The sequence below is a fragment of the Halalkalibacterium ligniniphilum genome (assembly GCF_000334155.1).
Taxonomy (GTDB): Bacteria; Bacillota; Bacilli; order Bacillales; family Bacillaceae_D; genus Halalkalibacterium; species Halalkalibacterium ligniniphilum.
In genome coordinates this window covers 57,672-115,342 of sequence record NZ_ANNK01000091.1, presented here as the reverse complement: position 1 = coordinate 115,342, position 57,671 = coordinate 57,672, and the positions used below count along the sequence as shown (strand labels likewise).

Below are 57,671 nucleotides of genomic sequence, written 5' to 3'. Positions count from 1 at the left end.
AAATCGTTCATGTAGGGTAATAGAAATGGCGTATATTGAAACGCGATGAATTTTCCCCCTGGCTTGAGGATGAAATAAATTTGGTCAAGTAAATCGACCCGTTCACCTTTTTTGAAATTGAGAAGAGGCAAGCCTGAGAACACACAGTCAATCTGATTCGCCATGTGACTTAAGCAAGTCCCCAATTCAAAAGCATCGTCAAAAAGAGTGATGTCACCACTATATTTGCTTAATGATTGCCGTAAATCATCGTTTTGTTCAAACACGAGCAAAGGTTTGTGAAATTGGGCTGCTGCCACAATGGCTCCAGTAAGTACACCTGTGCCACCGCCTAACTCAACTACCTTTGAATCTTTCTTTAAATCAGCTTGATTCAGCATACATTGAACAAGATATTTTGAGCTTGGAATGATACTACCAACCGATTTTGGGGAGTCTAAAAAGCTTTTCAAGAACATTTTTTTTTCATTTAACATCTCTCAACCTCTTAACCTATTTTTTTATTTAAGAGGATTATTTCATACTAGTTTGTTTAAAGTGTGGAGTTTTCTTTCTTTCCCTTATTTATTTTCACTCCATTTACTTACAATTGGATAATTGATGACAAAGCGCTAGTATTTTATATTCACCATTTACGATAACTCTAGTGAAACCCTAAATATTGTTCTAACGTCACGCCCTTCTTAGAGATCCTTAGAGCTGCTTCTCTTCCCACATACCGGAGATGCCAAGGCTCGGATTGATAGCCTGTCATCTCTTCCTTCCCGTCTGGATATCGAATGATAAAACCAAACGATGTGGCATTCTCGTTAATCCATTGACCCTTCCTTCGTCTGTCCAAAAGCTGTGCTTAATTGGAAATTCACACTTGGACTGGTCACATCCATCGCTAACCCTGTCTGATGTTCACTTTGCCCCGCTCTCGCACTCACTTGATTCGCTTTTTCCTCCCCACTTCTTTCCGCATTAAATGCAAAAATCGCTTCTTGACGATTATGATTGAATGAGTAACTAAAGGAACATATCATAAGTGCTTGACAAAAAGGTCTTCCAAGTAGATTTTGAGAGACCCTTTCAAAATTTCCATGTAATTAAACAAGAAGATTTAATGACTATGTCGTTAGATCAGATGTAAAGGCAACAAGTAGCTAGGTAAATAAGCTTTTCTGTATCCAACGTCAATTAAACCTCATCATGAGTATGCTTGGAGCTGTTACTGTCAACAATGGTTTTATAGAATCTCCTATTTATACTGTGAGTTATGGTGCTATCGACACCGGCTCCGCATCCTCAGGAATTTCAAAAGCCTCGTCGGCAATAGATTCTTCCACGCTATGAATAGTGACTTGTAACTCTCCTTCCGGAAGTTGGATTTGGTGCTTTCCTGTCCCATACTGCGCCGCCCAAACTCCTAGTTCCATGGCTACCTCCAAAACCCCAATATCTTCCGGTTCTACATTTTCAATCTTAGACCAAATAAGCTCTAAGTCAGCGTCTTCTTCTGCAGTATACAAAGTCCTCTCGCTGTATCGGTAAATCTGGTGAGAGACCAGCTCCCCTGTGATTTCAGTCGTTTGGCGAAAGTACGGTGCGATGTCCAGATCCCTTGCCCAAAAGTGGGTATCCTGGTCTCCAGCTTGAATCACCATCTTATAGCTTTGCGCATAATTCTGTGGAGGCTGTATTTGTTCGGCAAACGTGGGCGGTTCTTTTATGACTCGGTTGTCAAAATAAGCTACCGTTCCCAACATAAGCGCCATAGGCATGACAAATGTTACAGCTATGCCGGTCACCGCAGCTACCTGAAATAGGCTATTCTTTTGTCTATGACTTCTCCGTTGAAGAACAGTTTTAGCGTAAGCAGCCGCCTGAAGCAAGACAGCAAAAACCCCCATCCCAAGAAAAATATACAAGAACCAGATCGGAGGATAGAATCTCCAGTCAGGGGGTGTAGCTTGGAAGAAATAGAACAGGTATAGTGTGCCGCGAAGCATAGCAATATAGAAAATGACATGAACTAATGTGTTGTGGAGCCATTTCCACGAAGATGTACCGAGAAACTTCACCGCTTTGTCAAAGGAAGTCACGGCGAGTAAGATGATCATAGGGGCCATTACAAGTCCCATCATATTCATGATGCCAACCTCCGGCCTAAAGAGAACATAACCGCCCAGATCTTCCATATAACCAAACCCGAATAGCGTTGCCACATCCCAACGCGCCCAGCGATCCCAGATAGCATAACCGTGTCCTAACGATAGCACCGCGAACCATATTCCAAGCTCCCGCCTCCAGGAGATAAACCGTTTAATGGGGTGCCAGAGCCTGGCAGCTGTAGATAAAATAAGAGCGAGAAACAGAAGAACAAATGCGGCATGTGCCCACGCTCGCCAGTAGGGATGGTCAGCCTCCCAGTCAGGCCACAAGGCAGGTTCAACTCCCCAAGCCGAATACGATAAGTAAAACAAATAGACAAGTAGGGCGGAAAATATCGCTATGCACAGATGGCGCAGACAAATGACCTTTTTGCTTTTTATTCCTTGTATCATATGTTCATCTCCCTTTGTTAGTAATATAAGTTTCTGCTTAAAAGCCAAGAAATCTTTTTATAACACTGACAGCTTGTTCTATGTACTCATGACCATCCACTTAATGGCCTTTTATTGCTACGAACAGAAAACCTTCTTTTATATTAGAAGAATTGTCAGTGATTCTGTCCACTTCTTCATGGCTGATTGTTTTATCAAGTTGCTTTTCAAACTTCACGTCACTAATCAAGTCGTCCAGTAACATTAGGAAGGCTCTCACCTCACATCAACAATAGTTACATTTGTTATTATTGATTTCATTTGTGTGCGATCTGTGCAAAATTAATAAATGTTACACATTTTAATCTTATTGTAACTTTCGTCGTAATAATCTAAGGGGAATTTGCCTTTGTTTACTTCAATTCCAGCCTCTCGCAACATTCATTCAATGTGAAGAATCATTTATTTTTGGACTTGAGTACCACCTCTCTGAATGATTCTAATATGTGCGTGCCCCAATTTTGATTGAGTACGTTCTGTATTCATTCCTATTGGGTCTATACCAAATAAAAGGCCTCCTAAATATGAGGAGACCTTTTTTATCGTGATATATCACGAGTGTTGATTATCCAAATTTAGACAGACCCCTCCCTTGGATTGTAAGACATTTTTTCAAAAAAACAGAGCCAATTCAGAAAGCCAATCAATCGGTAAAAGGTTTTCTAGCAAATTCCGTTGCAACGAAATAAATGATAACCGGTTTTCTGTGTTTTCGTGTAAAGACACTTCAGTAAAACATACGTAATGAGGGCGGCAAAAAGTTGATTAAAGACAGCATTTTTCGTCGTGCCAAACAGAACCACTAAGGACAAAGCAAACGCTAATCCAATGATTCCGTATGATTTTTTCATTTTTCTTCCTCCTGTTTTTCTTTTCTGTTTAACAACTCGAATTAACTGTAAACAAAAGATTTATAGAAACTATGAAGAAAACAATATCCACTACCGTTCAAAGAATGTTCACATTTTATCTTTTACTCAGAATAAACCTTCTTTAATAAAATAGTTCCTTCACTCTTTATCAAAAAATATGAAAAGTATCTCCCTGCTCAAGGCGAAGCACTCTTCTTAACTCTATCGGGATCCGGATGGCTCCTCTCTCGCTTATGATCATCTTGTTATCTAATGTATCTCCACTACACTTTTGAATGATTAATTCATTGAGTTGTCTGTCAACCCAACCGTTACTTCATCGCCAACCACGATTGAGAGGGTTTCTCGAATTTTTTTGGATTGTGATTGATTGTCCATTTTTCAGGATACACATCAGTCCAGTGTCGATTAATTGTACGGTCCTTCCGTCGATTCTTCGTTATAGGCAGGTTTGACGCTTGCCATGTAGTCGTACAGTTCCTCTGTCATTTCACACCTGAGTCTAGCCATATCATCGGCGCGTGATTACAGCTGCAACCGCCAATTGCCCTTAGTAGCTCTCACCACGCGCTTCGCCATGGACGATTCTCGCCATATTTTCAATTTCCTGAATTCGATAAAGAGTATTAGATCCGGCCACATCATCAGCAAGAAGGTTAAAATTAAGTTGAAGCTGGCGAACGGCTTCTTCTGTTAGGGACCCAATAGTCAATTGGATTCGTATGTAATTAGTCTAATGCGATTAACTTTTTCTTAGTTTTTTTAAAAAGCACATTGTTGATCCTTAACGAAGGGAGCAGTTAAACTCGCTCTTTTTTTGCTTATACATTTAAAAGTCAATAAAGACTATGTAAAAGCAATGAATTCTATTATCTCCATTCGTTTATTTACATCAAACATAAATCGATTTCTTATTTAATACACTAGTTGTGGAAATCAAAAAATGAAAAAAGATGTTTTCCCAATTGAGGAGGAACTCCATGGTTAACCTATTAACATTAAAAAAAATTGTAAAAGTTAAGAGCCTATGAGGGACTCATTTCAAACATATAGCCTTGTCATCTGTGGAGGCATGTTGCAAGGATTGGCCATGGCCTTATTTCTTTTTCCTCACTCCATCCCGTCAGGCGGTGCTGGGGGAATTACCGTCCTTCTAAATTTTTGGTTTAACATTCCTTTGGGCTTTGCTCTTTGGATTGTTAACTTTTCTTTACTTGTTATCGCTGTAAAATGGTTAGGAAATGCAAGTGCGATTGGTACAATGGTTGCGATTTCTGTTACTTCATTTAGCATTTATTTTTTTGAAGATAAGATGTACATGCCTACAGGAAATGTGTGGGTTGATTTATTGATTGGTTCCTTTATTTTAGGCTGCGGAGTTGGCCTTCTATTAAGACAAGATGTATCGAATGGCGGGATGGGTGTGATTGCTTTAATCATTGCAAAGCATCGCCAAATCCCACCAGGGCAGCCTCTCCTTGTTATCAATGGATCGATTTTTGTTATAACGGCTTCCATGATTGATTGGCAAATTGTGATTCAAGCGCTCATTTCACAGTGGATAGCGACAAGAGTTGTGAATGTCATCTATAACATGAAAATAGTACAGACTAAAACACTATCGGTCGGTTGGCGTAAAAAATAAGAATGTTCGACTTGTTATTTAAATGAAGAAGACAATACCTAAAAGATCCTTGGCATACATACTTTAGTAAGGACTTACATATCAAAGGGTGTGTTCAGCGTGACACGAAACAAGATGATCCCCTTTTATTGTTTGTATGTAGGCGTTATTCTTGGTTAGTTGTTCCTCACAAACAAGCACTGACGATTACCCTAATAAAAGTATTCAACTAGTCGTTGCCTTTTCGCGAGGGGCTGCATTCAGCCTCTTGTTGGGCACACATCTTTATGGTGTTAGTCCTCCTTCTCCCCTTCCGCTTCACCTATATTTAGCTTTGCCCCACCTACTGATAAGTACGAGTAAACGTCTAGCTCAGGCTTTAGTTTAGTAAGGCCTTGTAAGTATGGTTTCACTAAGTCTTTGAAATCCTCCTGAGCCCCTTCATTCTCAAGCTGTCCATATACGTATATTTTTTTCTTCTCTTCCTCCATTAAAATTGATAAATAACCCACTGGCTTATGATCGTCGGAAACGATATTTAACACTTGAGCATTTTCTTTCAATAATTCTGGCGAGAAATACAGTTGCATCCTTTATACCCCTTTTTTATTCAGTCGTTAATTGGAATTTTTTAAATAATGTTGTAGACGTATCGTCTTTTTCTTTTGAACCATGCTGATCATTCACGTGGATGAATAGGAAGCTTAAAAAGCCGAGTAGAAAGGTAAGACAAGCAGTACTGAGGAACATGCCCGTTCTTGACCAATTCATTAATGTCTCAAAAATGGGTGGACCTGCAGCGACACCTAAAAATCGAACGGACCCATATAAAGAAGTGACAAAGCCTCTTCTTTCCTTCCCAACAGAACCTGTAATGAGACTGTTTAAACAAGGGAGGACAAACCCTGTCCCAATACTACTGATAATGAGGATGGTGATAAACGGAACAAGACTTGTAAAGAAAATCAGCGTAGCAAATGAAGCAGTCATAAGCAAAAAGCCTAGAATCATTAGCTTTTTCATTCGCTTTAGGTTTTTCCCGATTTTACTTCCTGTAATAAATGAAGTTGTCATCATGAAAAGTAAAGGAATCGCAAGGATTGCTCCCTTTTTCACGCCATCGATATGATGTTTTGTTTCTAATACATCTGATAAATAAAACAATATCCCAAAAAGAGTAAACAAGCAGGTGGCGCCTGCTAGGTATGCAGTCAAAAGCCATCTTCCTTCGTGTTTAAACACTGAAAATAATCCTTTAACATACGTTCCTAGAGGTGGAGCTTCTTTCTTGTTCTTCTTTTCTTTAATAAAAAAAACTGTTAATAGTAAAGAGATAAGAACGAAAATTGGAAAACCCCAGAAAGGTCCATACCACACTAACAATGCCAAAAGAGAGCCAACGATTGGGGAAAGAACTTTGCCAAAACCATTTGATGCTTCAACCACTCCTAATACTTTACTTTGCTCTCCTCCCTTAAACAAATCCCCCGTTAACGCCATTGCAATGGGGGCTGTGCCAGCCGCTCCGATTCCTTGCAGTGCTCTCCCGACCATAATCCACATAAAAGGGCTGTTAAACCAAGCTGCAGCGATTCCAGCTAATAATCCACCAGCTCCATAAAGAGCTAAGGCTGGTATAATGATTGCTTTTCTGGAGAACCGATCCGATAAATAACCGAATATTGGAATGGCAATGGCTGCTGTAATGGAAAAAATGGTTATTGTTAAACTTGCTTGAAAAGCACTAATTCCTAGTTCCGATTCTAACTTAGGTAGAATCGGGATTAACATTGAATTACCCAAGGTCATAATTAATGGGATGGAACCGATAGCCAAAATAACGAATCCTTTTTTTGTTTTATTGGCCACTAAACACCACAACTCCTTAATGGTTCTAATTACAAAAAAATTGAAGGGTTTCCTATTCACTTCACACAAAAACAACGAGATCGAACACATAGACATTGAAAATATATAGTAAGTTAAATCTTTAAAATTCGAAAATCATTACATTTAATCTCCCCATGTTCCTTAAAAGACATCCTTTTTAAAAATAAAAGGTAAATGATCTGCTCGTGCTACCTCATTGGTTTAAAACTGTTATCGACCATTGTGACAAAAAATTTTATTTTGTGAGTTCTCTTATCCATTCATTAAAGTCCACAACTCGGTTGTGTGCAGGAAGTCGATTTGTACCGGCGATAATTAATGGAGATTCGGAATCCTTTTTATGTAAGGAGCCATGACCTGCTCCTCCCACATGTGTAGGTGTGTGCTCTCCAACAAATTCATATCCAGGCTTTGCATCAATAATCACGTACTTTCCTTCGTGTGAGTGCAGGGCCCCATGTAGTCTTGCCAAGGCATCAGGATACTCACCGTATAGGATTTCATTGTTATCTTTTACAGAGATATCTAAAATGGCACCATTTCCATTAAGGCTCCATGATTGTCCGTAGCGATCAGAGTACTCCCCGTTTGGTGAGAAGGTAAATGGTTTTTCTGATTTGGCAGTATCAACATAATTGATTGCCCCTTTTTTCCATGCAACAAACCCAACTCTAGGATCTTCCTTCAATTTAGAAACAATTTCGCTATACGTAATCGACTCATCTAACAAATAAACATAGGCCATACGTTCATTTATCGCTAAAATTAATTGGTCTTGCTGCTGTATGGGTTTGCCTAAGTTCCAAATGTTGTAGCGGTCTAACTTTTTTCGTAGGTCAATCAGTGATTTGTTTTTATTATCCATTATCGTTGATTGGCCACTATCACCGAAAACAAGCCAAATGCCTTCTTGAATCGCATGATCCCACGAAGGATATGAATTCAAGATGGTTTGAATTTTTTTATCCACTTGTTCGATTCCCTTTATATCCATGGGTCCATTTTCATGAACTTCCTTATCTAAATCAGGAAAATAAGCAAAGGTAAAAGAAGGAAGCTTATTTTTCTCGATAAAATATTTCAATTCATTTGCAGAAAATTCATCATTCATTCCCATTGCCTGCCACAGATGATTCGAACCATTGTTATCTGGGTTATATTGAGAGAGGCCTCCCATTGAGAGTAACGTTGGTCCGTTTACTTCTAATTGTTCAGGTATCAGGTTTAATCCCTCTGCCAGCTTTGGAATGTTAAAATGATGAGCTTGATTTCCGCGGTAAACGATCCCGTTAATGGAGCTGGAATCGCTTGTTATTAATTCTTCATAAATGGTTTTTGCATTTTTACTTAAATGCTTCTGATTTAAGTTGAAGAGGCTGTCATTTGCAACCTGTTTTATCCCGGTCCCAATGACTTCTCTTGTGCCGCTTCCATAATTAATGACACGATTCTCTTTTTGGTTAAACCACACAAGTCCCGGGACTTTGTGTAAATGAGCGTATGCTCCAGTCAATAAAGTACTATCAATGGTTACAGACATGGTTGGATAAGAACTTACAATGTCAGGTTGATACTCACCTTGTTTCATTAAAAATTCCAAAGCAGGGGCTTTGCCTTCTTGAACGGCCTTTTGTAAAGGCTTATCCATCAATGAATCAATGACGAGTAATACGACTGGTTTTGTTTCTTCATCTGGCTTGATTTCATGTTTGCTTAATTCTTTTATAGGTGTACGTAATCCAAACGAGTAGAGAGAAAAAAGAATAAGAAAAATGACAAGAATGACAACCAACTTTTTCATTTCTATTTATTCATCCCTTTTTTTAGTTATTTCGTCATGAAGTATGGCTAATAGGTTGTAATTCAACCTGCCGTTCGTATATTGTTAGTAATTTTTTCATTTACCGCAATAGCACTTAGGACTTGGCTACCGACCTGTTCATGTGAAACCCACTTAAAATCATTTAGAAATATGGCGTTATAAGTGGTCGGTAAGAATTCGCAGCAGATACATGAACTCTTGTTTTAGGGTGCCGCTCTTTAACCTTGCCCATTCGTTCGCGACGAATTTTTTCTCAATAAATGAACGTGTGCACTTTATTTTATATTGGTCGGTCTACACACATTTTACTTTTTGTTTCTTCACGCCCCATATATCCCAAATGTTGTAAGAGTTCCGTCTCTCTTATTGATTATTGTCGTTTGGTCTGCACATATCATTGGGTTTATTAACGTGCTAAGAGTAAGAAGGTCTACAAAATAACTTACCTGAGCGGATCGCTCTTCCCACGTGGACGGAAATGAAACGTGAATACCATTTTAATGATGGGATGTGAGTGAAGGGGCTTCTTGGACTTTCCCCCTTTCACGGAAGCTCTGTCCTCTTTTCACAGAGGATCAACAAGCGTTACTTCATTACGTCTATTGGCAAAAGAAAGCCTCCAGGATAATGGAATATCCTAGAGGCTTATATGAGGCTGGGACATAACGAACGTGTATGCTTGAAAATGCGAACAATGCACGACCTTAGCGAAGTATATTTCCGAACCGAATGCGATGCATCAACGATCATGACGTTATGCGTAAGAGTGTAACCCTGCAACGACGAGATTAACGACTAGCAAGTTAAACATGATAATACCAAACCCGATCACTAACAGCCATGCTGACTTCTCCCCATGCCAGCCTCTTGATAGACGAAGATGTAAGTAAGCCGCATAAAAAAGGAAAGTGATTAATGCCCACACTTCTTTTGGATCCCATCCCCAAAATCGTGTCCATGCCACTTGCGCCCAAATCATAGCGAAAATTAATCCCCCTAACGTAAAGATAGGAAAGCCAATTATTATCGCTCTGTAACTAACCTCATCAAACAATTGAGGGCTTACATTTCTCAAAATCGGTTGGATTGCAGCGGAGACTCGTTTTCTAAGCACAAGGCGCAAAGCAAGGTAAATAAGGCTTCCTGAAATGAGCGACCATAGGAATGTATTGAATTTCCGAGGTGCATCTACACCGTTCATCCACACAGGAGTTTCAAATAATGGACCAAAGCGGTTCTGATCAGAAGCAATCACTTCTCCTTCATATGGCCCAACAATCGCTGGTAATTCATATTGAATCTGTGTTTCGACTTCAAGTTCATTAATCCAGTTAAAGGTGACCGAATAATTGTTAACAGAAAATATCCCTACCGTTATCGCAATCCCAACAGCGCACGTGATGGCGAAAACAATCGACTCAAGCCAAAACGTTTGCTTGGAGCGTTTCTCTTGGTCGACGATTCGAATTAAATAGATGAGCGCAGCGATAAAACCAATCCCCAGTATCCCCTGTCCGATCGCTGTTGTGATGACATGGATGTGAAGCCAGTAGGTTTGCAGAGCAGGTATCAATGGCGAAACCTCACTTGGAAATACAGAGGCGTAAGCAATAATTACAATTCCAATTGGCATGGTGAAGATACCGAGGACAGGCTTCTTATAGATTAAATAGAGTATTAAAAACGCAAAGATAATCGTCATCCCAAGAAAGGTCGTATATTCAAACATATTGCTTACGGGAGCATGGCCAGCAACCATCCACCTTGTAATAAAATATCCTAACTGTGACATAAAACCAATTAAGGCAATGCTGAAGCCGCTCCAGCCCCATTTTTTTGCTTTGTTTACCTCTTGTTTATTTTCAAAATACATTGTCATTGAAAAAATGATCATGGCGACGATGTAAATAATAAAGGCCATAAGTAACAAATTGCTGCTTAATTCTACCATTTTTGATTCCTCCTCTTTTGAGTTTAATATGTTGGCTCTTCTGGCCAAAATTTCTCTTTACTGAGTGTAAAAAGAAAATGTGAAGGAATCATGTAGAAATAATAGAAATACGCAGGTTTCACATTATGTTCAATTTTTTTATTCGAATCACCTCCCATTTTTTGCCTGTGAAAATTTCAATTGACATTTACTACCTTCGACTATATGATATTCAAGCGCGGCTCGGAAAACAGACTAGAAAGAAGGTATCATACGTGTCAATGGAACGAAAAAAGAAAATGACCGTTTTAATGATAAACATGTTCATTGCAATAGCTAGCTTTGGCATTATTATTCCAATATTGCCTGCCTATTTAGAATCAATTGGTGAAGGCGGAACTGCTGCTGGCTTAATGATTGCAATTTTTGCAGGGGCACAGCTCGTCATGTCTCCTGTTGCTGGGAAGTGGGCTGATCAGTACGGTCGTCGTTTGATGATTATTCTTGGCTTGGCTGGGTTAGCTATTTCCATGTTTATGTTTTATCTTTTTGATTCGATTTGGTGGTTGTATGCGTCTCGAGTGATTGGTGGGATAGGTGCAGCCTTATTAGTCCCGGCGATATTTGCATATGTGGCAGATATTACCTCGCTTGAGGAACGTGCAAAAGGAAATAGCTTTGTATCAGCCGCTATGTCGCTCGGAATCGTCGTTGGTCCTGGAATTGGTGGTTTTCTTGCCGATTTCGGATTGAAGGTCCCTCTTCTTGCTTCAGCCCTCTTATCAGTAGTTGCTGTTCTCTTTTCGATCGCTGTATTAAAGGAAAGCAAAGACTTGGGCGGGGAAACAATATCTCTAGAGCAAGAAGAGCCAATGGTAACAAAGCTCTTCCAATCCGTTCGCAAGCCATATTTCATCCCTCTCGTCATTGTTCTTGTCATGAGCTTCGGGCTGATGGCCTATGAATCAGTGCTTGGGCTCTATGTTGACAACCAGTTCGGCGCCACGCCACAAGAAATTGCGGTGATGATTACAGCAACTGGAGTCATTAGTGTCATTGTGCAGTTGTTCATCGTCGAACGAATTGTCAGTCGGTTTGGCGAAGCTATGGTGTTAAGCATGTTTTTAGCCGTGACCACTGCGGGATTTTTATTTTCCCTTTTTGCGTCAAGCTATGCCCTTTTCTTTTGTATCACCTTAATCATCTTTCTTGCCACTTCGATCCTACGCCCTGTGCTAACAACGCTTATCTCGAAACTTGCTGGAGAAGAGCAAGGCTTTGCAATGGGAATGAACAATGCCTATATGAGTATCGGCAATGTTCTCGGTCCTACTTTAGCTGGTGTGCTGTATGACGTGGAAATAACGTATCCGTTTTTGCTTGGTCTCGTCGTTCTTGGTGTGACCGTGCTTGTCTCGATCATGTGGCAGCAAAAACAAGGAAAAAAGCTTAGAAAAATGAAGATTGATCCTCTTCAGCCTGGTTCGCATTAAAACATGCTTTTATTAAGGTGGTTTTTTCCTTATAGACATCACAACACCGTATTATGCCGGGCGGAGTTGTGATGTGTAATATTGGTTTCCTGGCTAATCTAACTAAAGACCACAATGGCTTTTGCATGTTTGCTTGATCGCAGAACGGGATACTTTTTTGAAGATAGTATATGTATTCTTTATTCATTAAAAAAATTACCTAAAAATGCTTTTGTGTAAGGATGTCGTAATAACTCTCCTTTACCTGTAAAATTCGCTACGGGTGCAATTTCAACGGTCGTACCAGCGTAAAATACAGCAATTTTATCTGCAAATTAATTATTCTGTTTGCGGTTCATAGGGAAGACCTCTTTTCTAGGATTGGTTGTGGTGACTTAATTCTACCAAGAGAAGGTCTTCCTTTTTTCTATTGTAAGAGATGATAGAATAGTAGAAATAAGAACATATGTTTGTTATAATGGTGATAGCAACTACATTAAGCAAGGTGGCGGCTGAACTCCCTAACGAAAGGGGGTGAAGCTTATGACGATATACGAAGTATTCAGTTTACTCGCACAATTCAGCCTCGTGCTAACGGCGATATTAACGCTTACTATTACCTTTGTCGTCTATCTAAACAAAAAGAAATAGCCACCCTGCCGGCAAGTAAGGTGAGCTATTTCTAAAGCAAAATCCTGCGGTCAGCCGATCTTCAAACGGCATGTAGTTGCAGTGACCGAGTGTTTGAGCACTCGGTCGCTATTTATTTTTATTTTCCGTGGTTATGGTTTCATTATAAATGATGACAGGCAGTTTTTGCAATGGATTCGTGGTATGGTAAGGGTTTGTTTATAAGAAAGAAATAGCAAATAAAGAGGTCTTGCAAATTTGAAAGCTCTTATAAGTCCTGTCATGTATCAATTTTCTCAATCGCATGAGCGACATCATAAAGATCGAGGTCAATTTCTAGCTCTTGACCAAGTGCAAGCTTTGCTAGTTCTCTCCCCAGGTAGGGTCCAATTGTTAAGCCGGAAGCCCCGAGTCCGTTGGCGACTAAGATTCCTTCATAGTTAGGAACAGCACCGATCACTGGAAGAAATCCTGGAGTATACGGTCTGAAGCCAACTCTAGTTTCTAGTACCGTACTATTTACTAATCCAGGCGCAAAAGTAAACGTTTTGTCTAAGATTTCATGAACGCCAGCAGCAGTCACGCGATTGTCGAAGCCGACGCCATCTTCATGTGTGGACCCAGCTACAAAGCGCCCATCCTCAAAAGCGATCAAATATTGATTTGATGGCGGCATGACAACGGGCCACGTCGTTGTTTTTACTTCTTGTAATTCAAGGTGCATGATTTGTGCTTTTTGGGGCTCAACTAAAAAATCAATACCAAGTGGTTTAAGGATCTCTTTTGACCATGCCCCTGAAGCAATGATCACTTGATTCGCATATAATGTGCTCCCCTCTACTTTAACACCATTTACATGATTGTCTTCAAAAGCTAGTTCTGCACTAGCATGTAAAAAATTAGCTCCGTGCTTTTTTGCACCGCTTATAAGAGCATCTCGAAGCGCTCTTCCGTTGACCCGTGCTGCACCGCTTACATGGATGGAATAAAAATCGTCCGATAATAATGGAAAAAGCTTTTTCGTTTCAAAAGCCGACAACCTAGACACTTCTCCAATTTCTGGAGCATCTTCTTTTCTTTTTTGTACCCGCTCCTCCATCTTATCTAGCTTTTTCAAATCTGAATGTAAGCCGACTACACCTACTCTTGCATAGCCAGTGTCAGCCTCACCGTCTTTTTCCAATTCTTTAATGAGGGATGGGTAATATTTCGCTCCTCTTTTCGCTAACGTATACCACGCTTTATTGCGGCGCTGAGAAAGCCAGGGACATACAATTCCTGCTGCAGCGTCTGTGGCCTGCCCTTGATCCCTTCGATCGATGATGGTCACCTCAGTCCCAGCCTTTGCAAGATGATAAGCTGTAGCTGCACCAAGAATCCCTCCACCTACAACGATAAATGTTTTCAAAAACAACACCTATTTCAAGAGAAATTTAATCATTTGTTTATTTTATAAAATCTTTCGTTTGCATACAATCTGTTTACGACGACTATTTGGGTTCACGAGCTCTTTAGGATTGATACACAGTTCGATTTCGACCAGCACCAAGTCCTGCTAAGCTCATGATCACAACAGCGCCACCTAATATCAACAATGGAATGGTTCCTGAATGAGTGATATCTAGAATAAAACCAAGTAAAATTGGACCGACCGCTGCAAGCGTATAACCGATAGATTGTGCCATGCCTGATAATTCAGCAGCTTGTTGCGCTGAAGCAGAGCGAAGTCCAAAAAACGTAAGCGCTAAACTAATAGCAGCTCCTTGCCCAAGACCTAATAGAATGACACTTAAGGATAAGAGGAGTAAACTACCACCAACCAAGATACCAATAATTCCCCCTATGTATAACACACCAATAAGTAAAACAATCCCTCGTTGGTTTTCAAAACGGTCGGCAAAAAGAGGGGTAAGAAATGTCATTGGTAATCCTGCAAGCTGCATAATCGTTAGCATCCAGCCTGCTGTAGCCATATTTAAACCACTGCCACTAAGAATTTCCGGCAGCCATGCTATCGTACAATAAAATATAAAAGATTGAAAACCCATAAAAATAGTCACTTGCCAAGCAAGCTTTGAACGCCATAACGTATTTCCAGCTACGTTTGTAATCTTAGGGACTGGCTTTGAGTTTTTTAAACCTTGCCGTAAATGCGGAATCCATAAAAAAATGGCAATCACAGCCAATATCGACCAAAATAGTAGAGATTTTTGCCATCCAAGATTTAATCCTTGTGCTAATGGAATACTTAGACCTGAACCAAGTGCTGCAAAAATGGACATGGAGGTTGTATAAACGCCTGTTATTAAACCTACGTTTTCAGGGTATTTCTTTTTTACGATCCCTGGTAACAGAACATTAATGATCGCAATCCCGACGCCAATAATGGCTGTCCCTACAAATAAAGTGAAGATAAGGCCAGTTGATCGCATAATAATTCCAGCGGTTAATGCAAAAAGTGCGACAAACACCATTATTTCATTCCCAAATCGATGCCCTAGCCGAGGGGCATAGAATGATAGGACGGCAAATGACAGCAATGGTAGCGTTGTAAGGAATCCTACTAGTCCATTTGAAATGCCCATATCGGCACGGATCGAACTGACAAGTGGCCCCACAGCTGTAATGGCTGAACGTAAGTTAAATGCAACGAAGACAATCCCGATTAATAATAATGCTCGTTTGATTTCAAGGTTGCTTGATCGTGTTAAAGACTGATTCTCCATAAAGGGGTAGCTCCTTTTCTAAGTCCAGCTAGTATTCGTTCTCCGTAGCTTTTTTTGAATAAGGCTAGATAAAACCTGTAAGAATGTGTACTATTTACATGAAAGGGTAGCAAGTTTTTAAAAATCGTTCTTCCCTTCCTAACGCAAAGCTCTCTACGATTCATCTTCAGATAATATTAAATCCCATCTTTCTTCTGTCAAATTCGTCCCTGTCCATGAGTTGTTTTCTTTCTTTTCAGTTAGGGTAAAATTGTAAGATTGATAAAGGTGTCGAGCGGTTTTTAAAATGCTTACAGTCCACAGGAAAACATGCTGATAGCCCTGTTCCTTACAGAAAACGATTGCCGTATTCATAAGCTTTTTTCCGATTCCTAAACCCTGGTATTTTTCGTCAATAATAAACCATCGAAGTTGAGCGACCTTTTCACTTGATTTTGTAATAGCAATGGAACCAACCGGCTCACCATTGACCTCAGCGATCCATAAGCCTCCCCTATCAGGCTTCTCGATAAATTCAGTTAAGCCCTTCATCACATCGTATTCAAAAATTGACCCAAACCCATATGATTTTGCATAAAGTGCTCCATGTAGGGAAGCAACATAACCTACATCCCCTGGTTGGAACGAACGTATTGATAGTTTTGCGTTTGTTAGCGGCTTTTTAGTAAGGATGGCTTCAATGGCTTCCATGGATGCCACAAGCTTTGCCTGTTCATGATCTGACATTGTCTGTAGCATCTTGCCAATTTCATGGTTGGCATGCTCGATCAACGTATGTAAAATCTTTTGGCCGTGGTCTGTTAAATAAAGAGCATATTGACGTTTATCATCTTCAAAGCGTTTTTTGATTACGATCTTTTCGTCCTCAAATCTTTGAATAATCCGACTTAAATAGCCTCGGTCGATACCTAAATTTTCTCTAATTTCCGTCGCTGAACAACCGTTTCGAAGATTGATTTCTGTCAAAATACGTGATTCTGTTAGTGTATAGGGTTGATGATAGATTTCTTGGTCTATTTTTCCTAGAACACTCGCGTAATACCTGTTGAAATGCCGAATTTTATCTACAATATTCATGGGTTCCAAACAAAAACGCTCCTTCATCCTTGTTAGAAATTGTCGCTATTTTCAGTATACGATAATTTTGTTGACTCAGTCAATTATATAAAATTCTGCGATTCTACACCAAATGCTCCTCTAACTTCACTATAAATAGGACATATTTTTGAACGTCTTTTAATACCTATTATTGTACATTATGATTGAATTTAGGGAGAGGAAAGTATGGCAATAAAACCCCCATTATTGAAAACAGGAGATACAATAGGAGTGGTTACACCTGGCAGTCCTCTTGATGCAAATATTATCAATATGAGGGTACGATATTTGCGGGATTTGGGCTTTAATATCCTTTTTGGAAGGTACGTTTATGCTTACGAGGGCATCACAGCTGCACCTGCCAGGCAAAGAGCTGAAGATATAATGGAAATGTTCAGCGATCCGAGCGTCAAAATGATATTATCCACACGAGGAGGGACAGGGGTTCAGACCGTTCTCCCTTATTTAGATTTTGACGTGATAAAAAAGAACCCTAAAGTAATATCTGGTTATAGTGACATCACTGTATTACTCAATAGTTTGTATCAATTTAGCCAATTAATTACGTTTCATAGCCTCATGCTCGTTGATTTTAGATTAGAAACACCTGCGTACAACTTCAATCAATTTTTTGAAGCCATTTCCACATTGGTTTCACCAAGAGCTATTCAAAATCCACCAAATATGCCCCAAGTGAGTTTAGTACCAGGGAATGTAACAGGACCAATTGTAGGTGGTAATATGACTTCGATCGTCAATACTCTTGGTACTCCATATGAAATTAATACAAAAGGGAAAATATTTTTCTTGGAAGAGGTTAATTCACCTACCACAGCGATTTTTCGCTATCTAACTCAATTATTAATGTCAGGTAAATTCGAGGATTGCCTTGGGATTATCATGGGAGAATGTACAAATTGCCCTGTATCCTATGGTACAACGTATGAAGATTTAATTAATGATTTGCTTGTTCCCTTAGGAAAACCACTAATGACCAATCTTGCTACAGGGCATGGCTTTTATAAAGCTGCGATACCAATCGGATCTGAGGTTGAACTTAATACAACAGATAATAAATTGACTGTCCTTGAACCGGCTGTAAAGTGAAGGATTGATGACCAGTTAGTCGCCTTTCTCCTGAAAAATTCGCCCCCTTATAGGCATATGGATGTCTGATAATCCGATGATTTTCATGTGATACCCTCTCCTTCTTACTTCCTCGTTTCGCGACGAACAACTGGGGCGACCTCTGTGGCTAATCGCTCAATACTCTCAGCCACTTTGTTAAATGGCTGCCCGCCTATGTCAAGCTGGGCAATAAAGCGTTGGTGTCCAAACAGCTCATATTGCTGGAGGATCTTTTCAATGATTTGCTCTGAACTGCCTACGAATAACCCTGTTTCCGGACGAGCCATCTGTTCAAAGTCTATGCGTGAGACTCTTGTACCCATCCCCCGCTGACGATTAACATATTCCCAATAATTTGAGTAATATGGGTAAAACTCATCTTTTGCTTGCTGGGTGGTTTTTGAAATAAATGTATGGCCGGTGACGGCAACGTTCAAATTTTCAGGAGCATGGCCAGCTTCTGCTCCAGCTTGACGGTAAAGATCAACAAGTGGCTTAAAGCGCGCAGGTTCTCCTCCGAGTATAGCAAGGGCAATCCCAGTTCCAAGCCTTCCCGCTCTTTGTGCGCTTTCTGGTGTTCCTCCAACCCCTACCCAAATTGGCAGTTGGTTTTGGAGTGGTCGAGGGGCAATTTGTGCATCATGTAGGGATGGGCGAAATTGACCGTGCCAAGAAATAATTTCGTTTTCATTTAGCTTTAGGAATAGCTCAATGTTCTCTGCAAACAAAGGGTCATAGTCGTTTAAGTCATACCCGAATAAAGGGAAAGATTCCACAAATGCTCCACGTCCTGCGATGATCTCAGCGCGTCCATCTGAAAGCAAATCCAGTGTTGCAAAATCCTCGAACAAGCGTACAGGGTCAACCGTACTCAATACGGTTGTCGCACTTGTCAATCTAATTTGCTTTGTCACTTGTGCGATAGCAGCTAAAACAACGGGTGGTGCAGAGATTGCATAGTCTAAGCGGTGGTGCTCACCAACCCCGAAAACATCCAAACCGGCTTCATCTGCCATTTTGGCCGCCTGGATGACTTCATTTAACCGCTCTTTTATACTGATAGTTTTTCTGGAATGGGGATCGGGTCCGAGATCACCAAATGTATAAAGTCCGATTTCAAATGCTGAATCATTCATTTCATGATTGCTTTGCATTTTATTGCCCTCCCTAGGCTATTAACATACCATTTTATATGAGAATTTCTTTGCCTGCCTTGATTGAGTATTCACTGCAGTTTTTTATTTTGTTACTAGTTTATTATATTTAGTTAAGAAACGTCCAATTTTTGGATTATGCATAAATAAACGTCTAAGCAGGAGATGTTGATCGAGAAATAATCGTTTTACAGATTTACTGTAACGATGCTGTCTCCCCTCAGTCGCACCGGATTAAAATAGAAAATGCTCGGCTATCGCTACATGAAATTCATATGGAATCGTTCATTTCAAGAAAAAAAGATCAACGACAGCTTGTTGACCTTTTTTCAATCAGGATTCTGATATCATCTAACGTTCTTTTTCTTCTTTTTCCTCCAAATTTACTCTTACTTTGATAATACGACGCTCTGATATTTCTTCCACTGTAAATGTGACGTTATTGTATTCAATCACTGAATGTTCCTCTTCTGTCGGAATATAGCCAAGCTGATTAATGACAAAACCACTTAATGTGTCAAACTCTTCAATCGGTAAGTTGATTTTTAAAATATTTTCCACTTCATAAAGGTTCGTTGTCCCTGCCATTAAATATGTATGGTCATCAAGTACTTCGATTTCAACGACTTCCATTTCTACCTCATCATATTCATCAAAGATATTTCCAACGATTTCTTCAATCACATCTTCAATGGTTACGATTCCATCTGTCCCTCCATACTCATCAAGGGCGATGGCCATATGAATTTTGTTTTTTTGCATGTCTTGAAACAATGCATCAATTCGTTTTGATTCAAGCACAAAAAAAGGTTCACGGATCAGCTCTCGTATGTTAAAACGGTTCTCATCACAATCTTCTACAAATTGGATTAAATCCTTCGCATGTAAGATTCCCACAATGTTATCAATATTATCTTCATAGACAGGAAATCTTGTGTACCTTTCCACATTCACTAACTTTACGGTTTCCATTAATTGATAATCAATCGGAATGGCGATGATGTTTAGCCGATGTGTCATGATATCGGAAACGGTTTTATTATCAAATTCAAATATATTATTAATCATGACTTTTTCGGTTTCTTGAATCGAACCTTTTTCTTCCCCCGCATCGACCATCATTCGAATTTCTTCTTCGGTAATGTTGTTGTCTTCCGCATTCGGATCGACACCAAAAAGACGAACTAACATATTCGTTGAAACGGTTAATAATTTTACAAACGGAGAAGAAATTTTTGATAAAAAGGTTAAAGGGCTGACTGCAAACAGGGAAATGGCTTCAGCTTTCTGTAAGGCAAGCCGTTTTGGAACAAGCTCACCTAAAACTAAGGTGAAATAAGATAATATTAAGGTAATAAAAATCACGGAGAATGTACTTAGTAATCTTGGTGAAAGTGGGACTCCCATTGAATAAAGCATTTCTGCAAAAGGAGTGGCAAAGCTGTCAGCTGCGAATGCACTCGCTAAAAAGCCAGCTAATGTAATGCCGATTTGAATGGTCGCAAGAAAGCGACTTGGTTCAGAAAGGAGATGATGTAGTAATTGTGCTTTTTTATCTCCGCTCTCAGCCATTATCTTCACTTTGTTATCATTGAGAGAGATCAATGCAATTTCAGAAGCCGCAAAAAATGCATTCAAAATGATGAGTATAATAAGTATGGAAAGTTCAAATATCAATTAAAATCAACCTCCAGATAAGGGAAAGATACTCTCTTGTTGAAAGTAGCATGATTTTTTGCTTTACATGGAAATGAATGATCTAATTAAAAGAAGTTAAACGCCGCTGTTTTACATCTAAGCCTATTCTTTTCTTATTAGGATGTTTATATTCTTGAATAAATCTAACCTTAAAAAGCTACGGATAAATTGGACAGGTCAACTTACGAAAAAAAATCCTCTTGCATCTGGTACAAGAGGATTCTTTCTGTTTTATACATCAAACACTTTTAATTGCTCTCCAGTCGGTTTTTTGGTGAAGAGACTTACAATAATTACCATTAATAGGGAGGCGGTAAGTGATGGGATTATTGGAGGCAATCCAGCGATAATGACAGTATAGAGTTAATGTTTTTACATTTTTAACATAACCTCCTATTATATATGTATAAATCAGCTAGCTCTTATAAAAGAAATCATCGAGCTGCAATGATTCATATCTTTCTCTATACTGATCAAAGCGCTCACTGTCGTGGATCGACACTCCTGCAATCAATGCGTTCATTAATGAAAAGACCGCAGGCGCAGCGTCAAGTGTTGATTTTACGGATAGCTGGACAGGTAAATGAAGATCGGCATGCTCAGTAATTGGAGACGAGGCAGAATCAGAAATGGCAATCACAAATGCCCCTTGTTTTTTAACAGCTTCAGCCAGCTTTATCGTTTCCTTCGCATATCGGTGAAAGGAGAAAGCAACAAATGTACTTTGCTTATTCATTTTTGAAAGTAAGTGAATCATATCGTCTGTACCTGGTTGAAATAAGTGAGTATTTCCACGAATCAAATTAAGTGTGAACGAGAACCAATGAGCAGCTGCAAAAGAGGTTCTTATGCCCGCGACAAGAATGTGATTGGACTCAATCAAACGGTTCACAGTATGATGAAGATCCCTTTCATTTAATTGCTCCATCATTTTTTGAATTTTTCGCTGGTCACGCTGCATCGTTTCGATATAAAATCTCGGCCCACTCCCTATCTCCTTCTTGTCTGCTTGAAATGTATGTAAGCTACTTTTAGCGAAGATTAAGCTTTCTCTAACTTCTTTTTGAAGCTCGCTAAAACCACTATAGTTAAGCGAGTAGCAAAAGCGGATCACGGTTGTTTCACTTACGCCTACTTCTTTTCCAATTTCTGTTGCAGACTGCATGGCAAAAAGTTGAGGATGCTCGAGTAAATACCCAGCAACTTTTTTCATGCTAGTAGAAAGGGTTGACATTTGTTCCTTCACTTTTTGCATATAATTCGACATCATTATCCCCTCGTGAAGTATAGACTTTTTTTGTTGTTATATTGAAGTTTAATCTTTTTGACTATATCATCTATATTAAATTTTTACAATATTCTTCTTTTTTTGTTAATAAGATTCCGTTCTCAATAACAACGGGGCTGGGACAAAAGAGTTTTAATTGATGAGAAATCCGAACGTCATGATCGTTGCAGCATAGCATACGCTTCGGAAATACACTTCGCTTTCCGCGGGCGGCTGGTGGCCTTCTCGTGCTTTTTGCACTGACGGGTCTCATCCTTGCCTGAACCCGCAGGAGTCTACTCCGCTAAGGTTGTGCATTGTTCGCATTTTCAATCATACACGTTCGTTATGTCCCAGCCTCGTCTTTATTGAGAGGCTATTGATTTAAATCTTGGGAATGAATCAACTTGTTGTCGAATTTACTTAAAATGAGACCAATGGCAAAACCAAAGACAGCAGGAAGCAGCCAGCCTAATCCTAATGAGGAAAACGGTAATTTCGTCATTACGTTTTGAATAAAACCAAATTCAAGTCCAAAAGTCCTTAGTCCATCTGTCAAAGCTACGAAACTTGTACACAAAATGGTGCAAACATACACGTACCTCGAACCATGAAAGGACCGATGGAAAAGTGCAAGTACAATTAATACTATGGTTAATGAATAAGACATGACAAGAAACGGTACAGACACAGTAAGAATTGTATTGAGTCCGAAGTTAGCCAAAGTAAAACTCACAAGTGTCACGGCTAACACGACCGTTTTATAGCTGGCTTTTGGGATGAGTTTTTCAAAATAATGACCACATGCACTTGTTAACCCAACACATGTTGTAAAACAAGCAAGTAAAAAAATAATTCCTAAAAGAAAGGTACCACTTTGTCCAAAAATTACGTTGGAGGCTGTAGAGAGGATAGCAGATCCATTCTCAAAAGGACCATAGGAATTCATTTTAACACCAATCAATCCAATCGCAGTATAGACAACTGCTAATGCAGCACCAGATATTAATCCTGCTTTTAACATATACTTTGTAAGCTGCTTTTCCTCTTGAACCCCTTTTTCCTTTAAAGTGGTTAGGATGACAATACCGAATGCTAGTGCGCCTAAGGCGTCCATTGTAGAATAGCCTTCAACAAATCCTCTTAAGAACGGTGCTTCTGCATAATCGGAAGAAGGAGCAAGTATGGATGATGAACGAAGCTTGGTTAAGCCCACAACACATAATACAATGATAGATAAAAGTAAAATCGGTGTTATCCACTTCCCCATATAGTTGGCTAGTTTATTGGGATATAAACTAACGACATATACTAGAAGAAAAAAGAGTATCGTGAATAGTAACAACATCAATGGCGAAGAAGTAAAAAATGAAACAAACGTCATTTCGTAGGCCACTGTGGCATTCCTTGGAATCGCCAAAAAAGGGCCGATTGACAAATAAACAATAATCGTGAAAATAAGACCGAATAAAGGATGTACTCGATTTCCGATCGTCTGTGCATTCCCATTAACACGGGATAATGCAACGATAACAAGAAGTGGTAACCCCACACTTGTAAGGATAAAACCAGCCATAGCTAGAAAGAATGATGTTCCTGCATTCATTCCTAAAAATGGGGGAAAGATTAAATTCCCTGCTCCAAAAAACATTGAAAATAACATAAGTCCAACAAACAAGGTGTCTTTTTTTCTCATGCTGTTGTATATCTCCTCTATCTATGAAATAAAAAACCCGCCCCTCTGGTAGGAACGAGTTCGTATTTAACTTTGCTCGTCTTAGATTTTAGAATAATATATCAAGAAAATAAATTTCGGTCAATTGTATTTTTGATCGCCATCGATTTATAGTCCTGAGCAAAAAAATAGGCTTGTTTCATTAACGAAGCAATCCTATTTAAATGAGAGCCATTGCTATAGTATAAATTATAAAAGTGCGTCTGCTTCCACAATATCTACAGTTAAGTGGTCTTTCGCTGCTAAATCAATTTCATATGGTTCTACGTCTTGATTTTCTTCATCTCTAATAATGCGTATTTCAGGACGTCCAACAGAATGGAAGTTATATTTGGAGACGATTCCTACTCGTCCATCACTTAATTTCACCGTCAAGCCTTGAGGGTATATAGCAATACAATCTTTAAATAATTGAAGCTGTTTACGATCAAAATGAGTACCATTTCCAGCATAAAGAAGTTCAAGTGCTTTATGAGGCAACATAGCTGGTCGATATACTCGATGGCTTGTAACCGCATCAAATACATCTGCAACGCTCAAAATTTTAGCGTATTTATGGATTTCATCGCTCTTTAATCCTCTTGGGTAGCCTGTTCCATCGATTTTTTCATGATGCTGAAGTGCACAATGTGCGACTGTTAAAGGAAGCTCGTGAACCTTTCGAAGAATGTCATAACCCAACTGACAATGGGACTTTATTTCGTCAAACTCTTCCTTTGTTAACTTCCCAGGTTTATTTAAAATTTCAGGGGAAATGTACAACTTACCAAGGTCATGGAGCATTGCTCCAAGAGCGATTTCTTCGATGTTCTTAAGAGGTAAACCATTCTCAATTGCCAGCTGACTTGCATAGATTGTTACATTTACGCTGTGCGTATACACGTGATTTTCATGGATTTTTGTTGAGGCCAATAAATTTAGAGCTGTTGGGTTTTCTGTTAAAGAACCGAGGATATCTCTTATAATTTTTTGAAAGCTTCGAATCGCTCTTCCTGATTTGAACATTCCTTGAATGTTTGAATTGGATGAATGCAAGCTGGCAATGGTATTAAGTCCTTCGGTGATGACATTGACTGCTTCTAGCCGCAAACCCTCTGGAATGGATTCAACAATTTCAATGCCTTCAGAAGCCTCATCCTGTATGTAAATAGTTAAAATATGGTGTTTTTTTAGACCATCTATTAGGTTCTTAGTTAATTCCGTTCCCTCAGCTAAAAGGACTTTTCCATTTTCATCATAAATCGATTTACCTAACTTGATACCAGGTTGGCAGGTATCCACTTTTATTAAACGCATTTGTCTTCTCCTCTCATCTCTTTGTACAGCTTTACCCCAAAAGGAAGAATCTTTTTTCTAATCTCTTATTCCTCTTCAAATGGTTTTGTTTTAAATTCTCTATATTAATGCGTAGAAATATTACTGTCAGAAATGCGTATATCGTTCGAAGGGTTTTCTTCTTGATTTTGATTATTATTCGTTACTAATAAATTAATACTTATAAATAAAACAACGACAAGCCATAGCCACCATCTTTTCCAAAGGGGCGTCTTTTTTTTCATAATGAATATTCCTTTTCTTTTTATGACGTCAAGTGTTAATTTCTTAAAATAATATAAGTTACATATACGATATACGATAAAGCAAGGATGAGGCCTTCGATTTTCCCAATTTTAAATTTGGTTCTAGAAAAGATAAACACAACAATTGTTAAAAAAATCATAAGAATCACATCAATAAACATTTTCCTATCAACGACAAGAGGTGATATTACTGAGGAAATACCCAAAATAAATAGAATGTTAAAAATGTTACTTCCAACGATGTTTCCTAATGCAATTTCACTTTCCTTTTTTATAGCAGCTGTAATTGAGGTGACTAATTCAGGAAGCGAAGTACCGACCGCTACAATCGTTAACCCCACTAACGTTTCACTCATGCCAAGAGTATACGCAATGGCAGTACTATTGTTCACGACTAGGTCTCCCCCAAAAATAATTGCAGTAAGACCGATTACTGTGTAAAAAATATTTTTACCCCATGTTTCGTTCGTTGTTATTGAATTATTATTCGTTTTTTCTCGACTATTTCTGGCAACCTCAAAAATGTAATACATAAAAATGCCAAAGAACAGTAAAAAGATGATACCGTCACTACGAGTAATCAAATTGCTACTTGATGTATGTAAAGCAATATCACTCATTAGAACAAATAAGGCAATACTGGCTAATAGAGTAAAAGGTATTTCCTTTCTAATTGTTTCATTCTCCACTTTTAAAGGATATAGAAACGCTGTTATTCCTAAGACAAAAGTGATATTAAAAATATTACTTCCAACGATGTTTCCTAGTGCAATATCGTCATTCCCTTCTAAGGAAGCAATAATACTGACTGTTGCTTCAGGAGAGCTTGTTCCAAAGGCTACAATGGTTAGACCAATTAAAATAGGAGGAACTCGAAGCAAAGATGAAATGTTCGAAGCACCTTTCACAAAAAAATCTGCACCTTTTATTAACAGAGCAAACCCAACAATCAACAACACATAGGTCATACACAACCCACCCTTCCTTTTTCATCGGAACAATTTCCATGGTGACTAGAGACTGTTCTTTTTGCATCATGCTAATCCTAAATGGTTATAGCGGCAATGTTTTTCTCTTGTGTTTTTCTTTTCAATTTGCATCTATTTATTATATCGGTTTAAGGTTGTATATACATACACTGATTGCTTCATTTATTGACATTTTTCTTTTTTTTTTAAGATTTTCTTGTATGATTACTCAACCATTCAAAAATTATTCTTTCATCTTTATATTTTGAGCTGTAAGATCCGATCGATAAAAAATACAAATTTTTAATTGTCATTATATGGATTGTGCTTAAATGATTATTCTTCTTAAAAAAGAAACAGCATGCAACATTCATTCATTGCTGTTTCTTTTTTGTTCTCAAGTTATTTTGCTTATGTACCTTAATAGCCTTCTTCTCTTTATATTCCTTCTTATATGCTCTTTTTTTGTGCACATCCTAAGTCGCTTTTAATGTCGTTGGCTTGATTTTTATTATTCGTTTACGTAGAAACCGATCTTTCCTAACTGTGCTGCATCTTCCAATCTTTTAAATGCCTGTTCGAATTCACTGAGCTTATACATTTTATCGATAACGGGTCTAATTTGATGTGTTTGGATAAACTGAAGCATTTCTTTATATTCTTCGCCGCTTCCCATTGTTGAACCAAGAAGGTTATATTGACCATAGAAAAAGCTTCGAAGATTAAATTGCACGTCATCTCCTGCAGACGCGCCAAATGTAACGATCGTCCCCCCAGGTCGCAACTGCTCCAGAGATTTATTAAACGTGGCAGCACCGACACATTCGATCACTAAATCCATTTTTTCGCCTTTAAGTGCTTCGCCCCAATCCTCGTTGCTGTTAATCGCCTTATCTGCACCAAGTTCAATTGCTTTTTGGCATTTATCAGCTGAACGTGAGGTTACAAAGACAGTAGCTCCGATAGCTTTAGCAAACTGTAATAGAAACGTGGCAACTCCGCTACCGATACCAGGGATGAATGTCTTCATTCCTGGTCGTACACGTCCTCTCGTTATTAAGGCTCGGTAAGCTGTAAGTGCAGCGAGTGACAGTACACCTGCTTCTTCCCATGTTAAGTATTCAGGTTTTGCGACGGCGTTCTCTGCAGGAATAACAATTTTCTCTGCAAATGTCCCATGGCCAGGAAGACCAACGATTTCAAATCCTTGAGGAGGTGCATCACTTTTTTCATTCCAACCAATTCCAGGATTAATGATGACTTCATCTCCAACTTGAAGATTCTCCACACCTTCACCAATCGCATCAATCACACCAGCACCGTCTGATCCAAGGATCAATGGTGGATCTGACGTTTTATGACGGGTCAGGACAAACAAATCACGGTGGTTCAAGCCAGAAGTTTTCAATTTTACACGGACTTCACCTTTTGCAGGTTGCATTTCTGTCATCTCGCGGTATGTGAGGCCATCAAGACCTTCTATTTTTGCATGAACGAGGGCTTTCATCTAATCACTCCAATTAAAAAGGTTCTATCATGATCTTAGCATGTATGTAAAAATTTGAGCAATCATAGCATCCGTTTTTTTACGCATTTTTTTAGATCTCAAATAAAAAAGAGTGGAGCAAGTCCACTCAGTGTTCATAGAGTCAATGTAGTGCCTATTTTTCTAACACTTTAAAGCCATCTGTTAATACTGGAACGATCTGTTTTTTACGTGATACGACACCTTTAAGTAAGGCCGTATTTTTTTCTAACGTAACATTAAATGCTTTCTCTACAGCGTTTGTCGCTTTACCAAGTGCTAAAGCAATGGAATCGTTATTCAAAATATCTGTTACGACAAATAAAAATAAATCCAATTCCTTTTCAGCAATCAATTGTGAAATCGCTGCTTCTATTTCTGCTTGTTGTGAAAGGACGTCATTCGTATCCACAGCATTTACTTGAGCAATTTCAACCTTGCTGTTCCCCATTTGAAATTCTTTTGCATCAAGAGAAATAAGCTGAGAAACTGTTTTATCACTTAAGTCAGCTCCCGCTTTCAACATTTCTAAACCATATTTCTCAATATCCACTCTAGCGATTTCAGCTAACTCTTTCGCAGCATCGATATCCTGCTGTGTGCATGTTGGCGATTTGAATAATAATGAATCAGAAATAATGGCAGATAGCATCAATCCAGCAATTTCTTTAGAAATGGTTACGTTATTTTCTTTATACAATTTATTTAAAATGGTTGCAGTACATCCAACTGGCTCAGCACGATAATACAATGGATCGCTTGTTTCGAAATTTGCAATTCGGTGATGGTCGATAACTTCTAAAATGGTAACGTCTTTAATATCATCAGCACTCTGTTGAAATTCATTGTGATCCACCAGAATCACTTGCTTTGCTTCATCGGCTACTTTTTCGACGAAACGAGGAGCTTCAACTTTAAAATAATCTAACGCAAATTGCGTTTCTCCATTTAGCTCACCTAAACGTACAGGCTCAGCATTTAATCCTAATTTGTTTTTTAATTCAGCGTACGCTATGGCAGACGTAATTGTATCAGTGTCAGGATTTTTATGTCCAAATACAAGAGTCTTTTCCATCATTCCACTCCCTTTTAATGAGTATTGTCATTTGATTCCTACAATGGACATTCTATCACCTAGTGGGAAACTCGGCAATCCTGATATGAATGTATTTCTTTACAGTTTTGCTGATTTTACAGCTTTAAAAAGTATCTTCTAAATTAACAACTATGTATCTGTTACCTACTTAAGTTTGAAAGGGCTTGCTGTAACTCCCATATATAGCGATTATGTTCAAGCTAAGAATGGAGAATCCATTGAAGCCAAGCTGAAGGGAAACATCCCCCAAAACCTATACGATATTTAACCGAATTGGAGACTATACGCCCTTTCAAATAATATCCAAAGGCATTTTTCGTGTCGGTTTTGGAAAAACCTGTTCAAGGCGAATTAAGTCTTCTGTAGTCAATTCAATGGTCCCGGCTTCAGCATTTTCAATTACATGCTGTACCTGAACGGCTTTTGGGATTGCTATGACTTGATTCGTGCGAATTGTCCAGGCCAGAGCAATTTGCAAGGGTGTGACGTTATAGTTAGCAGCAACGTCAGTAACAACTGGATCATCGGCTAATTGCTTTCTTAAAGCCCCTCCATGAGCAAGAGGACTATACGCCATAATCGGTAGATGGCGCTCTTGTTGCCAAGGTAACAAATCAAAATCAATGCCTCGCGATCCTAGATGATATAATACTTGGTTTGTCACGCAATTTACCCCATCCTTCGTGCGCCACAACTCTTTCATATCATCAGTATCGAAATTAGAGACACCCCATCGTAAAATTTTACCGTCTTTTTTTAGTTTTTCCATGCCTTCAACCGTTTCCTCTAATGGAATACCTCCTATCCAATGGAGAAGATATAAATCCAAACGATCGGTCCCTAGCCTTTTTAAACTGTTCTCACAAGCAGTTGAGATCTTTTCTAACCCTGCATTATGTGGGTATACTTTTGAAACTAAGAATACATCATTCCTAAGCCCCTTGATTGCCTCACCGACCAATCGTTCTGAGCCCCCATTACCATACATTTCTGCTGTGTCAATGAGCGTCATACCAAGCTCAATGCCAAGCTGTAATGCTTTTATCTCCTGGGCTTTCGCTTTTGGATCTTCTCCCATGTACCAAGTTCCTTGACCTAAGCAAGGAACAGGAGTGCCATCTGGCAATGTCACAGGGTGTTTATTTAATCGAGTCTTAATTTTCATGATTTTACTTTCATCAAGTGGAGTCATTCATCATCCCACTTTCTACTGAACATTTATAGATTTTTCGTTCAAGCTGTAACATATTTCCTGAGTTTTAATTCACTCTCTGCTTTCCCCCTCTTCCAATTCTTCTACAGGAAGAACCATAATATCATTAGAATTTGGATCTGTTTTAACGGAGACGGTGTTGGTCTTCTGATTTGTGTGTATGAGCCGAACAGGGACTCCGTGATACGTGACTTCAATTTCTTTAGGTGAGGAAATAATTTGAGACGCTCTTTTTAAGTCCATACAAATAGCTCCTTATCAATAAAATTTTTTCTCTGAAAAGGGGGCGGCGCTTCAGTTCAAGGAGAAGTGTCAAAGAAGCACTTCCGCTCATACTCCTTCATTAAAGGCTGCTCTGTGACCGGTCGAACTCGTTATCATCCACTTTGGAGAGAGCCAACTGCTCATGAATGGTTATGTTTAGTGTTCAGCTATTTAGGATGGGTTATGCGTCTGATTATCGAATCCTCTTAAAACGATATAAAAGAAAAAAGTTAGTCCATTACTAAGCCGCCATCAACGACCAAGTTCTGTCCAGTCACTGAACGGCTCCATGGTGAAGCAAAAAACAACACCGTATCTGCAACATCTTCTGGGCTTGTTATTTTTTTTAGGGGAGTGTTTTCCTTGATGATTTCAAAGACTTCATCTGGTGTTGCAGAGCTTGCATCCGTTTTTTCTAACAATCCACCTGATACCATGTTAACAGTAATCCCCTTTTCACCTAACTCCCGTGCCATGTTTCTCGTAAAGCTAAGGAGTGCCGCTTTGCTCGTATTGTAATCGTGATAGGCTACAACAGGATTTTGAAACAAATTTGTTCCGATGTTAATAATACGACCAAAATTCAACTCAGCCATATCCTTTATACCCGCTTGTACAGTATGTAACGACGCTTTTACACTCCCTTCAAATTGGGTTTGGAAATCCTCCCAATTGATTGTTTCAGCATTTTTCTTATTTGCAGCATCAAATTTAAAATTGATCAAGGCGTTGTTCACGACAGTTGTAATCGGTTTTCCAAAATGATTTTTTGCCATTTCAAACATGTTTATTACTTCTTCTTGATTTCTAACATCAGCACGAAGAGCAATCGCATGTTCATTTCCAATGCTTTCAACAACCTCCGCAGCTTGTTTTTCACTGTTAAAATAATTGATAACAACCTTTGCCCCTTCTCGCCCAAAAGCCTTAGCAATTGCAGCTCCTAGTCCCCGGCTTGCCCCGGTAACCAATACAACTTGTTCATTGAGATTCATTGAATGACCTCCTCTACGCAAAGTTAATCATAATGTAAAAGATAAATACTGTTTATGAAGATTTTCATTTGATTTTCTTAGTATATAATAACATTAAGGTAAAATCTAAATGGATATGAATGGAGCAAGCGATATTTTAAAATAGTCTATTTTTTTAATGAGTAAATAACAAGGAAAAGGGGCTGGGACAAAAGAGTTTTTATTGATGAGAAATGCGAACGTCATGATCGTTGATACATAGCCTTCGCTTCGGAAATATACTTCGCTTTCCGCGGGCGGCTAGTGAGCCTCCGCGTGCTTTTCGCACTGTGGGGTCTCACCCTTGCCTTTGATCCCGCTATATTTCCTCCGCTAAGGTTGTGCATTGTTCACATTTTCAATCATCACGTAAGTTTGTCCCAGCCTCTTGTTTTAATCATTATTTTTGAATGAATTAGTAAATTTTTATTGCAATTGTTCATAATAAAGATGACTTGGATTTTTCCTTTTGAGAAAGTGTCACATACTTGTACGACCGCTGTACTGATGTCTATGGGGGGTTGCCCCGTCAACAGTGGTTACGCCACTGAATTCATGGTAATGTCCCCCACCAGGAAGAGGAATATCTGGTCCTGTCACACCCTTAATGACATGTTTGTGGCCGCTGTTAATAGTGGTATAAGTAAAATAACGATGGGTATGTGAAATGCCACTTGGTGCTCGCTCGGTTGTCCCACTGTAGCGATGTTCATGTCCTACATCAAATGAAGTAATCCCCTTAATATGATGAGAGTGAACGGGTTGACCATCCCATGTCGTAATATAAAGATTATGAGAATGATAAGATGCTTCATCATAAGCATCGTACAACAATCCAGTAACAGGAACAGTAATCATGATAAACACACCCTTTCTTTTTCTCCTTATTTTATGAAATAAACTAGAAAAAGAGTGGGCTTTATTAAAATGATGAACAACATATAAAGAGGTTAAAGGATTAATGGTAATACGAACGATTGTTACAAAGCATATTTTAGGAAAAAACGAAGCGCTATTAAATTGAAACGTTACAACTAGCTAACAATCCAATATAGTCTCTTTAACACATATAACTATCTTCTTTAAGAATTAGTTCTAATTGCTTGGGCAGATAACTCATTCCGTTCCCTCCTAAACCAGTAATCATGGTTTCAACCGCTTCAATTTTAGGTTTATTCGCAAAAATGTAACCTTGTCTTTATTAATAACAGACACCAGTAACGACAGGTGACTAGATTTATTAATGTATTTACTTATCAGTTTTCTTTGAAACGTTTCTTTCTTTTTACCAAACTTGCAATATTTGAGCTCTGTCAACAGCTTCCCAGACTGAGACAACATCGAAGCCTTCTTCTCTCCAATGATCAACAGGAGTACCTTCTCTTAAAACGACGAGGATTTCAATATTATGCTCGCTTAACGTTTTTGCATGCTGATACCCTTGTTCATCATATCCAATGATTGCAATGGTTTTTCCACTAAAATAGCTAAGCATTTCATTCGTTTCATTATGCTGCTTAATCAAGAAAACCACCCTCCAACATTTAGTTAAAAACCCCCTCATTAGAGGAGGCTCTATTACGTTCATTCATTTAATTAGCCGTACTTTCTTTTTGGGCACCAGCTTTAGCTAAAAATTCTGTTTCGCAAAACGGACAAATTAGATGAACATCCATATGCAGTAAGTCAAGTTCACAATAAAAACTTCCTGAACAAGATACACAATTAACCCACAAAATACTATCACCTAAATTTCCACCTTTACCCATTCAATCTCCTCCCATTTAAATTAACTTTAATTCGTAACACCTTGTTTTCCACTAATGTAATCATCTAATTTCATTCTTTCCATAACTTCTGGGGGTACTCGGAATCTAGTTGGTGATGGTACAACGGTTTGTTTTGTAGCATCAATCATTACTTTCCAACCGGCTCCTGCATTATAGAAGTGATTGCGGGCGCGGATTTTTTGAATGTCGCGGTCAGGGTTTACATAGTTGACAGCCGCCCAGCGAACATCCAATTCATTAAACGTATTAATGTCATCATCCACGATGGTAATATATTGGAGCTGTGAATCAAAACCAAATGCCGCCATTGCCACATTAAAAGGTTCATCCTCTGTTCGTTTTTTAATTGAAATAAAACACTCTAGACGGCAGCAACCTGAAAATGGCATTTTCACACTTGTAACATTTCCAAACTGTTTTTGTAGCATGTTAAAAAGGCCGCCTTCTTTCGCAATGCCCCCTAACAACCAATGTTCTGGATGGCCTGAAAAAATGTCTTGTAAAATCGCATTCTCTCGCTTTGTAATTGCCGTAACATCCATTAGTTGACGCAAACATTGCGGTTGATAATCTCTCGTTACTTCTCCAAAAGGGTCAACAATTGTTTTTGCTCCAGGCTGTATAACTCCCTCAATTAAGAATTCCGCATCAGCAGGTACTAAAAAGTCCTCTCCCCATGTCTCACTTGGCACAAGGCGAACTGGTTCTTGAAGAAACGCACCAATTGTTGCATAATCATCATTTCCGAAAGGGACGCGAGCTGCTGCTCCTAATGTGAAAGCAGGGTGGTGACCGATGATACTGACAACAGGTGCAGCTTCACCGCGCTCTTCATATCGAGTTAATATTCGTTCTAGGTGCGGTGAATGAATGGATACTCCCGCCTTATCAGGACCTTTAGGAAATACCTTTGTAAAGGAAACATCATAAAATCCTTCATCTGGATCTTTCATGACAAGCATCATCGTTAACACGGGGCTTAAATCCATTTCATAATGTCTGACGATTGGTAGTTCTTTAAGGTCGATGTCCTTTCCTTTTTTGATCTCATATTTTACTGGTGCTTCATTGGAAGAAAGTAAGACTGGATCAATCTTTTCAAGCTCTCGTTTCGCATATTCCATGCTGACAGCCATACCACCTTTTAGAGCTTCACCGCCTAGTTGCTGACCAATTCTTTCTCTCGTACCAAAGATATTTGATACAACCGTCATATCTGTCGGATGATCATGATTGTTAACAACAGACCGGAACCAAGGAATTCGAGTGTCACCTTTTTGGTCCATATGCTCTAATAGTGCTGTTACTTCAAATTTATGAGGAACAACGCCACGGTTAATCTCAACTAATTCTTGTGATTCGGCATTTTTTAAGTCTTCTAAGTAACTTTGCAAGCTTTTGCCCAAATGTAACATCTCCTTATATAAGATAGAATTACTATTAATTCCATGGGTTTACAGTTACGTGAATGGCTCCATCTTCTCCTTCACCACCAACTGTTTTCAACGCTTTATCTACTTCATTTAAACCAAAGTGGTGTGTACACATTTCGTTAAGTGGGTATTTCCCAGATGCGATAAGTTGGATTGCCCGCTCAACCGCTTGATAGCTATGCCCCCGAACCCCCTTCATGGTAATATATTTAGAAATTAATTTATCACTATAGAATTCAGGGATTTCCTGATGCTTTTTTCCTGCTAAAATTATGGTTCCTCGTATTTTTACTAAGTCGATGGCTGCAGTTACGGTGGCAGGTCCGCCAGAAGCAACATCGATGATGAGATCGGCCATTTCTCCCCCAGTAATCTCTTTCACCCGTTTAAAAATGTCTTCTTTTTGAACATCAATCGTAAAATCTGCTCCAAATTTTTTAGCGAGCTTGAACCTTTCTTCATCAGCTGACAAACCACTGATAATAATACAATCTGCACCTGCCTGTTTTGCTGCGAGTACACAGCTAAGCCCTTGCTGTCCTGGCCCTTGAATTAATACAGTTTTTCCAGGGCCAGCTCCACCTTCATTCACTGCCCATTCAATTCCATTCCCCAACGGTAATGCTAATGCTGCCTGATTAGCCGGAATATGTTCCGGTACTTTGTGAAAGACAGAGTTTGGGTGTAAATAGAGATATTGACTATAACCGCCCCATAATGAAGGGGCTTCAGATATAGTCGTAAATCCAAAACGGATGCCACCATTCCATTTATCAGTTGCTGCGCATAAACGAAATTCGCCAGACCGGCAACGATTACAGTGTCCGCAAGGTAAATACTCCTCAAGTGCTACCCTGTCACCTTTTTTTAGACCCCAACGTTGTTCAGCAAACCTCCCGATTTTTTCAATATAGCCAACGACTTCATGACCAAGTATTCTATCACCTATATATTTCTTATAATCAGGCCAATCGCTACCGCAAACTCCTGAAACTTCAACTCTCAGTAAACCGGCATCATCGGCAACTTTAGGCAAATCAAATGTTTTCACTTTGGTCTGTTTTTCGCCTGACTGAACAGCTGCAAATACTTTTTGTGACAAAGAGATCTCTCCTCCTTCGCTTTTATAAGCGTTTTCATTCAACACTTTGGTTAAATTTTATCTTGATTAGCAGCTGCAACATTTTGCGCGCCTTCATCTCGGATATAATCCTCATCTGTAAAGGTCAAAACCTCTTTAGCTCCTACTTGAAACGGTACTCCTTCTGGCAATACGACAGAAGCTGATCTTACATGATGAGAGGACGGGTCTAATGCTGGAGGAGTAATCCCTTTTTCTAAATCCTGTGCTGCTTTTAGCATCATTCTCCTTGCAGCAATGATTGCAGCATCACTTGAGCCTAGTCGTTCTGTTGTTCGGTCGACGATGGCTCCCTGAGTTTCTTGCACCGCACTATCCTGTGCTTGAATACCGTGTATACCAGTAAATGATTTTCCACTTGCTTGTAATTCACGGTCAATTAAATAGTCGTTTTCTTTATTTTGCTTTGCTCTCAATGTACCTGGAATAAGCTCCATATGAATGCCCCGGCCACTCTTCAATATTTCAAGCTCATGGTCTGTTAAAGGTCTAGTAGGATTCCAATTTATATTCCATGTATACACATGTTCATCATCCATCGGGACCCAGGCATGTGCTCCTCTTGGTGAGTCTTCATAAGGAGGAATCATTGTGTACCATGGCATTAAGAATTGAGTAATGCGCCAATAAAGACTACCTTTCTCTGCATGTCGTTTAGCGCCGACGAGCATTCCGTAATCCATTTTTTCCACTTCAAATTTTGGAGCGGTATCTCCCGTTAAATAATTGGACACCTTACTAGCAGCTGTCTTTTTTAAACCCATAAACCCTTGACCGCCTGCTCCGCGATGTAGAAAAGAAATATGGCTTGAATCCAATCCGCCTTCTATCGCTTGGAAGTAATTATTATATTGAATTTTCCTTGTCATATAGCGGTGATTATCAGGCACTAAGTTCCATTCCAGTTCTGGTAACTCAGGCATTTCTTCTTCTGGTCCCATATACGTCCAAATCACTCCTCCGCGCTCTCGACACGGATAAGATTTAATCTGTACTTTATGTTTAAAGTTACTTGATGGAGGTTCAGATGGCATATCAACACATTCACCATTTACATCGAATTTCCATCCATGATAAACACAGCGAATGCCACACTCTTCATTTCTTCCAAAATATAAGGATACTTTTCGATGAGGACAAAACTCGTCGATCAAACCTACTTTTCCTTCTGTATCACGAAAGGCCAATAACTCTTCTCCAAGTAATTTAATTTTAACTGGAGGACAATCAGGTTTTGGCAGTTCGTCTGAAATCATAGCTGGAATCCAATATCTTCTAAATAACTTCCCCATCGGTGTGTCTGCATTCGTCTTTGTTAATAAATCGTTTTGTTCTTTTGAAAGCATATTTTTCTCCTCCTCATATTTTTGTGGATAATTGTAAAAATTTAATTAATTTCTTGAGTACGTTTACTTCTTATTTTTCGTTGAATGATGTCCATAAGTATTTTAATGACTTGATAGGACTCCTTTTTTTCTAACGAAATCATGCTTAATTTTTCAATAATAGGAGGTAAATTGTTGACTTCTACCTTTTTTAGCAGTCCTTTTTCCAACTCCTTCTCGACACTGATGATTGGTAGGATACAAATACATGGTGAGCTGCTAACCATTTGCTTTGCTGCTTCAATTTGATTTAATTCCATGACGACATTTGGAGTAGCACCAAATTCAGAATAAATTTTTCGAATCTTAGTCCAGGCATCCGATTTTTGCTGATACGTAACCATTGGGGCTCTTAATAATTCGTCAACTTCAATCACTCTTGATGCAAATGAATGCTCTGGACTACATACGACTGCCAATTCATATTCTGACAGTCGATGCTCACATACTCCCTGTTTTTTCACTTTAGACGAGACCAGCCCAATGTCGACTTGATTTTGCGTAAGCATCTCTGAGATTTGAACAGTATTACCCGTTAACACCTTCACTTCGATTCCAGGGTATTTCTTGAGAATATCTCCTAAGATCGATGGGAGAATATAAACTGACCAAAGAGCTGTAGCTCCAATCGAGACTTTTCCTTCTAATGTGTCGGTTAGACTATATAGCTTTTCCTTCGCCTCACTTTCAATTTCTAATAATTCTAATGCGTAAGGAAGAAAGACTTCTCCTTCTTTTGTCAATTGAATCGAGCGCTTACTACGAATAAAAAGTGATTTACCTAATTCTTGTTCTAAGCTTTGGATTCGTGCAGTTACAGATGGCTGACTTAAATGAAGGACATGAGAAGCTTGAGCAAAACTCATTTCTCTTGTAACAGTTACAAAGGTATAAACATTTTTTAAATCCAAATCGTTCACCTGTCCCCTTAGGTCTAAAAATTTTAAATATTCTTTTTATTATTGTATTTAAATTTTCTCTATTTTACAAATAGAAAATATCTATTAGACAGATGAACTGGTTCATTGGATTTAGGCATTATCACAAAAAAGTAGTTTTAGCTTGGCAGATCGCTATTCAGTTGTTCAGAACTATATTTCACTTTATTGAACCATTGCCATAACAAAACAGTAACACCTATCCCAAAGCCAATCACTGCAAATAAAGTACTTGGTCCTATCAATAATACTCCTGCAATCCCAATAAAAATTCTCTCGAGAATATTCATACTTTTTAGCGCATATCCCCGAATACTACAAGCTAACAGGACTGCCCCAGTAACTGCTGTAATTGTCGCTAATGTAATTTCCGTGACGGTGCCTTGCAGTAAAAGTCCTGGACTGAATATAAAAGCAAAAGGAATAAGGTAAGCGGCGATTCCTAATCGTATTGCCTCTCCACCAGTCTCCCAGACTTTACTTCCACTAAGACCACACGCAACGAATACTGCAATACAAACAGGTGGTGTGATAAAAGACGCTAAACCCCAATAAATAATAAAAAGATGTGCACTAAGATCTGGGATTCCTAATTGAATTAACGCTGGAGCAATTAATGTGGCTAATGTGATATATGCCGGAATGGAATCTAAGCCCATGCCTAAAATGAGACTTCCTAATCCTACAAGTACTAAGGTGAGTATTAGGTTTCCACCTGAAACATCAATAATGAATTGTGAAAATTTAATCCCTACACCACTTAATTCTAATGCACCTACCATGATTCCCACTGCTGCAGTTATTGCAGCAACAAGTACCCAACTTTTAACAGCGGTTTGGAAAGAAAGCATGATGTTTTTAGGCAACAGCCAATATTTTCGATCTTTTGCTAAAAAGCTACAACCGATTAAAAACGGCAAAGAATAGATACCTGACATTGCTGGACTATATTCTTGAATGATGAGAAAATAGATTAAGGCGATAATCGGAACTAAGTAAAACCATCCTTCAGTGAATGATTTCCAAAAATTAGGTAATTGTTTTTTTGGTAAAGACGGTATTCCCTCTTTGTAGGCTTGTAAATGGACGGATACAAACACAATTAAGAAATATAGTAATGCTGGAATTAATGCGGCAATCGCAATTTGTGAGTAAGGCACACCAATCCACTCGGCCATTACAAACGCAATGGCACCCATTACTGGGGGCAGAAATTGACCTCCAGTAGAAGAAGTAGCTTCTACGGCAGCAGCGAATTTGGGTGTGTAGCCTATTTTTTTCATGAGAGGGATTGTAATGATACCTGTTGTTGCTACATTTCCAGAAGGTGATCCAGAAATGGAGCCAAATAAAGCACTCGAAACGACGGATGCCTTTGCTGGACCTCCTTTAGACCAACCAGTTAGAGCAAGAGCAATATCCATAAACCATTTACCAGCCCCAGCTCGTTCCAATAATGCCCCAAAGATAAGGAAAATGATTAAGATTGACGCTGCAACATTTAGAGGGAGACCAAAAATACCACTACTTCCTACATAAGCACTATATAACAATCGGTCAATCGAATAGCCTTGGCCATATAAAATACCTGGTAGGTACTTTTGGAAGATGGTGATACTGACTAATGTAAGAATTAGGATTGGAAATACCCAACCAGTTTTTCTTCGAACCGCTTCAAGTAACGGAATGCTTATAAATAAAGCTAAAATTATTCCAGTCGTATCAAGAAATCCGAATTGACTGTACTGTAAAATTTTTTCATAAAAAAAGATAACATAACCTAAGCTAACTAATACCATTCCAATTAACAAATAGTCATAAAATGGAATTCGATCATTGTTATTTTTTTTACTTGCTCGAAAAAGAATGAAAATAATCAGGAGAGCACAGGACAAGCTAATCGCAAGTTGGATTTGCGTGGGGATAAAGAAGCCGAATCTTGGTAGGAATTGACCTGCAATTATAATATGATAAATCCCGATAATGGTTGAAATCCATAATAAAAGAGTAGAACGTTGCACTTTATTTCACCCTTTCTATACAAAATTGTAAATGTCAGTTTAATGATTTTCTAAGCTTTGTTGTAGCTCTTCTATCTCATTATTCCAAGCATTAACTTCTTTATAGTACTGAATGGCTCCTGGATGAAAAGGGATGACAGGTTCGGTAAGGGAGTTCTCAATCGTCCAGTCTTTTGCAGAATTATGAATGGTAGTAAATTCTTCATAGTTATCAAACATTGTTTTCGTTAAACGGTAGACCATTTCATCTGGCAACTCTCCTTGTGCTACCAAATACGCGTTTAGTGCGAATGCGAACACATCGCTATCTTGATTTGGGTATGTGCCACTTGGAATAACAAATTTTTGAATCGCTTCAGGTAAAGGCTCTAAAATCGAATCTAGCTTATCTTCATCAACGGAAATCAACTTAAACTCATCATCCGAAAAAATCTCAGACAAAGTTGGTGCATTTAAACTCGCTGGGAATAATGCACCATCTACACTACCTAGTTCAAGAGCTTCAATGACCTCTGGAGAATCAGTTGTAGAAATAATATTAACGTCATCTTTTGAAATTCCATATGAATCTAGGAGCGCATACATAATTTGTTCGATTTCAGGCATGGCTGGGCGTTGTCCGATAATTGTTTTTCCTTTTAAATCACTAGGACTTTCGATCCCAGAATCTTTTCGGACGATGAGCTGCCTAATCGAAGCCTGACCTTGTGCAACAAGCCGAACATCAACCGAGCTTTCAAATGGTGGGATACCGTTATAACCGTCATAAGAAGCAAGCGAATTCGTAATTGCAAAATCCACACGGTCATTTTGTAAAGCAAAAACATTAGGATGCGAGCCCCCTACAGGTTCTACCGTCATATTAAATGAAGGGTCATGCTTGGTAATAATATTGGAAAGGCCAACTCCTACTGTGTAAAAAGGACTTCCTGAACTAGAGGTTCCTATTCGGACCGTAGTTTGTGGACTATCTCCGTTTGAAGAGCTTGTTGCTTCTCCCGGAGTTCCTCCATTCGATTGAAGCCCACTTGAATTTGAACCACAAGCGCTTAAAAACAAACTAAAAATTAATATTGTTCCTACGACCAACCAATAATTTCTCTTGACCACCAAAACCACCATCTCCTCTCTTTCATTTTTAACTTTCAAGTTTTTGGCATTATAAATGCATTTCCATCAAAAATGTATGCGCTATCATTTTGATGAAAAAAGAAAAAACACGCCATATCAATTTTAAAAATAATAAATTTTATGACTTTTCCGATTATTTAAAGCTTACTTAGATAAATTCAATTTGTAAAATAGATTTATTTTATTAATAGACATGAATTAAACTGATAATTAGAAAATTCCTATTAATTAAAGTCGGTTAATAACATTAATTTGTTCTTAAATGAGATTTATTTTCTTCACGTTGTTTTCTTTCCATCGTTTTGTCAGTGAATTATCAATATCAAACTGGTCCAGTGTTCTAGCTACAATATGATTAACAATATCATCTATACTTTTCGGATGATTATAAAAAGCGGGCACTGGTGGAATAATTGTAACGCCCATTCTTGACAAGCCCAACATATTTTCTAAGTGAATAGCACTTAATGGAGTCTCTCGTGTTAAAAGGACAAGCTTTTTTCTTTCTTTCAACATAACATCTGCAGCTCTTCCAAGAAGACCATCAGCCATTCCCGCTCTTATTGAAGCTAACGTTTTCATACTACATGGCGCAATAATCATCCCGTCCACACGAAATGATCCACTGGAAATCGAAGCAGCTTGATTCATTGATCCGTGTACGACTGTCGCCAGGCTTTTAACATCATCAATTGAATAATCCGTTTCTAACTTAATCGTCACTTCTGCCCATTTTGAGATCACAAGATGAGTCTCTACACCAACTGAACGAAGAGCTTCTAACATTCGAATCCCAAAAATAGCACCAGTCGCTCCTGATATTCCTACAATGATTCTCATATACAATCCCCTTTTTTCTTGATTTTGTCTTACTGTCCCAATATTTTCAAAAGAATCATTACTTTACTTAGCATTATACAAAATAGAAAATCTAAGTAGTAATAGGAATTTTTTATAGATTCTCTACTTCAATTGTCACCATACAGATTTTTTATACATGCACCTTCAGAAACTATTCAGCTTGTTATTGCCGATTTGCTAATCCATTTTTTATAACCTCCCTAAATCATTAAACTTTGGTTGTTACAATTCTTCGACACAAAGAAAAATATTCCTTTTTTAACAAAAAGCTAAAATTTGTATGAAATGTAAGTTGCGTATGGTTTGTATAATAAAAGTCAGTTGAAACTTGGAAAATAACCGTTATAAATTCTCTATGGATGAAGGCAACAGCATGTGAGGATCTAATGCAGGAATGCTCCCCTCTACCTTTTGAAATGTCTCTAATGTTAATTGACATATGACTATTATCGATACTTTGAACAATGTCACCAGAAGAAACCGTTCTTTTGAAAATAAAAACCCTATTTAGAGTAAATAAAAAACCTGGGACTAATCATTTAGTCTCAGGCTGTATACATGCTTACTTATGTTCTGCTTGTGTTTTTAGCAAATCCCGGATTTCTGTTAGTAGCTGTTCCTCTGTTGTTAAAGTTGGTTTTGTCTCTTCTTTTATTTCTTCTTTCTTTTTAAACTTGTTAATAAATCTGACAAACAAGAAAATCGAAAATGCAACAATGACAAAGTCAACAATCGATTGCATGAACGTGCCATACTTTACAACCGCATTCCCAACTTCAATTTGTAAATGATTAAAATCGATTCCACCAACTAACAATCCAATAAGAGGCATAATCATATCATCGACTAGAGAGGTGACAATTCGGCCAAAGGCTGCCCCAATAATGACAGCAACTGCTAACTCAATTACGTTGCCTTTCATCGCAAATTCTTTAAATTCTTTAAGCATGTTCAATTCCCTCCTAACGATAAAAATATCATACAACAATGAGAATGGTGAATAACAATAGAATAAGCCTGAAATCTGTATCATAAGGTCATTTTTTAAAGCTCCTTTGACAATAAAACCAAATGAGGAATTCAGACTAAAAAGCACCTAGCAAAAAGATTGTTAGGTGCTCTACAAATGATTATATTTCAATATCTACACCAATACTATCGATTCTCCCAACTTCCTTTATGTATGCAGCAACGGCTTGATGCTCTTCGTTTTGCCCATACGCTTCAAGGGCAGCTTGATCTTCAAATCGAACAGACAATACAACTTGATAGTCTTTGCTTTTTTCTGCCAAATTAAGGCCAGCTTGAAGATCAACAATTCCAGTTAGATGGTTTTTTAAGGCTTTGAATCGGTCGACAACTTCTTGTAATTGTTCAGGTGTTGTTGTTTCTGCAAATTTAACGAGTACGATATGGTCTATCATGTATTGTCCTCTTTTCTCTATGTATTTTGCTTCAACGCTTATCGTATCGGATCATTTGTATTTGTGCAATAGATTTAGACAGACTATGTAGTTTTTGGATTACAATTATTTTTCGAGTACCTCTACACCATTTTCTCCGCCAACTATGATTTTATTTGCCATACCGACAAAAAGTCCTGTTTCGACAACACCTACTAGCCGTTTTATTTGCTCATGGAGAGCCTTTGGATTTGAGATTGAGTTGAATTGGCAATCTAAAATGTAATTACCATTATCAGATATAAAAATTTCATTGTCCTTCATTCTTAGAATTGGTTTTACATGGAGTGCTGTAAGCTTTTCTGCAGTTGCTTCACACCCAAAAGGAACGACTTCGACAGGAAGTGGAAATGCACCTAATGTGTTAACTAGCTTCGATTGATCGACAACAACAATAAATTGCTTTGAAGAAACATCGACAATCTTTTCTCTCACTAAAGATCCCCCTCCCCCTTTTGTAAGGTGAAAGTTTGGATCAACTTCATCTGCGCCATCAATTGCCAGATCCAGCTCCTTGATTTCAGCAAAGCTTGTCAACGGAATTCCAGCTTCCCTTGCCCAGATTTCTGTTCTTCGCGATGTGGGAATCCCTTTAATCTTTAAGCCTTGTTGTACGCGCTCACTTAACTTTTTAATCATCCAATAGATCGTCGAACCTGAACCGAGTCCAATCGTCATTCCATCCTTTATATAGTCAACCGCCTTTTCAGCTGCAATTTTTTTAAAAAGCTCTGTACCTTCAACCATGATTGAATCAACTCTCTCTTATGTATTTATATAATAGTTCCTAAGACGATTACACAGAGCTATATTATCATTAGTACTAAGTTACTTTCTACTTATGAGGTCGACCTTCTTTTATGCACTATAGATTGTTGAAAAGGACATCTCGATTTTAGAAGGTATAGCAGCTTAAAGCTGTTTAGCTTTAGGCGCCTCAGGGTGACTTCAGCGCCTCTTGTGAGACAAGCGTTAGAAGGGTCAGCGCTTTAGTCACTAGATGTTCGCCTTTCGTGCATAGCCTCTACTGTGAAAATTTTACCTGGATTAAAAATATTATTTGGGTCCAACGTTTTTTTTATCTGCTTCATAACTTCGTAGGCATAGCCATGTTCTCGTGATTGATATTTCGTTTTTCCACTACCGACACCATGCTCACCTGTGCATGTACCGCCTTTTGAAAGTGCAAAATTGACAATATGATCATTTAACATTTTTGCCTGTTCGATTTCTTTTTCGTTTTGAAGATCGACCATCATTAAGACGTGATAGTTGCCGTCACCAACATGCCCAACAATCGCTGCATCAAATTGCAGCTTTTCAATGGCTTGTCGTGTATCTGCAATTGCTTCAGGTAGTACATTGATCGGGACACTTGTATCTGTAACCATTAATTTTTTACCTGGTGACCCATGAATAAAGGCGTATGCTAAGTTATGTCGCAGCTCCCATAATTCATTTCGTGCCTTCGAATCAGCTTCAAAAGCGAAGTTCACACAGTTCATATCTTGTAAAATTTCCTGAGCAAAGGTCACATCTTGGTGTAAACCTGCTTCATTGCCATGAAACTCTAAGAAGAGTGTTGGAAGCTCTTCAAAGGATGAATCCATATATCGATTCGCCTGCTGAATCGATCTTGCATCAACCAGCTCCATACGTGCCATTGGAATACCAGCTGATAAGATCGCTACAACTGCATCAACAGCTTCTTGTATCGTCGGAAATGTTGCCCGGGCAGCCATAATTACTTCAGGGATACCATATACACGTAAAGTTAACTCAGTAATGACACCAAGTGTTCCTTCTGAACCGACCATTAATCCATTTAAATTGTAGCCTGATGAAGATTTAGCCGATAGACCTCCTGTATGTATCACATTACCGTCAGCTAATACAATTTCTAGATCGCGCACTTGGTCACGCATAATACCATATCTAACTGAAGTTGTTCCACTTGCATTGGTTGCAGCCATTCCTCCTAATGTTGCGTCTGCACCTGGATCTACTGGAAAGAACAAGCCATATTTTTTTAATTCTTTGTTTAATTGCGTACGTGTTACCCCAGGCTGAACTTTAACAATAAAATCTCGTTCTCGTATTTCTAATACTTTATTCATTTGTGACATATCAAGGGAGATGCCTCCTTGATAAGGAATCACATGCCCTTCTAAACTGGACCCTAAACCAAAAGGCACAATCGGAATCTTTTTTTCATTTGCAAATTTAACGAGATGGATTACTTCTTCCGTATTTTGTGCGAAAAACACTGCGTCCGGTAAATGAGGCGTATGGTAAGTCTCATCACGGCTGTGCTGTTCTAAAATCGTTTCGTTTGTCACAATTCGTTCTTTTGGAAAAAGCGTTGAAAGTTCTTGTACGATAGATGCCATTTTTTCACCTCATAAATAAAAGTCCAGCCATATGATTGTTGGACCGAATCTATTTCTAAAAGGTATAAAAGCGTTTTAATAATGAAATCGCTTTAACCATACTATTTATAATAAATTTAATTTTGTGAAAATACAAGATGTATCCAGTATTTATCAGATAGGTTTCTTAATGGATGGAAAATTGATAGGTTTACTGCCGTTTGGTACATCAGTTAAACGCCAAATACATTCTCACCATAGGCTAATACCATTTGAATTTTGTTATTATAAAATTCATTCCCTTTAATAACATGATTGGTAGCCGGGTAATGCCCAGGCTCAATATCGATCCCTCAACCCACAGCATGACCGAGTTCCTCCACCGATAACGGTAAGCAGACATTACCAAAAGCAGCTTTAGTTCTTAATAACGAACGTGAAATCAAAAAAATAACACATTCCTTGTATGATGGTTTCGTTTTTTTACCATTTATTTCTTTGCTTTTTCATTAAATATAACGCCTACTAAATTGACTTTTAAGGCTTTATAGCAAAAAAGAGGAATGACATTAAATCAATTAGCTATTCTTTCCGGTGTTTCAAAATCCTATATTAGTTATATTGAAAGAGGATTACAGAAAAACCTAAGTATTGTTGTGTTAAAAAAATTTCAGAGGACCTAGATGTTGACTTTATCCAATTAAATGAATCATTGAACCATTCTTCAAATGAATGTGATTAAACGCACTGTAAAACCCCAGATACTAGAGTAATGGGGTTTTACAGTGCGCTATTTGTCAGATCGTTTATTACGCCATTTTTCAAACTCTAAGTATTCTTGAAATTGTTCTTTACTAATCCCTGAGTTCATTGCTTCTTTCACTAATTCAAGCCAAGCTGTATCAAGCTTTTGTTCTTCATTAATTGGAGACTCGTTTAATAATGCTTCAACAGAAACATCTAATACAGCAGCTATTTTTTCTAAAAATTGAATAGAGGGATTTGATTGAATATTTCTTTCAATCGAACTCAAATATGATTTCGCTACTCCCGCTTTTTCTGCTAGTTCAGATAAAGACAAGCCTTTTTCAAGCCTTAACTTTTTAACTTGTTCACCTATCATGAATATCTTTTCCTCTCTCACCTATGTATTCCATCTAATTATAGCAGTGTAAATAAGACACTGTAAATAGAATGGTCATTATTACGAACAGATTTGACATGGTAATATTACATTTAGAATATCTGTCGTCCTTTAGGTCTTTCACTATTTTTAAAAGGAAAATAGAAAAGGCAAACTTATTGAAAAATGAGGATGCAAAGCCTCAGATTTATGGTAAAGATTTTCTTTACTATGATGACTGGAATTGCTCATGGAAACTAGAGATATAGGGTTAACGCCTGAAGAAGCTCGCGCTTTTATTAAAAAATTATGAACAGAAAAACTAACGACAACACAACGTAGTATGCCTTTACGTTGTAGACAAGGATTTACAAATGATGCACTGTATATCTATTTGTAATTCCTTGTCTACTATAACCAAAAAGCTGTTAAAAGACGGGTTTTTGCATGGATTATTAATGGTAGGCTTATTGACATACCCCTATAGTTTGTTATTATCATACAAATCCACTCACTCCAGATCGCTGGTGTAAGATTAGTTTTAAATGAGGATATTGATTTACTATAGGGAGCATTACGCAATAATGTAACAGACATCGTGAATATTCATTGTGCTTTTCATTTCTCCTAAACAGATGTTAATTGAATCAGCATATACATCCAATAAAGTGCCTACTATCGTATCAACTTCTGATACGAGCTTTATTTTCTTGTCAATCATTAATAGAAGATAGACCTTTAAATCTAACCCGAAAAATATTTGGATAAGCTCAGGTGAACCTGAGACAACTTCACCGAATTGAAATGTTAAACATCGACGTAAACAAGGGTCGATTTTGCTCAATAAAGGTTGCGGTGTTGGTTCATGATAACTTTTTCGGAGTTTCACTAAACTTATTTTTTCATAAGGTATAAGAAGTTTATTCTGCTTGTTTTTAAGAATCGTAAAATCCCTTCCTGCAAGGACTACGGTGCCCTGCAACTTTGTATGATTATTTGATCCTTCTATTACTTCGTTGTCTCCTTCTTCTATTTTTGTCTTACAATCCAATTCTACGATAAGATTCTGATGGAGTAGTCCTTCAAAAGCCTTTTTGAAAACCTCATTTTTTTCTCTCTTACTTGATAAAGCTAAATCGAGTAAAAAGTCATTTGCTTTTCGAATCCGCATTTCTAAATCTTCTAATTTGCTGTTGGGGAAACAGGTGTTTGGTGATGGGAATTTTGGCGTCTTTTTTTGTTTTGGACAATATTCTTTAGGAATACAAAAATCGTCTGGTGTCTTGGGTGAGACAACTTCAGGACAACGTAACCCTACACATTTGTTTTTAAATTTCAACTATTACTCACCTCCTTTTTTCTGTGAAAAGGGGCGGAGCTTCAGTTCAGTTAGTGGAACAATGAAGCCCTTCCGCTCACGCCACCTTTATTGAAATAGTACAGAGAATGATCGGACAAACTCGTTTTCATCCGTGTGGGAAAAGCATGCCGCTCATGCTGATTTCTGTGAAATGAAATCGCTAACCGGCTTCATTCTATTTATTCAACGGTGGAAGATTCTTTAATTGTTCTCCATGAACACGGATAATGCCCCACATCCCTTGTTCAATATCCCAGCGAATGTTTCCAGAGCGGTACATATAATCTCCTGATAGACTTTTAAGACTACCTGCACCATAATGTAATTGGAGATTTGATGTGTGTCCTGCGACAATTTCGCCAACAATCGATTTTACCTGTGAAAATAAATCGTTCACATTGAAATTCCAATAATGACCGTGGATGTGAAATGAATGGGCGCGACGACGTTCAGATGGATTTACAAGGCGAATTGTGATCGGATCTCCCGCGTATGCTTCAAACAAAGGTGTTGATGGGTCCCCAAACCTTCTTGAGCTAAAAAGCTCATCTAGAGCCTCATGCTTATTGAAGCGATTAATCAATCGTTCTGTACGATAGTTAAAACCCCTTGAGCCATTATCATACGTATCTACAAGGTCATCTAATTCCTCTTCATTTACTCCGAAGAGAATACCGTCCACAGGATCAATAATCAGTTTTTTGAATCGATTGAACAGTCGTGCCCCATCATACATGACAAGAGTAAACTCACGGATGTCTGGTAAAAACGGTTGCCTTAAGATGATATTGGCGCCTGTTTGAACTGGTTTTAGTGTATTGGCATCTAAGAATTCTGTTCCTCTAGGTTCTGCAATGAATGCTCCGAATGTTCCAAGTGAACGATGGTTACGAATGTCAGCCATATCCCACATTCCACAAGCTCCTACTGGTACATCTACATACCATCGATACGTGATCGTTTTACCAGGTCCTGTGGTTTGGTCTGGATTAAACCCAACTGTTTCGCCACTAGATGTTTTGACATCGTATTGAATCAACTGGGGATGTAAAGAAATCCGAACAGAAGGTGGGTAAAAAGCTTGTTCTTTTACAGGTGGATACGGCCATATACCATTAGAAAATGGGAATTTTTCGAAATTAAGATAGCTTGTTAAATTCACTTCAACGATATCGCCTTGATTTGCACGAATAATCAAGGGTTCAGGCTTCTTTTTTCTACTTAATATCGCATCTTTATCTTGTTCTAGAGCAAAAACAATTCCAAACGGGTCATTCTCACCCCACTTACTATATTCAATACGTGTATGAAAAGCAGCGATATCAAACCTTCTTACTGGTGCATTATCGTGAGCTTCTTCTGGAGCTAAGACATTCTCTGGTTTGGCTGGTGGCTTACCTGTTTTTTCTGGTAATGGCTTTGTCCGTTTTGGGGGTTCTTTGCGATCAGGGAGTGGAATTAAAAAATCAACCTTTTGATCAAAGGCGCGAATTAAACCCCATAAGCCATTCCATAAATCTTCTTCCGTTTCAAACGTCCAAAGGTAATCACCTGATCGCGGTACATCCATTTCTAACGTAAACGATTCAGAAATGCTAATTTGCTGTTGGGATCTGTGGTTAGAATTTAAATCAGGTCTCTCTTGTTTCCAACGAAGACCATGTATATTAAAGCTATGTGACTCCTCGTGGGCACCCTGTAACAAACGGACGCGAATGGGGTCCCCTTCATAGCAGTGGAGGATCGGGGTTACGGGATCTCCTTTTACAAACGAACTAAATGAATAAGCAGTGTCACAATTTTTGCCTAGTCGAAATTGAAGCGGTTCGTTTTTGTAATTAACACCAAATAATCCAGGATCATCTGAAGAACCTGGGAAGTTTGGAGGATTTAAAGGATGACCATTCTTGTCAAACAGTAACGTGAAATCTTGAACGAATAATGCAAAATCTCGATAATCGGGAATAAATGGATGGGAAGCAGTGACTTGTGTACCATACGCTTTGTCTTTTCCAGTTTTTGAATCAAGTGTTCTTGTAAACCTTGCATGAACAACTCCCGAACCGAAAACGCCATGCTGCTGATGAGCATTGGCAAACAAATGATCGTGAAAGAACCATGCTTTTAATTCAACATCTGCAAAATATTCTAAGCGGATTGTTTCCCCTGGTAACACGCTTGAGTCATAGTTCCAGCCAACATTTGCACCATCTGCAACAAGCACATCAAATTTCACAAAATGGATGTGCAAACCTGCTTCGTAGGCTCTCGTAACTAATTGAAAAGCATCTCCGTCCAGCACTTCCGGGAGACGGTTTGTAAAATTGACACGTATGCAAGTACCTGCTGGAACATGAAAGACCAACGGTTCCGGTTCTTTTTTTCGAGAACAAACATCGTCAATCTCTTCGTCTAGAACATAGATACGTCCTTTCGGATCATTCCAGCCTTGACGATTGTATACGATTGGAAGTTGAATCAGAGAAATATTAAATTCTTTTACAACCGGATCATCGGCTATCATACAAGGGTCAGAAAAAACAGCACCTGGTCTAGGCTTTTTTATCGCTGCATGTTTTTCTAATTTGGTCATTTCTCTACCACCTACAATTCCAAGAGGAGGGCGAGGAGCCTTACAGCCCACCTTTCCAGGGATAAAATTCGGAAATCCTGGTCTCTTTTTGGTAGGTTTAGGAGGGAGTGGCCGATCTGGCAGTGGTTGCAATGCCTCAATTGGTACCCCGTTCGGATAACAATTTGAGCCATCTTGAAGCGTATCAAAAATACGATTCAACCCCCACATGCCGACTGCAAAGTGAGGATAAAGATGACAGTGTATAATCACATCACCTTTTGCTTCTTGAAGGCTTCCGAGTCCATACAGTGGTTCAACGTCATACCATGTTTGCGGGCTAATTGATTGTGAATCAATAATTCCAGAATTTATATTTGTAGGATCGCGAAACCACTGATGGACATGGTAATGGAAAACATGGGTCTCTTTCACTCCACCGTGAACAACCCTTATTTTAGCTGGGTCACCGATATATCCTCTTAGTATAGGTGTCGTCGGGTCACCAAATACCCAAGAATCGTGATGCACCTCTTCACCTACACAATCAGGGCAAACAATACCTTCTTCAATTAATTTTCTTCGGTTCTGCTCAGGCTCATAACGATAATTAATCGCATGGGTCGTATCACGTTCCTGGTTTGTTTCTGGGTCCAACTGTCGATTTCCAGTAAGATCAACAGAGGGCATTTCATCGTGAAATATCCATGCGTACTCTCGATGTGAGGGTAAAAAAGGATGGTGAATGTCAGCATATACGCCACTATTTAGTGGTTTTCCTGTTACAGGGTTGGTCCACCATGAACCTCTTTTTTGAACAAAAATCGCTCCAAATAACCCATTTATATTTGACCCCTTTTCACTGCTCGATGGATTACCCAAATCAGAGAAGTAATAGACTCCATGGTGATTTGCATTGATACGATAAAGGATTTGTTTCCCAGGCTCTACCAATGTATTTTCGTTAAAACCAACCTTTGCACCATCGGAATCGAATACATTATAATCAGCTTCTTGAAAATGCATCCCTGTTGAAAAAGGAAGTTTATTTTCAAATAATATCTCGATTTCGTCTCCATTGTTTGCCCGGATGACAAGTGGTTGAACAAACTCAACAGGGCTAAATGGGTTATTACGAACAAGTTCTTTTACTTTGGCTTCGTTTTCTTTTAGAACGTACATTGCGCCTCGTGGATTATAATCACCAAATCGATTTAATACGATCCGAATGGGAATTGCGACAACATGATAAAATCGCTTCATTTCTTCCCCCCCTTCCCTTTTAAGTGAGATCATCTTTCAATTCGGGTATTTTTGGACCGTCGCTGGTCTCAATATAGAAGGCTTCAATTTGATGGATATGAACGTGCCATTTACGGTTTTCTAGCTGTTGGATACTCGATGTTTCTACATCAAGCATCAAATGGTCACCGATGACATCGATGATTTTTCCAATGAAGAGAAATGGAAAAGAAGGTGTTAAAATAAAGACTTTTTTTCCTATCCCTTCTACAAAAGTTTGAATAAGACCTTCGTCATGAAGATCATTAATCACTGGTTTTTGTATTTGAAAATCATTAAAGTTGGGCATTTTAATAGAATTCCTCCTTCCGAAATCATTTTACGTGAGTGGAAACCTTGTATTAGGGTCAAAATTAGGTGTTAAATGGACCAATTTCTCTAATGGGATGGATAGCGGTATCGGGAATTTAAAAAATGGGGCATTTAAGATTTTGATAATGACGGGAAAAAGCGTTAGATGGCCGTAGCTGATCTCATGTATGGTTCCAGTAAAAATTGGCCGAAAGGTTTGACCAAATAAATTTAGCTGGTCCGTTTCTGTAACAACTAACACTTCTTCTCCTTCTAAATTTTGTAACTTTCTAAACCATTGCTCTTCTCTTGATTCAGTACTCATGTAAACTCCTCCATTCATAACTAAAAATCCATAGAGTTAAAGTATGCATATTCTTAAAATGAAATAATGATATAGTAAGGTGTCTAGATTTTTTTTAGGCGATGAAAATTATTAAATAATTGTGCTACCATCGTTAACAGACGCATGGTTTTTATATAGTGAATGTGCTTCAAGAGGATCTCTTCTCGTTTATTTAATAAACCGAGAACAAGTTTCGTTTTATTTGTTTCGATGATTTTTCCCACTTGTTTTTTATCATCAAGACGTACTTCTACCCATAGATCCTTCCAAACATTTAAATTTGTCTGAAGTGATTCTTCATAAAATTGTTGTTTTAAGATATCTCGTTTTGCCACTGTTTCACCAAAATTTAAAAGCAATTTTTTCCGCAAATCATTGTCATAAATGTAATGCTGATGAGAATTTGTATAAGATGGTTGGCCGAATGGAATGTTTGCTGAATGGATAGCCGAAAAAGGAATCCAGATGCGTTCTCGTAAATTTGTCAACATAACAAAGTCTCTACCGATTGCATTCACTTTTCCTTCTGTGTAAATTGAATGACTTCCGCACTTGGAAAATATGACAACCTGTTGGTTTCTTTTCATTTTAAAGAATTTTTTTAAAATAACGATTTTGCGCATCTGTTGATCTTTTCTTTGAAGTTGAAGCAAATTAAACCGTTCCATATATTCCATTAATAACCGCGCCTCTTCCGTAGAAGTAGATGTCGTAGGCGAAGTAAGCTTTTCTTCTTTTTGAAAATGAAATTCGTTCAAAATGTCTTTATGGATGATTTCTTTTTGACGCTTCTCCAGTAATTTTTGTGTGTATTCATTAAAGCGAATGACCTTATCTTCACTTTTCATTTTTTTCCTCCTTACCTATATGCTTTTAATAGGGTATGCGATGATTTCATTTATGCAGAAAGGATTAAAGAAATTTAAAGAATTGGGTAAATGTCTAATACAGTAGAACACTTTATTTCTCACATACATACATTATTAAAGCTATACCACGTAAGGGAATGAAGAATCTTAAGGAGCAATAATGAACAACAAGACGAATGATGTTCAATGACTAGGTCACCTGACCATAACAAAGGTGGTTTTTATGATAAACCTTGGCTTACTTTTGTATGGGAACATTCTTTTAATGGGATTGGCTTACTTCTATTTATTTAGGAAGCGTAAAAGAATTGGATTTCAACTAGGTATGAATATTTCCTTGATAGCTGGTGGATCTATGGCAATCATAAGTGGGGTGGTACTTATTTATCAGTTTCCTTTTCATTTTGTATTTGTTACCTTTGCTTCTACCTTATTTGGTATGGCTGTTGGTGGTCTCTTTGGAGGGTTGTTTGATTACCAAACTCTTTTAAGTGGCTATGCAAACGGACTAATGACTGGGATGATGGCACCGATGCTTGGTGCTGTAGCAAAAAACAGCACCGTTTTCCTTGTCTTGCTCGAATTATTTTTCGTAGCTTCTCTCTCACTATTATTAATTTCTGCTAAACGCTCTTAATGAAAGGTGTGCTTATGTGGCATGAAGTTATTTCTAATCAGCCTGCTGTTCATTAATGTTCTGATTGGATATTATCTTTACATCAGAATGTATAAACCAAGAAAGCTTTTTACAGACCGTTTTTCCATGATTATGTCAGCTTGTGCAAGTGGCGTACTAAGTCTAAGTCTAGCGATGCTAAGCTATCTTTTCCTTTCAATTGATTTTACTTCGGTTGCCTTTTTTACAACGACAGTAGGTGCAACAATCGGTATATTGTTCGGAGCACTTGCCAATTATCAATCCTTGCTTTCAGGTTTTTTTCATGGAGTAACTGGAGGAATCATGGGAACAATGCTCGGTGCGGTCATAAAAAACCCTGCCTTATGCAGTTTACCTGGTGTTTACGCCAAGCAAATTGACCAAAATGTTGTTTCATTCGGTCTCTTTGGAACATTATTAGTTATCGTTACTTCAGGGTTATTGCATTTTGCATTAAGAGTTTAATTCTCTAATAAAGTAAGAATATCCACTACAATTTTTTCAGTATTTACCGGTTCACCTGGATTGGCCATATCATAGAGAGCGCGAAGTTGATTTTTTTCATCAAGTAAATACATGGTTGTACCGTGAGCCAAAAATCCACCTTCTAATTTGCTATAAACCATTTGAAGATCATCTGCCACTTCCTTTGTCACTTCCTCTGTTCCTCTTACCCATTTCCAACCAGTTGGGTCCGCGTTAAAAAGTTTAGCATAGTTTTGAATCACTTCTTTGGTGTCATGTACAGGATCAAGTGTTATTGCAACAAGCTCTACTTTTTCACCAAACAATCCTTCATTTTTTAACTTATTTTGTAAGTCTGTAAAATCCATCATTGTTAACGGACAAATATCAGGACAATTTGTGTAATAAAAGCTTAGTAGTTTTATTTTGCCATTTGCTACTTCATACGTATCCTTGTGAACGTCTTCTAACTGATGCATGTTCACTTGTTTTATGATCGGTAATGATCGAGTTTGAGGCCAGAGCCAATACATAAGCGCAAAGCCTATTAAAATGATCGCACTGATTAGCAATAAATGTTTCATGTCGGTTTCCCTCCTCTTTCTTCTACGATATGATGACCAACCTAACTTGCCACTACCTTACTTGAAGATGATGTTTGGTAAGACACCATTTATCCGTTACGTTTTGCAATGATAAGGATAGTGAATGATACAAAATGTACTTTTTAATTTATTATCAATGCTGGAGATTTGAACAAAAATTTTAAATCAAGCATATGTTAATAGTGTCCATCCAATAACCCCAAATAACTTCTCAATTTACGACCAAATATTATATTGTAGGAAGGAAATAGGGAGGAGATCGAATGAGTAAGAAGAATGATTCACGTTGTGAAAAATGTGGTAAAAGTAAACATAAAAGCGATTCTAAACATGATCATTGTATTTGCGAACCGTTCACTTGCGATGATCGGTTTAGACTCCGTTTAGGAGGATTACGTGATAATCTGAATTTCAGATTACGTCAGTTAGTCGGCACTGATGTGACAATAAGGGTAAGGTGCGGAAATAGATTTGAGGATATTGTTGCTAAACTTTTCTACGTAGGAAGCGATTTTCTAGAAGTACTACCATTATATAAACAAGGAAATAAGACAGATAGACAAGGAAATGTTGATGACAATCAGAAGAGGGTGACAGCTAAAAAAAGTGAGCAAAAAAGAAAACATAAAAAAAGACGAGATAAAAAGAAAAGCGTCATTTATCCATTTGATGAAATTGAATTTATAAAAATTGTCCATTCAAATTCAGAGGAAGTAGTAAATTTGAACGAAGTGGAACGAAAATTTAATGACGGACATGAGGATTGGAATCGAATAAATGCTGAAAATAGCCATGAACAAGTAAAGCTAGGCCATTCTTCGCGTCGTTATTTCGCAGAAAATAACCCTCCGGCTGACCCCTGGTTCCCCAATTAAGACTTCCTGGCGTTTTTATGCAATAGTTTGATTGTGTATTGAAGCAGTCTTACTCAAAGCAATGACTTCTTACTTTTCACTTTTAGCTGAACTTAGTACATGAAAACAATGAGTGATGAGCGCTAAATAGGGTTGTTGCACTCATTCCATAAAAGTTTCGAAATATAGGAATTAATTAATGCAACGTTAGCGTTCGTTTAAATAAAGTTAATAGTAGAAAATATACTGCTGGTTCTTAAGAGTTTAAGAGGCTGGGACATAACGAACGTGTATGATTGAAAATGCGAACAATGCACAACCTTAGCGAAGTATATTTCCGAAGCGAACGCTATACATCAGTTACCTAAAAAGTTGCCTATTCATAAGTAAAGGTTCAATGCCATCCTTTTTAATGATGTGAAAAAACTAGCTCAAATCAATCGCTTTAGACGATCAATTGAGCTAGTTTCTACTTCATCCTTATAACTTAAATTTTCGAACAGTATTCTGTAGTTCTTCTGCCATTCTAGAAAGGGTCTCCGCTGCAGCAGAGATCTCTTCCATCGTTGCTGTTTGTTCCTCTGCAGATGCAGCTACATTTTGTGAATAAGCAGCAGCGCTCTCTGCAATCGTAGATGCTTCTTCGATAGATTTAGCCATCGTTGCTGTCCCAGCTGTAATTTGCTGAATTGAAGCGGATACTCCTTCCATTTGATTTAATACATCACTAATTGCATTAGAAATATCCTTAAATTCTGTCCCTGCCTTTGTTGCGTAGATTAACCCTTCTTTTACGGTATCACTTCCATCTTTCATTGCAGAAACAGAATGATGAATATCTTGCTGAATATCATAAATGAGCTGACTAATTTTACTAGCTGATTCATTCGATTCAATAGCTAGCTTACGGACTTCCTCTGCAACAACCGCGAATCCTTTACCATGCTCTCCAGCCCTTGCAGCTTCAATGGCTGCATTTAATGCTAACAGGTTTGTTTGATCTGAAACAGCAGTAATGAGTGATGTAATATTGCCGATTTCTTTTGATTTTTCCTCTAAATTAAGAATGACGCTTGAGATCTGATTTGTTTTATCGTTGATTTGATTCATTTGTTTCACAGTTTTATCAATCACAATTAAACCGTTATTCGCCTTTTGTTGAGTCTGATTTGTTGAATCTGTTACAAGCTGTACATTTTTCGCAATTTGATCCATGCTTGCAGAGATTGAACGAGCGATATCATTGGCATTGGTTGTACTTTCAACCTGTTTCTCAGCCCCTGTTGCAACCGATTGAATCGACTCGGTAATCTGGTCCGCAGCACGTACCGATTCAGTTGCACTTGCGTTTAATTGTTCTGAAGAAGCCGCTACTTGGTCTGAATTAGATAAAATACTTGA

At 38.3% G+C, this 57,671-nt stretch carries 54 protein-coding genes, 1 pseudogene and 1 riboswitch (2 of these 56 cut by a window edge); of the genes and pseudogenes, 8 read left to right on the top strand and 47 right to left on the bottom strand.

The window, feature by feature from the left end:
• From BLT_RS0110820 to BLT_RS23105, 6 genes are all read right to left on the bottom strand, one after another.
• Window positions 1–476 carry the 5' portion of a class I SAM-dependent methyltransferase gene (locus BLT_RS0110820; protein ID WP_017727813.1) on the bottom strand. 79 nt of this gene lie to the left of the window's left edge, so the window shows 476 of its 555 coding nt (coding positions 1–476); it begins with the start codon at window positions 474–476; the stop codon falls past the left edge of the window.
• 167 nt (window positions 477–643) lie between these two features.
• Window positions 644–841, bottom strand: a complete 198-nt coding sequence (locus BLT_RS24840; protein WP_338035658.1) for a M15 family metallopeptidase — start codon at window positions 839–841, stop codon at window positions 644–646.
• Window positions 810–1,028, bottom strand: a complete 219-nt coding sequence (locus tag BLT_RS24835; protein WP_017727812.1) for a D-alanyl-D-alanine carboxypeptidase family protein — start codon at window positions 1,026–1,028, stop codon at window positions 810–812. The genes BLT_RS24840 and BLT_RS24835 overlap by 32 nt, the downstream gene beginning before the upstream one ends.
• 231 nt (window positions 1,029–1,259) lie before the next feature.
• Entirely contained in the window at window positions 1,260–2,549 is a 1,290-nt protein-coding gene (locus tag BLT_RS0110810) for a ferric reductase-like transmembrane domain-containing protein (RefSeq protein WP_017727811.1), read from the bottom strand.
• Window positions 2,550–3,250: 701 nt separating this feature from the next.
• A complete protein-coding gene (locus BLT_RS0110800) occupies window positions 3,251–3,439 on the bottom strand; it encodes a hypothetical protein (RefSeq protein ID WP_026105073.1) in 189 nt (62 codons plus the stop codon).
• A 571-nt stretch (window positions 3,440–4,010) separates the two neighbouring features.
• Window positions 4,011–4,172: a peptidoglycan-binding domain-containing protein gene (locus BLT_RS23105; RefSeq protein ID WP_161603243.1), complete on the bottom strand. Its 162-nt coding sequence runs from the start codon at window positions 4,170–4,172 to the stop codon at window positions 4,011–4,013.
• A gap of 315 nt (window positions 4,173–4,487) precedes the next feature.
• Here BLT_RS23105 and BLT_RS0110795 point away from each other — a divergent pair, with 315 nt between their 5' ends.
• Window positions 4,488–5,105 (top strand): YitT family protein, encoded by a 618-nt coding sequence (locus BLT_RS0110795; RefSeq protein ID WP_026105072.1) that lies wholly within the window; start codon window positions 4,488–4,490, stop codon window positions 5,103–5,105.
• 272 nt (window positions 5,106–5,377) lie between these two features.
• On the opposite strand, the gene BLT_RS0110790 is transcribed toward BLT_RS0110795, so the two are convergent.
• The 4 genes from BLT_RS0110790 to ccsB form a co-directional block, all read right to left on the bottom strand.
• Window positions 5,378–5,674: a hypothetical protein gene (locus BLT_RS0110790; protein ID WP_017727808.1), complete on the bottom strand. Its 297-nt coding sequence runs from the start codon at window positions 5,672–5,674 to the stop codon at window positions 5,378–5,380.
• A gap of 16 nt (window positions 5,675–5,690) precedes the next feature.
• Complete coding sequence (locus tag BLT_RS0110785) at window positions 5,691–6,893, bottom strand: MFS transporter (protein WP_051045235.1); 1,203 nt, start codon at window positions 6,891–6,893, stop codon at window positions 5,691–5,693.
• A 316-nt stretch (window positions 6,894–7,209) separates the two neighbouring features.
• On the bottom strand, window positions 7,210–8,775 hold the full coding sequence (locus BLT_RS0110780) for an alkaline phosphatase family protein (RefSeq protein ID WP_017727806.1): 1,566 nt from the start codon (window positions 8,773–8,775) through the stop codon (window positions 7,210–7,212).
• 775 nt (window positions 8,776–9,550) lie between these two features.
• Window positions 9,551–10,747: a c-type cytochrome biogenesis protein CcsB gene (ccsB, locus tag BLT_RS0110775; protein WP_017727805.1), complete on the bottom strand. Its 1,197-nt coding sequence runs from the start codon at window positions 10,745–10,747 to the stop codon at window positions 9,551–9,553.
• 125 nt (window positions 10,748–10,872) lie between these two features.
• Here ccsB and BLT_RS0110765 point away from each other — a divergent pair, with 125 nt between their 5' ends.
• Complete coding sequence (locus BLT_RS0110765; RefSeq protein WP_338035657.1) at window positions 10,873–12,219, top strand: MFS transporter; 1,347 nt, start codon at window positions 10,873–10,875, stop codon at window positions 12,217–12,219.
• A 206-nt stretch (window positions 12,220–12,425) separates the two neighbouring features.
• Here the strand turns inward: BLT_RS0110765 and BLT_RS24440 are convergent.
• Window positions 12,426–12,530 (bottom strand): annotated as a pseudogene (locus tag BLT_RS24440) (ABC transporter ATP-binding protein); the annotation flags it as partial.
• 211 nt (window positions 12,531–12,741) lie between these two features.
• Between BLT_RS24440 and BLT_RS24435 the strand changes: the two are divergent.
• A complete protein-coding gene (locus BLT_RS24435) occupies window positions 12,742–12,849 on the top strand; it encodes a putative holin-like toxin (protein ID WP_017727802.1) in 108 nt (35 codons plus the stop codon).
• Window positions 12,850–13,108: 259 nt separating this feature from the next.
• On the opposite strand, the gene BLT_RS0110755 is transcribed toward BLT_RS24435, so the two are convergent.
• The 3 genes from BLT_RS0110755 to BLT_RS0110745 form a co-directional block, all read right to left on the bottom strand.
• A complete protein-coding gene (locus BLT_RS0110755; protein WP_017727801.1) occupies window positions 13,109–14,236 on the bottom strand; it encodes an FAD-dependent oxidoreductase in 1,128 nt (375 codons plus the stop codon).
• A gap of 103 nt (window positions 14,237–14,339) precedes the next feature.
• Complete coding sequence (locus BLT_RS0110750; RefSeq protein ID WP_017727800.1) at window positions 14,340–15,554, bottom strand: CynX/NimT family MFS transporter; 1,215 nt, start codon at window positions 15,552–15,554, stop codon at window positions 14,340–14,342.
• 153 nt (window positions 15,555–15,707) lie between these two features.
• Window positions 15,708–16,631 carry a bifunctional helix-turn-helix transcriptional regulator/GNAT family N-acetyltransferase gene (locus BLT_RS0110745; protein WP_035425755.1) on the bottom strand — a complete coding sequence of 308 codons (924 nt, stop codon included), beginning with the start codon at window positions 16,629–16,631 and terminating at the stop codon, window positions 15,708–15,710.
• A 207-nt stretch (window positions 16,632–16,838) separates the two neighbouring features.
• Between BLT_RS0110745 and BLT_RS0110740 the strand changes: the two genes are divergently transcribed.
• Entirely contained in the window at window positions 16,839–17,759 is a 921-nt protein-coding gene (locus BLT_RS0110740) for a S66 peptidase family protein (RefSeq protein ID WP_017727798.1), read from the top strand.
• A 104-nt stretch (window positions 17,760–17,863) separates the two neighbouring features.
• On the opposite strand, the gene BLT_RS0110735 is transcribed toward BLT_RS0110740, so the two are convergent.
• From BLT_RS0110735 to BLT_RS0110600, 25 genes are all read right to left on the bottom strand, one after another.
• Window positions 17,864–18,934, bottom strand: coding sequence for an LLM class flavin-dependent oxidoreductase (locus BLT_RS0110735; protein WP_017727797.1), 1,071 nt, complete (start codon window positions 18,932–18,934; stop codon window positions 17,864–17,866).
• 351 nt (window positions 18,935–19,285) lie between these two features.
• Window positions 19,286–20,611, bottom strand: a complete 1,326-nt coding sequence (locus BLT_RS0110730; RefSeq protein ID WP_017727796.1) for a hemolysin family protein — start codon at window positions 20,609–20,611, stop codon at window positions 19,286–19,288.
• 436 nt (window positions 20,612–21,047) lie between these two features.
• Complete coding sequence (locus tag BLT_RS0110720; RefSeq protein WP_017727794.1) at window positions 21,048–21,899, bottom strand: MurR/RpiR family transcriptional regulator; 852 nt, start codon at window positions 21,897–21,899, stop codon at window positions 21,048–21,050.
• A 376-nt stretch (window positions 21,900–22,275) separates the two neighbouring features.
• The gene (gene brnQ, locus BLT_RS0110715) at window positions 22,276–23,595 is read right to left on the bottom strand and encodes a branched-chain amino acid transport system II carrier protein (protein ID WP_017727793.1); all 1,320 of its coding nucleotides are present in this window, start codon (window positions 23,593–23,595) and stop codon (window positions 22,276–22,278) included.
• Window positions 23,596–23,823: 228 nt separating this feature from the next.
• Window positions 23,824–24,930 carry an HD-GYP domain-containing protein gene (locus BLT_RS0110705; protein WP_017727792.1) on the bottom strand — a complete coding sequence of 369 codons (1,107 nt, stop codon included), beginning with the start codon at window positions 24,928–24,930 and terminating at the stop codon, window positions 23,824–23,826.
• Window positions 24,931–25,228: 298 nt separating this feature from the next.
• Entirely contained in the window at window positions 25,229–26,182 is a 954-nt protein-coding gene (locus tag BLT_RS0110695; RefSeq protein WP_017727791.1) for a calcium/sodium antiporter, read from the bottom strand.
• A gap of 511 nt (window positions 26,183–26,693) precedes the next feature.
• Complete coding sequence (locus BLT_RS0110690) at window positions 26,694–27,689, bottom strand: zinc-binding dehydrogenase (protein ID WP_017727790.1); 996 nt, start codon at window positions 27,687–27,689, stop codon at window positions 26,694–26,696.
• A 154-nt stretch (window positions 27,690–27,843) separates the two neighbouring features.
• Window positions 27,844–28,782, bottom strand: a complete 939-nt coding sequence (locus tag BLT_RS0110685; protein ID WP_017727789.1) for a manganese-dependent inorganic pyrophosphatase — start codon at window positions 28,780–28,782, stop codon at window positions 27,844–27,846.
• A 313-nt stretch (window positions 28,783–29,095) separates the two neighbouring features.
• Window positions 29,096–29,995 carry an aldo/keto reductase gene (locus BLT_RS0110680; protein ID WP_017727788.1) on the bottom strand — a complete coding sequence of 300 codons (900 nt, stop codon included), beginning with the start codon at window positions 29,993–29,995 and terminating at the stop codon, window positions 29,096–29,098.
• Window positions 29,996–30,067: 72 nt separating this feature from the next.
• Window positions 30,068–30,259, bottom strand: a complete 192-nt coding sequence (locus BLT_RS0110675; RefSeq protein ID WP_017727787.1) for an H-type small acid-soluble spore protein — start codon at window positions 30,257–30,259, stop codon at window positions 30,068–30,070.
• Window positions 30,260–30,510: 251 nt separating this feature from the next.
• A complete protein-coding gene (locus BLT_RS0110670) occupies window positions 30,511–31,275 on the bottom strand; it encodes a 3-oxoacyl-ACP reductase (RefSeq protein WP_017727786.1) in 765 nt (254 codons plus the stop codon).
• A 498-nt stretch (window positions 31,276–31,773) separates the two neighbouring features.
• Window positions 31,774–32,151 carry a YmaF family protein gene (locus BLT_RS0110665; protein ID WP_017727785.1) on the bottom strand — a complete coding sequence of 126 codons (378 nt, stop codon included), beginning with the start codon at window positions 32,149–32,151 and terminating at the stop codon, window positions 31,774–31,776.
• A 427-nt stretch (window positions 32,152–32,578) separates the two neighbouring features.
• The gene (locus BLT_RS0110660) at window positions 32,579–32,818 is read right to left on the bottom strand and encodes a hypothetical protein (RefSeq protein WP_017727784.1); all 240 of its coding nucleotides are present in this window, start codon (window positions 32,816–32,818) and stop codon (window positions 32,579–32,581) included.
• A 67-nt stretch (window positions 32,819–32,885) separates the two neighbouring features.
• Window positions 32,886–33,062 carry a hypothetical protein gene (locus BLT_RS24035; protein WP_017727783.1) on the bottom strand — a complete coding sequence of 59 codons (177 nt, stop codon included), beginning with the start codon at window positions 33,060–33,062 and terminating at the stop codon, window positions 32,886–32,888.
• A 26-nt stretch (window positions 33,063–33,088) separates the two neighbouring features.
• On the bottom strand, window positions 33,089–34,489 hold the full coding sequence (locus tag BLT_RS0110650; RefSeq protein WP_017727782.1) for a UbiD family decarboxylase: 1,401 nt from the start codon (window positions 34,487–34,489) through the stop codon (window positions 33,089–33,091).
• A gap of 34 nt (window positions 34,490–34,523) precedes the next feature.
• On the bottom strand, window positions 34,524–35,618 hold the full coding sequence (locus BLT_RS0110645) for a zinc-dependent alcohol dehydrogenase (RefSeq protein WP_017727781.1): 1,095 nt from the start codon (window positions 35,616–35,618) through the stop codon (window positions 34,524–34,526).
• A gap of 50 nt (window positions 35,619–35,668) precedes the next feature.
• Complete coding sequence (locus BLT_RS21770) at window positions 35,669–37,003, bottom strand: Rieske 2Fe-2S domain-containing protein (protein ID WP_017727780.1); 1,335 nt, start codon at window positions 37,001–37,003, stop codon at window positions 35,669–35,671.
• 41 nt (window positions 37,004–37,044) lie between these two features.
• Window positions 37,045–37,953, bottom strand: coding sequence for a LysR family transcriptional regulator (locus BLT_RS0110635; protein ID WP_017727779.1), 909 nt, complete (start codon window positions 37,951–37,953; stop codon window positions 37,045–37,047).
• Window positions 37,954–38,099: 146 nt separating this feature from the next.
• Window positions 38,100–40,001, bottom strand: coding sequence for a TRAP transporter permease (locus BLT_RS0110630; RefSeq protein WP_017727778.1), 1,902 nt, complete (start codon window positions 39,999–40,001; stop codon window positions 38,100–38,102).
• Window positions 40,002–40,040: 39 nt separating this feature from the next.
• A complete protein-coding gene (locus BLT_RS0110625; protein ID WP_236611088.1) occupies window positions 40,041–41,111 on the bottom strand; it encodes a TAXI family TRAP transporter solute-binding subunit in 1,071 nt (356 codons plus the stop codon).
• Between the two features lie 279 nt (window positions 41,112–41,390).
• A complete protein-coding gene (locus BLT_RS0110620; RefSeq protein WP_017727776.1) occupies window positions 41,391–41,972 on the bottom strand; it encodes a non-oxidative hydroxyarylic acid decarboxylases subunit B in 582 nt (193 codons plus the stop codon).
• Window positions 41,973–42,555: 583 nt separating this feature from the next.
• Window positions 42,556–42,942 carry a large conductance mechanosensitive channel protein MscL gene (gene mscL / locus BLT_RS0110615; RefSeq protein WP_017727775.1) on the bottom strand — a complete coding sequence of 129 codons (387 nt, stop codon included), beginning with the start codon at window positions 42,940–42,942 and terminating at the stop codon, window positions 42,556–42,558.
• Window positions 42,943–43,123: 181 nt separating this feature from the next.
• Window positions 43,124–43,417 carry a Dabb family protein gene (locus BLT_RS0110610; protein WP_017727774.1) on the bottom strand — a complete coding sequence of 98 codons (294 nt, stop codon included), beginning with the start codon at window positions 43,415–43,417 and terminating at the stop codon, window positions 43,124–43,126.
• A 105-nt stretch (window positions 43,418–43,522) separates the two neighbouring features.
• The gene (gene rpiA, locus BLT_RS0110605) at window positions 43,523–44,203 is read right to left on the bottom strand and encodes a ribose-5-phosphate isomerase RpiA (protein WP_017727773.1); all 681 of its coding nucleotides are present in this window, start codon (window positions 44,201–44,203) and stop codon (window positions 43,523–43,525) included.
• Window positions 44,204–44,445: 242 nt separating this feature from the next.
• The gene (locus tag BLT_RS0110600) at window positions 44,446–45,846 is read right to left on the bottom strand and encodes an FAD-binding oxidoreductase (RefSeq protein WP_017727772.1); all 1,401 of its coding nucleotides are present in this window, start codon (window positions 45,844–45,846) and stop codon (window positions 44,446–44,448) included.
• A gap of 542 nt (window positions 45,847–46,388) precedes the next feature.
• Between BLT_RS0110600 and BLT_RS23100 the strand changes: the two genes are divergently transcribed.
• Complete coding sequence (locus tag BLT_RS23100) at window positions 46,389–46,508, top strand: helix-turn-helix domain-containing protein (protein ID WP_081599648.1); 120 nt, start codon at window positions 46,389–46,391, stop codon at window positions 46,506–46,508.
• A gap of 107 nt (window positions 46,509–46,615) precedes the next feature.
• Here the strand turns inward: BLT_RS23100 and BLT_RS0110590 are convergent, their stop codons facing one another.
• From BLT_RS0110590 to BLT_RS0110565, 6 genes are all read right to left on the bottom strand, one after another.
• Window positions 46,616–46,948, bottom strand: coding sequence for a helix-turn-helix domain-containing protein (locus BLT_RS0110590; protein WP_017727770.1), 333 nt, complete (start codon window positions 46,946–46,948; stop codon window positions 46,616–46,618).
• A gap of 159 nt (window positions 46,949–47,107) precedes the next feature.
• Window positions 47,108–47,199, top strand: a riboswitch (cyclic di-GMP riboswitch).
• Between the two features lie 323 nt (window positions 47,200–47,522).
• Window positions 47,523–48,287 carry a hypothetical protein gene (locus BLT_RS21765; protein WP_017727769.1) on the bottom strand — a complete coding sequence of 255 codons (765 nt, stop codon included), beginning with the start codon at window positions 48,285–48,287 and terminating at the stop codon, window positions 47,523–47,525.
• A gap of 196 nt (window positions 48,288–48,483) precedes the next feature.
• Window positions 48,484–52,143, bottom strand: a complete 3,660-nt coding sequence (locus tag BLT_RS0110580; RefSeq protein WP_017727768.1) for a multicopper oxidase domain-containing protein — start codon at window positions 52,141–52,143, stop codon at window positions 48,484–48,486.
• A 19-nt stretch (window positions 52,144–52,162) separates the two neighbouring features.
• Window positions 52,163–52,471 (bottom strand): hypothetical protein, encoded by a 309-nt coding sequence (locus tag BLT_RS0110575; protein WP_017727767.1) that lies wholly within the window; start codon window positions 52,469–52,471, stop codon window positions 52,163–52,165.
• A 30-nt stretch (window positions 52,472–52,501) separates the two neighbouring features.
• Window positions 52,502–52,798 carry a hypothetical protein gene (locus tag BLT_RS0110570; RefSeq protein WP_017727766.1) on the bottom strand — a complete coding sequence of 99 codons (297 nt, stop codon included), beginning with the start codon at window positions 52,796–52,798 and terminating at the stop codon, window positions 52,502–52,504.
• A gap of 83 nt (window positions 52,799–52,881) precedes the next feature.
• Window positions 52,882–53,667 carry a hypothetical protein gene (locus tag BLT_RS0110565; RefSeq protein ID WP_017727765.1) on the bottom strand — a complete coding sequence of 262 codons (786 nt, stop codon included), beginning with the start codon at window positions 53,665–53,667 and terminating at the stop codon, window positions 52,882–52,884.
• Window positions 53,668–53,911: 244 nt separating this feature from the next.
• Between BLT_RS0110565 and BLT_RS0110560 the strand changes: the two genes are divergently transcribed.
• Together BLT_RS0110560 and BLT_RS0110555 are read left to right on the top strand one after the other, a co-directional pair.
• Window positions 53,912–54,325: a hypothetical protein gene (locus BLT_RS0110560; RefSeq protein ID WP_017727764.1), complete on the top strand. Its 414-nt coding sequence runs from the start codon at window positions 53,912–53,914 to the stop codon at window positions 54,323–54,325.
• A 21-nt stretch (window positions 54,326–54,346) separates the two neighbouring features.
• Window positions 54,347–54,811, top strand: coding sequence for a hypothetical protein (locus tag BLT_RS0110555; RefSeq protein WP_017727763.1), 465 nt, complete (start codon window positions 54,347–54,349; stop codon window positions 54,809–54,811).
• Here the strand turns inward: BLT_RS0110555 and BLT_RS0110550 are convergent.
• Window positions 54,808–55,395, bottom strand: coding sequence for an SCO family protein (locus BLT_RS0110550; protein ID WP_017727762.1), 588 nt, complete (start codon window positions 55,393–55,395; stop codon window positions 54,808–54,810). The two genes, BLT_RS0110555 and BLT_RS0110550, sit on opposite strands and share 4 nt — an antisense overlap.
• A 284-nt stretch (window positions 55,396–55,679) precedes the next feature.
• Between BLT_RS0110550 and BLT_RS0110545 the strand changes: the two genes are divergently transcribed.
• Window positions 55,680–56,291 (top strand): hypothetical protein, encoded by a 612-nt coding sequence (locus tag BLT_RS0110545; RefSeq protein ID WP_017727761.1) that lies wholly within the window; start codon window positions 55,680–55,682, stop codon window positions 56,289–56,291.
• A 459-nt stretch (window positions 56,292–56,750) separates the two neighbouring features.
• Here BLT_RS0110545 and BLT_RS0110540 read toward each other — a convergent pair whose 3' ends face one another.
• Window positions 56,751–57,671: the 3' portion of a methyl-accepting chemotaxis protein gene (locus BLT_RS0110540; protein WP_017727760.1), read on the bottom strand. 768 nt of this gene lie beyond the right edge of the window; only the last 921 of its 1,689 coding nucleotides appear in the window; its start codon lies off the right edge, out of view; its stop codon occupies window positions 56,751–56,753.

What these genes read in the sequence shown, in the direction of transcription:
- BLT_RS24435 (WP_017727802.1), top strand. Translation starts at nt 12,742, where the DNA reads ATGACGATATACGAAGTATTCAGTTTACTCGCACAATTCAGCCTCGTG.
- BLT_RS0110705 (WP_017727792.1), bottom strand. Translation starts at nt 24,930, where the DNA reads ATGCGTTTAATAAAAGTGGATACCTGCCAACCTGGTATCAAGTTAGGT.
- BLT_RS0110620 (WP_017727776.1), bottom strand. Translation starts at nt 41,972, where the DNA reads ATGAGAATCATTGTAGGAATATCAGGAGCGACTGGTGCTATTTTTGGG.
- BLT_RS0110740 (WP_017727798.1), top strand. Translation starts at nt 16,839, where the DNA reads ATGGCAATAAAACCCCCATTATTGAAAACAGGAGATACAATAGGAGTG.
- BLT_RS0110800 (WP_026105073.1), bottom strand. Translation starts at nt 3,439, where the DNA reads ATGAAAAAATCATACGGAATCATTGGATTAGCGTTTGCTTTGTCCTTA.
- BLT_RS0110575 (WP_017727767.1), bottom strand. Translation starts at nt 52,471, where the DNA reads ATGCCCAACTTTAATGATTTTCAAATACAAAAACCAGTGATTAATGAT.
- BLT_RS0110665 (WP_017727785.1), bottom strand. Translation starts at nt 32,151, where the DNA reads ATGATTACTGTTCCTGTTACTGGATTGTTGTACGATGCTTATGATGAA.
- BLT_RS0110735 (WP_017727797.1), bottom strand. Translation starts at nt 18,934, where the DNA reads ATGCAAAGCAATCATGAAATGAATGATTCAGCATTTGAAATCGGACTT.
- BLT_RS24035 (WP_017727783.1), bottom strand. Translation starts at nt 33,062, where the DNA reads ATGGGTAAAGGTGGAAATTTAGGTGATAGTATTTTGTGGGTTAATTGT.
- brnQ (WP_017727793.1), bottom strand. Translation starts at nt 23,595, where the DNA reads ATGAGAAAAAAAGACACCTTGTTTGTTGGACTTATGTTATTTTCAATG.
- BLT_RS0110690 (WP_017727790.1), bottom strand. Translation starts at nt 27,689, where the DNA reads ATGAAAGCCCTCGTTCATGCAAAAATAGAAGGTCTTGATGGCCTCACA.
- BLT_RS21770 (WP_017727780.1), bottom strand. Translation starts at nt 37,003, where the DNA reads ATGCTTTCAAAAGAACAAAACGATTTATTAACAAAGACGAATGCAGAC.
- BLT_RS0110765 (WP_338035657.1), top strand. Translation starts at nt 10,873, where the DNA reads ATGTTCAATTTTTTTATTCGAATCACCTCCCATTTTTTGCCTGTGAAA.
- BLT_RS0110785 (WP_051045235.1), bottom strand. Translation starts at nt 6,893, where the DNA reads ATGACCTTGGGTAATTCAATGTTAATCCCGATTCTACCTAAGTTAGAA.
- mscL (WP_017727775.1), bottom strand. Translation starts at nt 42,942, where the DNA reads ATGCTTAAAGAATTTAAAGAATTTGCGATGAAAGGCAACGTAATTGAG.
- BLT_RS0110590 (WP_017727770.1), bottom strand. Translation starts at nt 46,948, where the DNA reads ATGATAGGTGAACAAGTTAAAAAGTTAAGGCTTGAAAAAGGCTTGTCT.
- BLT_RS0110695 (WP_017727791.1), bottom strand. Translation starts at nt 26,182, where the DNA reads ATGACCTATGTGTTGTTGATTGTTGGGTTTGCTCTGTTAATAAAAGGT.
- BLT_RS0110675 (WP_017727787.1), bottom strand. Translation starts at nt 30,259, where the DNA reads ATGGACTTAAAAAGAGCGTCTCAAATTATTTCCTCACCTAAAGAAATT.
- BLT_RS0110745 (WP_035425755.1), bottom strand. Translation starts at nt 16,631, where the DNA reads ATGAATATTGTAGATAAAATTCGGCATTTCAACAGGTATTACGCGAGT.
- BLT_RS0110565 (WP_017727765.1), bottom strand. Translation starts at nt 53,667, where the DNA reads ATGAAAAGTGAAGATAAGGTCATTCGCTTTAATGAATACACACAAAAA.
- BLT_RS0110750 (WP_017727800.1), bottom strand. Translation starts at nt 15,554, where the DNA reads ATGGAGAATCAGTCTTTAACACGATCAAGCAACCTTGAAATCAAACGA.
- BLT_RS23100 (WP_081599648.1), top strand. Translation starts at nt 46,389, where the DNA reads ATGACATTAAATCAATTAGCTATTCTTTCCGGTGTTTCAAAATCCTAT.
- BLT_RS0110610 (WP_017727774.1), bottom strand. Translation starts at nt 43,417, where the DNA reads ATGATAGACCATATCGTACTCGTTAAATTTGCAGAAACAACAACACCT.
- rpiA (WP_017727773.1), bottom strand. Translation starts at nt 44,203, where the DNA reads ATGGTTGAAGGTACAGAGCTTTTTAAAAAAATTGCAGCTGAAAAGGCG.
- BLT_RS0110580 (WP_017727768.1), bottom strand. Translation starts at nt 52,143, where the DNA reads ATGAAGCGATTTTATCATGTTGTCGCAATTCCCATTCGGATCGTATTA.
- BLT_RS0110685 (WP_017727789.1), bottom strand. Translation starts at nt 28,782, where the DNA reads ATGGAAAAGACTCTTGTATTTGGACATAAAAATCCTGACACTGATACA.
- BLT_RS0110545 (WP_017727761.1), top strand. Translation starts at nt 55,680, where the DNA reads ATGAGTAAGAAGAATGATTCACGTTGTGAAAAATGTGGTAAAAGTAAA.
- ccsB (WP_017727805.1), bottom strand. Translation starts at nt 10,747, where the DNA reads ATGGTAGAATTAAGCAGCAATTTGTTACTTATGGCCTTTATTATTTAC.
- BLT_RS0110810 (WP_017727811.1), bottom strand. Translation starts at nt 2,549, where the DNA reads ATGATACAAGGAATAAAAAGCAAAAAGGTCATTTGTCTGCGCCATCTG.
- BLT_RS24835 (WP_017727812.1), bottom strand. Translation starts at nt 1,028, where the DNA reads ATGATATGTTCCTTTAGTTACTCATTCAATCATAATCGTCAAGAAGCG.
- BLT_RS0110790 (WP_017727808.1), bottom strand. Translation starts at nt 5,674, where the DNA reads ATGCAACTGTATTTCTCGCCAGAATTATTGAAAGAAAATGCTCAAGTG.
- BLT_RS0110680 (WP_017727788.1), bottom strand. Translation starts at nt 29,995, where the DNA reads ATGACTCCACTTGATGAAAGTAAAATCATGAAAATTAAGACTCGATTA.
- BLT_RS0110720 (WP_017727794.1), bottom strand. Translation starts at nt 21,899, where the DNA reads ATGTCGAATTATATGCAAAAAGTGAAGGAACAAATGTCAACCCTTTCT.
- BLT_RS0110670 (WP_017727786.1), bottom strand. Translation starts at nt 31,275, where the DNA reads ATGAATCTCAATGAACAAGTTGTATTGGTTACCGGGGCAAGCCGGGGA.
- BLT_RS0110780 (WP_017727806.1), bottom strand. Translation starts at nt 8,775, where the DNA reads ATGAAAAAGTTGGTTGTCATTCTTGTCATTTTTCTTATTCTTTTTTCT.
- BLT_RS0110600 (WP_017727772.1), bottom strand. Translation starts at nt 45,846, where the DNA reads ATGGCATCTATCGTACAAGAACTTTCAACGCTTTTTCCAAAAGAACGA.
- BLT_RS0110560 (WP_017727764.1), top strand. Translation starts at nt 53,912, where the DNA reads ATGATAAACCTTGGCTTACTTTTGTATGGGAACATTCTTTTAATGGGA.
- BLT_RS0110570 (WP_017727766.1), bottom strand. Translation starts at nt 52,798, where the DNA reads ATGAGTACTGAATCAAGAGAAGAGCAATGGTTTAGAAAGTTACAAAAT.
- BLT_RS0110555 (WP_017727763.1), top strand. Translation starts at nt 54,347, where the DNA reads ATGAAGTTATTTCTAATCAGCCTGCTGTTCATTAATGTTCTGATTGGA.
- BLT_RS0110550 (WP_017727762.1), bottom strand. Translation starts at nt 55,395, where the DNA reads ATGAAACATTTATTGCTAATCAGTGCGATCATTTTAATAGGCTTTGCG.
- BLT_RS0110795 (WP_026105072.1), top strand. Translation starts at nt 4,488, where the DNA reads ATGAGGGACTCATTTCAAACATATAGCCTTGTCATCTGTGGAGGCATG.